40 protein-coding genes, 1 pseudogene and 1 riboswitch (1 of these 42 cut by a window edge) are annotated in these 57671 nt (G+C 47.8%); of the genes and pseudogenes, 31 read left to right on the top strand and 10 right to left on the bottom strand.

The features are described from left to right. A protein-coding gene (locus AC0MA3_RS13535; protein ID WP_379158794.1) for a MerR family transcriptional regulator crosses the window boundary here: on the top strand, positions 1-302 show its 3' portion. The gene continues 85 nt to the left of window position 1, outside the view; 302 of the gene's 387 nt are visible here — the last part of the coding sequence; its start codon lies beyond the left edge, outside the window; it ends in the stop codon at positions 300-302. Between the two features lie 511 nt (positions 303-813). On the opposite strand, the gene AC0MA3_RS13530 is transcribed toward AC0MA3_RS13535, so the two are convergent. Next, complete coding sequence (locus AC0MA3_RS13530; protein WP_474656592.1) at positions 814-1830, bottom strand: AraC family transcriptional regulator; 1017 nt, start codon at positions 1828-1830, stop codon at positions 814-816. Between the two features lie 163 nt (positions 1831-1993). On the opposite strand from AC0MA3_RS13530, the gene AC0MA3_RS13525 reads away from it, so the two are divergent. From AC0MA3_RS13525 to AC0MA3_RS13510, 4 genes are all read left to right on the top strand, one after another. Next, positions 1994-3391 carry an MATE family efflux transporter gene (locus AC0MA3_RS13525; RefSeq protein WP_474656591.1) on the top strand — a complete coding sequence of 466 codons (1398 nt, stop codon included), beginning with the start codon at positions 1994-1996 and terminating at the stop codon, positions 3389-3391. Between the two features lie 454 nt (positions 3392-3845). Next, positions 3846-4712, top strand: a complete 867-nt coding sequence (locus tag AC0MA3_RS13520; protein ID WP_379159850.1) for an ABC transporter permease — start codon at positions 3846-3848, stop codon at positions 4710-4712. Positions 4713-4748: 36 nt separating this feature from the next. Next, positions 4749-5642, top strand: coding sequence for a carbohydrate ABC transporter permease (locus tag AC0MA3_RS13515; RefSeq protein WP_379158803.1), 894 nt, complete (start codon positions 4749-4751; stop codon positions 5640-5642). A gap of 78 nt (positions 5643-5720) precedes the next feature. Next, positions 5721-7328 (top strand): extracellular solute-binding protein, encoded by a 1608-nt coding sequence (locus AC0MA3_RS13510; RefSeq protein WP_474656590.1) that lies wholly within the window; start codon positions 5721-5723, stop codon positions 7326-7328. 389 nt (positions 7329-7717) lie between these two features. Here the strand turns inward: AC0MA3_RS13510 and AC0MA3_RS13505 are convergent, their stop codons facing one another. From AC0MA3_RS13505 to AC0MA3_RS13495, 3 genes are all read right to left on the bottom strand, one after another. Further along, positions 7718-8110 carry a type II toxin-antitoxin system death-on-curing family toxin gene (locus AC0MA3_RS13505; RefSeq protein WP_474656589.1) on the bottom strand — a complete coding sequence of 131 codons (393 nt, stop codon included), beginning with the start codon at positions 8108-8110 and terminating at the stop codon, positions 7718-7720. A 1-nt stretch (position 8111) separates the two neighbouring features. Further along, the gene (locus AC0MA3_RS13500) at positions 8112-8387 is read right to left on the bottom strand and encodes an AbrB/MazE/SpoVT family DNA-binding domain-containing protein (RefSeq protein WP_474656588.1); all 276 of its coding nucleotides are present in this window, start codon (positions 8385-8387) and stop codon (positions 8112-8114) included. Between the two features lie 177 nt (positions 8388-8564). Continuing rightward, on the bottom strand, positions 8565-10796 hold the full coding sequence (locus tag AC0MA3_RS13495) for a helix-turn-helix domain-containing protein (protein ID WP_474656587.1): 2232 nt from the start codon (positions 10794-10796) through the stop codon (positions 8565-8567). Between the two features lie 287 nt (positions 10797-11083). Between AC0MA3_RS13495 and AC0MA3_RS13490 the strand changes: the two genes are divergently transcribed. The 23 genes and pseudogenes from AC0MA3_RS13490 to AC0MA3_RS13380 all read left to right on the top strand — a co-directional run bounded on the left by AC0MA3_RS13490 (position 11084) and on the right by AC0MA3_RS13380 (position 48970). Continuing rightward, complete coding sequence (locus AC0MA3_RS13490) at positions 11084-12625, top strand: response regulator (RefSeq protein ID WP_474656586.1); 1542 nt, start codon at positions 11084-11086, stop codon at positions 12623-12625. Positions 12626-12642: 17 nt separating this feature from the next. Further along, positions 12643-14466 (top strand): sensor histidine kinase, encoded by a 1824-nt coding sequence (locus AC0MA3_RS13485; protein ID WP_474656585.1) that lies wholly within the window; start codon positions 12643-12645, stop codon positions 14464-14466. Then, positions 14463-15995, top strand: a complete 1533-nt coding sequence (locus AC0MA3_RS13480) for a response regulator (protein WP_474656584.1) — start codon at positions 14463-14465, stop codon at positions 15993-15995. The genes AC0MA3_RS13485 and AC0MA3_RS13480 overlap by 4 nt, the downstream gene beginning before the upstream one ends. A gap of 117 nt (positions 15996-16112) precedes the next feature. Next, positions 16113-17828 (top strand): type 2 periplasmic-binding domain-containing protein, encoded by a 1716-nt coding sequence (locus AC0MA3_RS13475; RefSeq protein WP_474656583.1) that lies wholly within the window; start codon positions 16113-16115, stop codon positions 17826-17828. A gap of 100 nt (positions 17829-17928) precedes the next feature. Further along, positions 17929-18897 carry an ABC transporter permease gene (locus tag AC0MA3_RS13470; RefSeq protein ID WP_474656582.1) on the top strand — a complete coding sequence of 323 codons (969 nt, stop codon included), beginning with the start codon at positions 17929-17931 and terminating at the stop codon, positions 18895-18897. A gap of 1 nt (position 18898) precedes the next feature. Further along, positions 18899-19858: a carbohydrate ABC transporter permease gene (locus AC0MA3_RS13465; RefSeq protein ID WP_379158831.1), complete on the top strand. Its 960-nt coding sequence runs from the start codon at positions 18899-18901 to the stop codon at positions 19856-19858. Between the two features lie 394 nt (positions 19859-20252). Beyond that, on the top strand, positions 20253-21014 hold the full coding sequence (locus AC0MA3_RS13460) for a methionine ABC transporter ATP-binding protein (protein ID WP_474656600.1): 762 nt from the start codon (positions 20253-20255) through the stop codon (positions 21012-21014). Continuing rightward, on the top strand, positions 21007-21669 hold the full coding sequence (locus AC0MA3_RS13455) for a methionine ABC transporter permease (RefSeq protein ID WP_474656581.1): 663 nt from the start codon (positions 21007-21009) through the stop codon (positions 21667-21669). Before AC0MA3_RS13460 ends, AC0MA3_RS13455 begins: the two co-directional genes overlap by 8 nt. Before the next feature lie 62 nt (positions 21670-21731). After that, positions 21732-22577: a MetQ/NlpA family ABC transporter substrate-binding protein gene (locus AC0MA3_RS13450; RefSeq protein WP_474656580.1), complete on the top strand. Its 846-nt coding sequence runs from the start codon at positions 21732-21734 to the stop codon at positions 22575-22577. 279 nt (positions 22578-22856) lie between these two features. Continuing rightward, a riboswitch (cyclic di-GMP riboswitch) is annotated at positions 22857-22953 on the top strand. Between the two features lie 41 nt (positions 22954-22994). Further along, positions 22995-27101, top strand: coding sequence for a fibronectin type III domain-containing protein (locus AC0MA3_RS13445; RefSeq protein ID WP_474656579.1), 4107 nt, complete (start codon positions 22995-22997; stop codon positions 27099-27101). A 23-nt stretch (positions 27102-27124) separates the two neighbouring features. Then, positions 27125-30415 (top strand): fibronectin type III domain-containing protein, encoded by a 3291-nt coding sequence (locus AC0MA3_RS13440; RefSeq protein WP_474656578.1) that lies wholly within the window; start codon positions 27125-27127, stop codon positions 30413-30415. A gap of 22 nt (positions 30416-30437) precedes the next feature. Beyond that, a complete protein-coding gene (locus tag AC0MA3_RS13435; protein WP_474656577.1) occupies positions 30438-31403 on the top strand; it encodes a hypothetical protein in 966 nt (321 codons plus the stop codon). Positions 31404-31418: 15 nt separating this feature from the next. After that, positions 31419-32189, top strand: coding sequence for a hypothetical protein (locus AC0MA3_RS13430; RefSeq protein WP_474656576.1), 771 nt, complete (start codon positions 31419-31421; stop codon positions 32187-32189). A 38-nt stretch (positions 32190-32227) separates the two neighbouring features. Beyond that, positions 32228-42064: an RHS repeat-associated core domain-containing protein gene (locus tag AC0MA3_RS13425; protein ID WP_474656575.1), complete on the top strand. Its 9837-nt coding sequence runs from the start codon at positions 32228-32230 to the stop codon at positions 42062-42064. Between the two features lie 11 nt (positions 42065-42075). Further along, positions 42076-42366, top strand: a complete 291-nt coding sequence (locus AC0MA3_RS13420; protein ID WP_474656574.1) for an immunity 53 family protein — start codon at positions 42076-42078, stop codon at positions 42364-42366. 245 nt (positions 42367-42611) lie between these two features. Then, a pseudogene (locus AC0MA3_RS13415) lies at positions 42612-43852 on the top strand (IS110 family RNA-guided transposase). A gap of 263 nt (positions 43853-44115) precedes the next feature. Continuing rightward, a complete protein-coding gene (locus AC0MA3_RS13410) occupies positions 44116-44337 on the top strand; it encodes a hypothetical protein (RefSeq protein WP_474656573.1) in 222 nt (73 codons plus the stop codon). Between the two features lie 316 nt (positions 44338-44653). Continuing rightward, on the top strand, positions 44654-45604 hold the full coding sequence (locus tag AC0MA3_RS13405; RefSeq protein ID WP_474656572.1) for a toxin C-terminal domain-containing protein: 951 nt from the start codon (positions 44654-44656) through the stop codon (positions 45602-45604). Beyond that, positions 45573-46163 carry a hypothetical protein gene (locus AC0MA3_RS13400; RefSeq protein ID WP_474656571.1) on the top strand — a complete coding sequence of 197 codons (591 nt, stop codon included), beginning with the start codon at positions 45573-45575 and terminating at the stop codon, positions 46161-46163. The genes AC0MA3_RS13405 and AC0MA3_RS13400 overlap by 32 nt, the downstream gene beginning before the upstream one ends. 160 nt (positions 46164-46323) lie before the next feature. Then, positions 46324-46566 carry a hypothetical protein gene (locus AC0MA3_RS13395; protein WP_474656570.1) on the top strand — a complete coding sequence of 81 codons (243 nt, stop codon included), beginning with the start codon at positions 46324-46326 and terminating at the stop codon, positions 46564-46566. Positions 46567-47064: 498 nt separating this feature from the next. Beyond that, entirely contained in the window at positions 47065-47466 is a 402-nt protein-coding gene (locus AC0MA3_RS13390) for a hypothetical protein (protein WP_474656569.1), read from the top strand. A 13-nt stretch (positions 47467-47479) separates the two neighbouring features. After that, positions 47480-47959, top strand: a complete 480-nt coding sequence (locus AC0MA3_RS13385) for a hypothetical protein (protein WP_474656568.1) — start codon at positions 47480-47482, stop codon at positions 47957-47959. 339 nt (positions 47960-48298) lie between these two features. Then, on the top strand, positions 48299-48970 hold the full coding sequence (locus tag AC0MA3_RS13380; RefSeq protein ID WP_474656567.1) for a DUF2625 family protein: 672 nt from the start codon (positions 48299-48301) through the stop codon (positions 48968-48970). Positions 48971-49572: 602 nt separating this feature from the next. Here AC0MA3_RS13380 and AC0MA3_RS13375 read toward each other — a convergent pair. The 6 genes from AC0MA3_RS13375 to AC0MA3_RS13350 all read right to left on the bottom strand — a co-directional run bounded on the left by AC0MA3_RS13375 (position 49573) and on the right by AC0MA3_RS13350 (position 54979). Further along, on the bottom strand, positions 49573-50547 hold the full coding sequence (locus AC0MA3_RS13375; RefSeq protein WP_474656566.1) for a metallophosphoesterase family protein: 975 nt from the start codon (positions 50545-50547) through the stop codon (positions 49573-49575). A gap of 92 nt (positions 50548-50639) precedes the next feature. Next, a complete protein-coding gene (locus tag AC0MA3_RS13370) occupies positions 50640-50981 on the bottom strand; it encodes a DMT family transporter (protein ID WP_379158844.1) in 342 nt (113 codons plus the stop codon). Further along, positions 50978-51784 (bottom strand): HAD family hydrolase, encoded by an 807-nt coding sequence (locus AC0MA3_RS13365; protein ID WP_474656565.1) that lies wholly within the window; start codon positions 51782-51784, stop codon positions 50978-50980. The genes AC0MA3_RS13370 and AC0MA3_RS13365 overlap by 4 nt, the downstream gene beginning before the upstream one ends. Before the next feature lie 58 nt (positions 51785-51842). Then, the gene (locus AC0MA3_RS13360) at positions 51843-53189 is read right to left on the bottom strand and encodes an ABC transporter substrate-binding protein (protein ID WP_474656564.1); all 1347 of its coding nucleotides are present in this window, start codon (positions 53187-53189) and stop codon (positions 51843-51845) included. A gap of 34 nt (positions 53190-53223) precedes the next feature. Continuing rightward, positions 53224-54060, bottom strand: coding sequence for a carbohydrate ABC transporter permease (locus AC0MA3_RS13355; protein WP_474656599.1), 837 nt, complete (start codon positions 54058-54060; stop codon positions 53224-53226). A 37-nt stretch (positions 54061-54097) separates the two neighbouring features. Then, the gene (locus tag AC0MA3_RS13350; RefSeq protein ID WP_474656563.1) at positions 54098-54979 is read right to left on the bottom strand and encodes a carbohydrate ABC transporter permease; all 882 of its coding nucleotides are present in this window, start codon (positions 54977-54979) and stop codon (positions 54098-54100) included. A gap of 221 nt (positions 54980-55200) precedes the next feature. Between AC0MA3_RS13350 and AC0MA3_RS13345 the strand changes: the two genes are divergently transcribed. The 3 genes from AC0MA3_RS13345 (at position 55201) to AC0MA3_RS13335 (ending at position 57658) form a co-directional block, all read left to right on the top strand. Beyond that, positions 55201-55767 carry a GbsR/MarR family transcriptional regulator gene (locus AC0MA3_RS13345; protein WP_474656562.1) on the top strand — a complete coding sequence of 189 codons (567 nt, stop codon included), beginning with the start codon at positions 55201-55203 and terminating at the stop codon, positions 55765-55767. A gap of 141 nt (positions 55768-55908) precedes the next feature. Next, positions 55909-56880: an EamA family transporter gene (locus tag AC0MA3_RS13340; RefSeq protein ID WP_474656561.1), complete on the top strand. Its 972-nt coding sequence runs from the start codon at positions 55909-55911 to the stop codon at positions 56878-56880. 238 nt (positions 56881-57118) lie between these two features. After that, complete coding sequence (locus AC0MA3_RS13335; RefSeq protein WP_379158863.1) at positions 57119-57658, top strand: NADPH-dependent FMN reductase; 540 nt, start codon at positions 57119-57121, stop codon at positions 57656-57658. Positions 57659-57671 lie beyond the last annotated feature (13 nt).

Below are 57671 nucleotides of genomic sequence, written 5' to 3'. Positions count from 1 at the left end.
CTGTTGTAGCGCGGGATGAGCACGGTAACCGTTGCTTTCAGGACGAAGATTTGGAGCTGATCTCGCTGATCTGCTGTTTGAAGGACACAGGGATGCCGATTGCCGATATTAAGCAGTTTATTGCATTATCCCAAGAAGGGACAGGAGCACTGCCAGACCAACGGAAGCTGCTCCAGGCGCATAAGCTGCAGATTGATGAGAAAATCAAGTTTTTTCAGAGCTTTGCGCAAAAGGTTGAACATAAAATCGCTTATTTTGCTTCGTTGGAGAAGGAAGCGGAAAAGCAGGGAGCCGGGAAGTAGGCGTGATTACTGGAGTATCAAGTCTAGACTAGACTATTTTACATTTACCCAGGTTATAAGAGGTATGAATAGGGGGTATTGTTCGCCATGCATTGTTGGCGGACGATTGCTCTCTGTCAAATCGCTTTTAGGATCCTGGGCTATTTGGCGTACGCGGAAATCAGGCTCAAAAATAATGAAGCATAATGTAGGTTGTGAATTAATGTGCTTAGTATAGGGGTTCAACCGAAAGCTTCCAGCTTAAAAGATTTAAGCTTGGTACGGTCCGTTAGCCCGGCGAAATGTATCCCGTAGAGAAAATAGGGCAAGTCTGCTTTTATCCAATTACTATCCGTTTATCATGTTATAACCGGAAAGCTGCAGCACAGAGAGACGTTAATAGTCCGGCTAATGATTTTATTATGAGGAAACTGATACTCACCATCCGGCATAGATGTACACCATACTTCATGATTCAGCAGCTTGCAGATTATAGAGATTACTGCTGCTAATATATCACTGTATAAAGCAGTCAAGAGAAGCGCTGGCGGTATTGGCGCGGAGAAAGGCCTTCCAGCTTCATAAAGCTGGCGCTGAAATAAGGCGCCTGGTTGAAGCCGACCTCTTCGGCAATCCGTGCAATGGGGAAGCTGGTCTGCATCAGCAGAAGCTTGCTCTGCTCAATGCGGTAGCGGATTAGATATTCAATGGGTGAGCAGCCGTATTCCCTGTTCATGCAACGGGCGATGTAGACCGGATGGAAGTTAAGGCTCTCTCCGAGTCTTGCGGTGGTGATCTCCTCACGGTAGTGTGTCCGGAGGAAGGAGGCAGCCTGTTCAGCACAGGCGGTAGACTGGGAGCCGGCACGATCCTGTTCTATGGAAGCCGCAAGCTGCTGAAGGATTTCCTGAAAAAGGATTTGCTGTCTGAAGCGGACAGCGGTTAGATGGGCATTGCTTTTGAGCTGCTCCAGCTGGAGCAGCAGCTCCTCTATTCTGGCAGGCTGGAGTAGAGTGATGAACTGGGAGAGACGCAGGCTGAACGGACCGATCCCGAAGTAGGCTGCGGGAAGAGGCTCTGGGGACGCAAGGAATCCGCCAGGCTCGTGGAGCGCGGGAGATGAAACGGCCTGGGCAGGCCCACTGGATTCATAAGGCATGACCTTTGCAGCGTGTTTGCTCAATACATTGGAATCATCCATTAGAGCAAGTCCCTCTGTGGCAGATTCGTTCATAAGAGAGGGAGATGAGCTGTTAAGTATACGCCAATAGCCGGAGGTCTGAAAATGCAGCCAAAAATAGGCTGTATCTTCACGGCAGCCCTTACTCCCATAGTGATGGCTATCTGGACGCAGGATTAGCGCTTCGCCTGCATTCACTATAAAGCTGCGATCTTCCTCACCAATGTACAGGCAGCCCTGGCGGACGATCAGCAGATCGAACACCTGAATATGCTGGCGGTTCGGATGAAGATAGCCGGGCTGGCATTGATTAAGTCCGCTGATAATGTAATGCGGTAATGGCGGCACGGTAAATTCTAGAACATCCATAGCTTGTCTCTCCCCAGTAAAGGTTTAGATATTGAAAGTTTAGGTTTCGTATGTGGTACATTTTTCAGAGTATATCACCTATAATTTACTTCTGACAAGATGAATGGTACCAAAGTAGGCGAATAATTCAAGTGAGTAGGTACACCATGGGAGGGTTGATTTCGTGAAATCTATAACCGGGAAATCCGGTCTGTGGATGCTGGCCTGGCCGATCTTCATCGAGATATTTCTGCAGACACTGCTGGGAACCGTGGACACGATTATGGTCAGCCGGATTTCGGATAATGCGGTTGCGGTTGTAGGAATTTCCAATCAGCTGTTCGGTGCATTGACCACACTCTTCACCACCTTAGCCGGTGGGGCGGGAATTCTGATTGCCCAGCGTCTGGGTTCGGGGCGCTCAGAGGAAGCTCGTACGATTGCTATTATGGGGGTGACTTCCAGCAGTATCCTGGGCGTCGGCGTTAGCCTCCTATTGTTCCTATACTCTGGTCCCACAACCCGGCTGCTGCATATCTCCGGTGAGCTGCTGCCTCTTGCCCATGTCTATCTTACTTATGTCGGGGGCGGGTTGTTCATGGTCGGGATGACTGTTGCCTTGGGTTCGGCGATCCGCAACACCGGAAATACTCGGGGGCCGATGTATACAGGAGTAGCAGTAAATATTATTCATATTGTTCTTAACTATCTGCTGATCTTTGGAGTGTTCGGGCTGCCGGAGCTGGGCCTGGCTGGCATTGCGGTGTCCAATATAATCAGCAGGATGCTGGGTGTCTTAATTCTGCTGTATATGTTCAGCCAATCCTTTGAACGAACGATCCGGCTGCGGGATTTTCGGATTTTCAATCAGAGGCTGTTCGGAGAGATCGTCCGGATCAGCTGGCCCCTGGGTCTCAATTCATCCGCATGGGTGTTGTCACAACTGGTGATCTATTCATTTATGGCGATACTTGGGGCAAAAGAACTGGCTGCCCGCACCTATCTGAATACGCTGGAATCCTTCTGCTTCACCTTGGGTTATGCCGTAGCAATGGCCGGGCAGATTCAGCTTGCACATCTCTTCGGGGCAAAACAGACGCAGGAGGTATATAGAGGGGCTTACCGCACGCTATATATTGGGCTGGCCATTGTAAGTGCCAACGTGCTGCTGCTGTTTGTGTTCGGGCGGACGCTGCTGGGATTCTTCACCAGTGATGAGGCGATTATCTCGATTGGAGTATCGCTACTGGCCCTTAATCTGCTGCTTCAGCCCTGCAAAATGTTGAATATGGCCATGGGTAATTCCCTGAATGCGATTGGGGACACCCGCTATACCATGTATGTCTCCATCTGCTCCATGTCGCTCATTGGCGTGGGTTGCTCCTACTTACTGGGGATCAATGCCGGCTGGGGTCTTACAGGCATCTACTGCTGTATGATTGCCGATGAAGCGGCAAGAGGGCTGCTGGTGCTGCGGCGCTGGCGGAAGCGGAAGGTGCTGAGCGAGGCAGAACGTCGAATGGATGAGGAAACGCCGGGGCTGGCGGCGAAGCGAGGCCGTGCTCTTTTCGTGGAATCCTAGATTAGTTATGCAGTTGGTCTTCTATACCAAGCTCCGAAGCTGTCCTGAAATAGGAGAGTTTACGGGGCTTTTTGCTGTTCTAGCTTCGATTCCTCCACATAAGTCAGAAATGTTCACTAGGCGGTAGTTCACATTATACAGGAATACCCTTAAGCTGCACTGTTCACCCTTCAAGGTGTCTTCTATACTCAAAACATACATTGGATGGAGCTGCTGAACACAGCTTAAGGCATCCAAGCGGAGGTGGAGGCTATGTACCGCCGCAAATTATTTTATATAGGGGTATAGGAGGGTGAAGGCTTTGAGATACCGCAAACGCAAGAGCGGAATACCGCTCGCCATTGAGCTTCCTATTAAAGGGACAGGGTTACCGTCCGAGAGGGGAGCTTGGACTGAGAAGAAGAAAAAGAAAGGTTTTCTGCATGAGCTGGTCCATAACCGGGTTCTTTTTCTAATGCTGCTGCCTACACTGCTGTTCTTTCTGGTCAATTCGTATTTTCCGATGGTGGGTGTGTATTACGCGTTTACTCAGTTTGATTTCAATTCCGGCCTGTTCGATGCGCCCTTTGTGGGTCTCAAAAACTTCGAATTTCTCTGGAAGTCCGGTACACTGGTGAAGCTTACACTCAATACAATCGGCTATAATCTGGCGTTTATCCTGCTGGGGAATGTGCTGGCCATTGTGTGTGCGATTCTGCTCAGTGAGCTGCGTGTGAAATGGTTCAAAAAGGTGACTCAATCCATCATGTTCCTGCCGTATTTTGTCTCTTTCGTTATTCTGAGTGTTATCGTATACAACGTGTTCAATTATGACAACGGTTTCTTAAATACGCTGCTGGCTCAGTTCGGAGCGGGACCTGTCGATGTCTACAACAAACCGACGGTCTGGATCTTCCTAATCATTCTATTTTACCTCTGGAAAAATCTTGGTTACAGTATGGTTATTTACCTCGCTTCCATTACAGGGATCAGTGAAGAGTATTATGAAGCAGCCAAAATTGACGGTGCTCATATTTTTCAGCGGATCTGGTATATCACGGTGCCGATGCTGAAATCGACCTTTGTGGTGCTGCTGTTGTTCTCGCTGGGAAGTATTATGAAAGGGCAGTTTGACCTCTTTTATCAGCTGATCGGTAATAATGGGGTGCTCTATAATACTACGGACATTCTGGATACGTATGTGTTCCGCTCGCTCAAGGTTACCTTTGACATCGGAATGGCGACGGCTGCAGGGCTGTACCAATCGCTGTTCGGCTTCATTCTGATCATGACGGTCAACTACATTATCCGTAAAATAAACGATGATTACGCTCTGTTCTAGGATGTGCTGAACACGATACGGAAGGAGAAATAGAGTATGCATATCAAGGACGATCCTTATACAAGGATGCTGCAGGGTCTAGCTTACACGGTTATTATTCTCGGTTCGCTGGCCTGTCTGATTCCATTCCTGCTGATTATTTCGGCATCCTTGACGGCCAATGATTCGATCATTAAGGATGGTTATCATCTGATACCGGCGCAGTTCTCGCTGGAGGGCTATAAAACGGTGTTCACCTTCCCTGACGAGGTGCTGCGTGCATATGGGGTTACATTGTTCACTACAGTGACGGGCACGACACTTGGGCTGTTTTTTATGACTATGGCTGGATATGTGCTGGCCCGCAAGGATTTCAAGTACCGTAATACTTTTTCATTCTATATTTACTTCACCACCCTGTTCGGCGGGGGGCTGGTACCCTGGTACATTATGATGACTAAATATCTGCATCTTACCGATTCATATGGGGCGCTGATTTTTCCGGGGCTGATGACGCCCTTCCTGATCATTCTGATGAAGAACTTCATCCGTTCGGCCGTTCCTGAGGAGCTGTTCGAATCCGCCAAGATTGACGGAGCCGGTGACTTCAAAATCTATTGGAGGATTGTGCTCCAGCTATCGATGCCGGGGATTGCCACGGTCGGCCTGTTTCTCGCATTGGCCTACTGGAACGACTGGTTCTCGTCTTCGCTGTTCATCAATGATCCGCATAAATATCAGCTGCAGTTCCATCTATACAATGTAATCAACTCGGCCGCTTTCATTGCCAATATGGGCGCGGGTACCGGCGTTAGCTTGGGCAGCGATTTGCCCACCGAATCGACCAAGATGGCGATGGCCATCGTCGTTACCGGACCCATTCTGTTTCTGTACCCGTTCATTCAGCGTTATTTTGTAAAGGGCTTGACCATTGGGGCTGTAAAAGGTTAGAACCGTATGGCAGAAAGCACCATTACCATGCATCTGTTATTCGGCTAACATAGAGTCATACCATTTAGGAGGGTTCATATGAAAAAGAAAGCAGGCAGAAAAACTCTGGTAACGCTTACAACGACTGCGCTGGCCCTATCACTTCTTGCGGGATGCGGCGGCAACAACAGCAACAGTAACAGTAATGCTAACAAAGACAGCGCGGGTACGGAGGGCAAGAGTAATACTGCCGTCACAACAGATGGCAAAACGGCCGCAGCTGAACCCGGAATCGACACTTCGAAGAAGGTGGAACTGCAGTTCTACATGCTTGGCGACGCTCCGAAGGATCTGCCGGCCATCCAGGCCGAAGTCAATAAAATGGCTCAGGAAGATTTGAATGCTACCGTGAAGTTCAATTATACAAGCTGGACGGACTGGGATCAGAAATATAAGCTGCTGCTGTCATCCGGCCAGGCGATTGATCTAATTTTTACAGCGGACTGGACTCAATATCAGTCATATGCCAAACGAGGTGCGTTCCTGGCAATTGATGATCTCCTGCCCAAGGCTGCACCGGAGTTGCAAAAATTCGTTCCTGAATCGATGTGGGAGGATGTTAAGGTAGACGGTAAAATCTATACGGTTCCTGCCACGTTTAAAGAATACGTAACTAACGGTTTTGTATACCGTGAGGATCTGCGCAAGAAATATAATCTTCCCGTCCCGGCAGATCTGACCAGCTATGAGGCCTATATGGACGGTATCGTTAAAAATGAACCTGATATGATGCCTATGTCCCTGAACAGTGATGTAGGAAATAATCTGCATTACATTTATACGGAGCTAAACAAAATGGTCGGCGCTCTGCCTTACGGTATGGGCGTGAAGTATGAATCTCCTACCACCGTCTACTCCTACTGGGGCTCCGATGAGCAAAAAGAAGAGCTGAAGACCATGAAGCGCTGGGCCGACAAAGGCTTCATTCCTAAGAACGTGCTGAACATCAAGGATACGATGCAAGACCCGGTTACTTCCGGTAAAGCGGCCAGCATGTTCGGTGACAACCCTAACCGTTTTAACGATATGAAGATGAAGATCAGTACAACACATCCTGACTGGGAGCTTGCCTATTCTCCTTTCGGAAGAACAACAGGCTATGCTACACCTGTACATCCGATACACAATGGGTTTGCGATTCCGAAGAGCAGCAAAAATCCGGAAAGAGCACTCGCCTTCTATCAGAAGATGGTCCTGGACAAACGGTATAACCAGCTGACTCAATACGGTATTGAAGGCAAGAATTACACTGTAGAAGACGGTTATTACAAACTGGTGGGCACGAGTACCTCCAATGGCTTCTCCCGTGAGGGCATGAATGGTTGGGCATGGAGAAATCCAGAATTCATGCTGTTCGACAAAGGATTTGACGGGGTAAAGGCGATTTTCGACGAACTCGACAAAATTCAGAAGCCGGACTTGTTCCTGGGATTTGCGGAGGACTACACGTCGTATCAGGCAGAGAAAGCGGCACTGGAGCAAGTAGAGAAGCAGTACCTGTATCCATTGGAAGCGGGACTGGTAGCGGATGTAGACAAAGGTCTGGAAACCTTTATGCAGAAGGCCAAACAGGCCGGTCTGGAAAAGATTCAGACGGAATGGACGAAGCAGTGGAATGCTTATACTGCTGAAAAAGGCATTAAATAGAGGAGGGCCCCGCAAGCTGCTTGCGGGGTTTCTTGCTGTCTGGAGAGGTGGCTGGAAAGTCCCTTTTAGGTGCTGGTCGTAACTGCGGGTAGCGTTTGGACTTCCGGCCGCTGTTAGGTTTGGATTTCCTGATTCATACCGCGATAGCGGTAGAAATCCAAACCTAAAGGCGGACGCTATCGCTCCTACAGTTCCAAACCTCCCCTACGTTACTTTTCACCTAAAGCCGGTATCCAAGTCATCTAGCCAGAGCGGGAAGCCCTTTGTCATCTTTCGGGACAAAGGGAGAGTAAGTAAAGAGCCTGTCTCCGGGTATCTGGAGACAGGCTGATAGAAGGGCGGGAGAATTTGAGAGAGCCTATTATAGGGGAGTGAAAACCCGATGAGACTTATCTGATCACCGAATACCTACGAAGAATATCAGCTGTCTGTTCTAAAGAATACTCGCCTTTCGCGATATCTACGATGAATTCGACGGCAAACAGGCGCTCCATTCGCAGATGATACCCATTCAGCAGCAAAAAGGATTTGACCGAGAGATAAGCTGTACGTTTATTGCCGTTATGAAAGCAGTGATTCTTAACGAGGGATTCCAAAAGAGCTGAGGCCTTATCAAATAACGAAGGGGAGGCATCCTCGCCAAAAAGGCTCTGTGAAGGTCTGTGTACAGCAGATTCCAGCAAGGCCAGATCTTTAATGCCGGCCTGATCTGCGTCGTTCATGGCTCTCATCATATAATAATGGGCGGCAACGATTTCTTCAGTAGTCAAAAAAATAGTCATGTCAGCGATCCCTTAAATCATCGAATATGCCTCTGTCCTCTTCAAAAACGTCGTAAAAAGCCTCCAACACCTCAGGACGGACATGGTCCGGCAAATCTGTCTTCCGGATTTTTCGGAGTATTAATTCGCCTTGGCCGTTTTCTATGAATTCCACTTCATCTCCTTGCACGACATTCATTTTGTCAGCAAGACTTTTCGGCAGGCTCACACCCAGACTGTTTCCCATTCGGCCTATTTTTCTGGAGTATCGTTTCGGCACCGCTTGGTCTTGATTCAAATGTATCCCCCCATCAATGTTCTTATTGCCATAGTATAATCCGTTGCGAGAAAGTTATACCTTATAACAGTTATAACTTTATAACTTTATTTATAGTTTATCATGAAAGTTGGTAAGAAACCTTACCAACAGTTGTCCTCAAAAGAAAAAGACACCCTAAAGGTGTCTGGATACCTATTACGCATTCTTGGAGCGGCGGTAGTCGGTTGGGGTGGTGCCGAAGCTGCGCTTGAACATCCGGTGCAGATAGGAGCTGCTTGTGAAGCCGCAGCGTTCGGCGATGGTGGTCACAGGCAGGTCGGTATTCTCCAGCAGGCTGCAGACTTCGCGCATCCGCACTTCCAGAATGACATCCACGATGCTGGTTAATGTCTGCTGCTTATATAAGCGGCTGATATAAATCGGTGACATATCCAGTTCGTCTGCAATCTGGTTGAGGCTTAGGCTGGGCTCCATATAATTCTCCTTAATTTTTTGATTGATCAGGAGGACAAGGTCATGCTGCTTAGAGCTTTTTTTCTCGGCCAGCTGTTCATGCATTTCACTGAAAAGAGCGAAAAAGGCCTGTTCCAGCTCATCGAGTGTTTCAACCAAATCCAAAGTGGGCAGTTCAATGGTCCCTTCATTTTGTAAACGGTTACGTTTCTGGACGGTGATGATAATCTCTTTGATGGTCACACTGAGTCTGGATACGGTCAGCTGTACCGATGAGAACGGATAAGCTGATGACTCACGGAGAATGCTGCTGAAATGCTCGCGGGCTTCTTCTATTTTGCCGCTCATCAATGCATCGACGAGTCTTTTCTCTTTTTCGGTAGGATAGTGATAAAGGTTAGCTTGCAGGGCATTGATGGATTGTGCACTGATGATACAGCCATGGCCATAGAACAGCCGGTGATTGGATGCTTCCCTAACCTGCTTATAGAGCTGGTGCAGCTGTTGGGGATTATGGTCAATATGACTGTAGGTAAGGGTCAGACTAATCTTCAAATAGTCGGAGCAAGCCTGCTGAATCTGGCGGAGCAGCGTCTCAATCAGCTCTGTGTCCGAATATTCCTTGGGATCCACAATATTCAATAGCAACAGAATACCGTCATCGTTCATATCCACGGTCTCAACCCGATAGGTCTGGCCGCAAACTTCTGAAGCGATATTCATAATGGCGAACTTGTAGGCTAGCAGATAGGAGGAACGGGATTCTCTGAACGCCTGATAATGATCAATCCGCAGCAGAATCAAACGATAATCATCATTAAAGGTAAAATGGATGCCAAGCTGGCGCAGCTTCTCAACCTGCTGTATGGATTGCAGAGGCTTGAGGCCAAGGATCAAATCGCGCAGCGTATTTTGACGGATCGTGAACATGCTGTCCCGTTTTTCAGATTCCAGAATATTCATCTCCCGGACAATCCGGTCGATCGGCAGATACAGCCTGCGCGACATGAGCCAGGAGAAGGCGATGCCTCCTACGAAAATCAGCGCGGCAATCAGCAGTGTGGCGTTGCGGATGCTGTTGGTCTGCTTGGTGATGATATCATATGGCGTGATGCGCACGTACTGCCAGCTTAGAGCATCCTGCGAGGTATAAGAGATCAGTGAGTTGACCCCGCCGAATTTACCAATAAAAGAGCCGGATGACTGGCCCTGGATCCGGTGCTGAACCCAATTTGCTTCTATTGGAGACAATTCCTGCGGCTCGAGGCTACCTACGGACAGGAACTTTCCTTGATCAGCAAGAATAAAGGTGGCGCTCCTGGAGTCTATGGGACTGGTGATTTCTTTATTAATCCATGGCGCTGAAATGTTAACAATAACGGCTGAATTGATGGCCCGGTCCCAGCCAATGGCATCGTAGCACAGGAAGGTGTAGGCCCGGACCTGGTCATTCTCCGCAGCGCCATTAGAATACACGCGTGGAATGGGTGTGAACGGCTTATATTCCTGATAGTGATTCAGAATATCCAGAATGCTCGTATCCACTAATTCCTGCTCGGTAAATACACCGTTCTGGCCGTGAGACGAGGCGATATACAACTTTGCACTTTTGGGATTATAGACATAGATGGACTCGATATAGGGCATGGAGCTAAGGTAATTACCCAGCTCGGACATGGCTGCCGTAACGTCATAGATATCCGGCTTGTCATAAAATACGATTTTGGAGACAGTGCTGTTGCGGTAGATTTGAAATGAAAGCGATTGCGCCGCATCGGTCATGTTGACTACCTCTTTGCTCGTTTGCGTGAGGTTGCTGAGGTCGGAGCGGAACGCCTGATTTTTTTCTACGCCAATATAATAGTTGTAATAGATGATGGTGGAGACAAGGAAAGTTAAGGATACACATAACGTCATACTGACCAATATTTTGCTGTACAGCGCTCTTTTGTTGCCGATCTTGTTCAGTCTCATAAGCATCCCCCTGATTCACTGTGTATGGGTGTGATGATCACGCCTTCTCTCTACTGTTCACAGTATCAGTATAAGCTTCACACCGTGAACAGACCAGTGGAGCAAGAGGAGAATAGTGCACAAGTTGAAGATCAAGAGAGTGAACAAATCTAATATTGATGTACAAAAGCTACTTACTGCGCGGAAATATTGGCGGGTACACAATATTAACCAATTGTGCTAGGCTAATTAATGATTATTTGGCAGATATCACTCTATTATTCAGGATATGGAAGGGAGCGGGAAGATTGCTGAAGGTCATGCTGGTGGATGATGAGCCATGGGTGCTCGAAGGCTTAAGGACAATGGTGGACTGGGATAAATATGGGTTTGAAGTGTGCGGGGAATCTCTGAACGGCCCGGATGCGTTCCGGATGATTCAAGAGCTTCGGCCAGACTTGGTGCTGACAGATATTAATATTCCTGTGATGAACGGCCTGGAGCTGATCACGAGGCTGAATGAAAGGATGGCCAAGGCGCCGCGGTTTGTAATACTGAGCGGATACGACGACTTCAATTATGCCAAGACCGCCTTACGCCAACGGGTTGAACAATATTTGCTGAAGCCGATTGATGATGAGGAGATCGGAATTCTCCTGGATAAGCTTAGCCGAACGATCAGAAATGAAACCGCTTCCGAGATAGAACGGAGGAAGGAGCAAGCCTGCATCGCAAGTCATTTGCTCGGACGCTTCATTCAGGGGGAGTACAGCGAAGAATTGCGCAGGCTCGCCCGGGATGTGCTACAGCTTGAAGAGGATACTGAATTGGTATGCATTCTGATTACAGCCGCTGCTTCCACGATCAATGCAGAACGGCGGCTGGAGCGAGGATTTCCCTGGGAAGGCAGTCATACGTTTCAGGATGGGTCGGGCCGGGCGGGACTGATCGTGCAGTCCGCTGCCTTGTCTTCCGATGCGCTGGAAGGAGCTGTCAGTCTGCTGCAAAAGGAACTGGCAGAAGAACTTCAGGAGCCTGTTATCGTAATGGCCAGCGATCGGCTGACCGGTATTGCCGGAATCCGGCAGGGCTATCTGCAGACTCTTGAAGTGTGGAAGCTCATGTACCAGAGAGAGCGCAGCGGGATTTTCTATTACAGGGATCTGAAGAAATGCTGGCCGGAGATAAGGAATCATGAAGAAGGGTTCGCAGCACTTGTGAACAAGGTAAAGGCGGGTGAAGCAGCGAAGCTGCAGGTTTCTGTCAAGGAGGCTTTTGCAGGGTTTGCCGGTAAGCTGTTCACGGTTGAAGAGGTACAGGCAGAAGTAGCCCATCTGGAAATGACTCTATGCCGCTACCTCAAGGAGATGAATGGTGATCCTGACATGGTGATGGGCCATCTTCAGATGGAATTCGGAAATCTCGGTGAGCTTGGTGACTATTTCCTGCTGAGCAGTTATGTGCACCGGTTGTGTACGGAGAGTGTTGCCTATCTGGCAGAATTGAAGCAGGCCAATGAAGGAAACACCATATTTAACGTCATACAGTATGTAGATCTTGAGTTCAGGGGGAAGCTGCAGCTTCAGGATCTGGCCAGGCAGTTTCACATGAATTCTAACTACCTGGGCCAATTGTTCCGTAAGGAGACCGGGCGCAGCTTCAGTGAATATGTGAATGAAAAGCGGATTGAAGCAGCCAAGGGCCTCCTCAAGCGGACACAGCTCAAAATATCGGATATCGCTCTGCAGGTTGGTTTTTCGAATACGGATTATTTTATCGAGAAATTCAAGGGAATGGTGGGAGTTCCGCCTTCCATATACAAACAGTCGGGTAAGCACAAGCAGCCCTAGGAAAGCCGGTGTATGCCATGGAGAATAAAAGATTCCGATTTGCTCATTTCGTGAACGATATTCCGCTGAACTATAAATTTTTCCTGATTTACTTCGTGGGTGTGCTGTTGCCCATTATGATCATCAATCTGGTCTTTCTGGACCGGATCACGGATCTGATCCGATCCAGGGAACAGCAGAATCTGGAGATCTCACTGGAGCGGGCACGGAAGGATATTCATGATTATATCGAGGGCGGGGTCGCAGTGGGCTACACCCTGTCCACGGACAAGAATCTGTATGAAATGCTGGACCAGAAGTACAAGGATCCCATCGACTTTTACAGTGCTTATGATGAACAGTTAAGGGACCGTTTGAACAGCTATATGCCAGTGAACAACCAGATTGAGCGGATCACTGTATTTACGGACAACCGCACAATCGCATCCGGGGGTAACTATCAGATCATGAACAGCCAGGTATTGACCAGTGACTGGTACAAGCAGCTGCGGACTTCGCATAACCAGGTTATTGTGACTGCTTACCGTACGGGGGTGACTGGTAATGCATCCGCTTCCATTCCTGCTCTCAGTGTGGTTAAGACGATGAATAACTTCCGCAATTACAATACATACCAGAAGCTGGTACGGATCGATCTGGACCTTACTGAAATCTATGATGTGATAGCCCGCGAAAAAGGTTATCTTAATCTGTATTTGGTCAACGAGCAGAATCAGATTGTCATGTCGGCGGACAGCGGCTACCAGAGGGTAACCGACGAGCCTTATCCGCTATTTAAACAGCTGGATGAAGGACCTAATGAGGATGTTCATATCGCGCCATTAGGCACAGCTAATTACCTGAAGGGCTGGAGGATTGTCGGCATCACCCAGGGGGAGCGGATTACGCAGGCAGTGCTGGATATGTGGCTATATGCCGCTTTTCTGGCGACCACGATTACACTGCTGACCAGCGGATTTATCTATGTGATGCTGAGATCTTATAACTACAGGGTCAAGCGTCTGTCCAGACATATGCAAAAGGTGACAAATGAGAAATTTGAGCTGATCCGCATCGACGAAGGACGCGACGAGATTGGAGGACTTATTCATAATTTCAACCGGATGACCACCCGGATTAATTCGCTGATCAATGACGTGTATAAGCTGGAAATCCAGAAAAAAAATCTGGAGATGGAACGTGTCCGGGCTGAACTTAATTTCCTCCAGAGCCAGATGAATCCTCATTTTCTGTTCAATACGCTGAATGCGATTTTGGTGGTCTGCACCAAAAACAATTACTCCGATGTGACGGATATTGTGAAAAGCTTGTCCAAGCTGCTCCGGAGGCTGCTTAGCTGGAAGGAGGACCTGGTGTCACTGGAGGAAGAATTAACGTTCATTGAGATGTATCTGAAGATCGAAAAGTTCAGGTTCAGAGATAAATTCGACTATGTGTTCGAAATCGATGAGCAGTCCAAAAGGTACAAAATTCCCAAGCTGAGCATGCAGCCACTGGTAGAGAATTCCTGCAAGCACGGGCTGCAGACCATTGAGGGTCTGGGGATCATCACGGTGAAAACGGCAGTAGAGGATAACCGGCTGCAAATTTCAGTCTCCGATAACGGCAAAGGTATAGAGGCCGGGCGACTCAAGGAGCTGTTAGATGCGATCAGGAACGAGGATTCTTCGGGTGTAAATGTCGGTCTGCGCAATGTGTACCGCAGACTGGAGCTGTATTACGAGGATCAGGTCCGATTCGAGATCATCAGCGCACCGGACCAGGGAACGGTCGTGACCTTCGGGATTCCGCTCCGTCTGCTGGAAAGATTGTACCCGTTTGAAGGTGAGGGAGGCGCATGAAGTATAAAGTGCTATTGATTGATGACGAACCCAGCAGTCTTGAGGGGCTGATGCTGTGGATCGACTGGGGGGCGCTGGGCTTCGAAATCTGCGGAACCTGCAGCAATGGCCGGGAAGGAATAGAGCAGATGCGGAAGCTGCAGCCGGATCTGGTGATAACGGATGTGAACATGCCTGTGATGAACGGTCTGGAGATGGTTGCCGCCTGGCGCCTGGAAGAACCAGTGAAGATCAGATTCGTCATATTAAGCGGGTACAGTGAGTTCGAGTATGCGCAGACGGCCATCCGGTATGGCATCCATCATTATTTGCTGAAACCGATATTTCCGGAAGAGACCGTGGAAGAGCTGATAGAAATCCATCAGGAGCTGGAACGGGAAAATCGCCAGCTTCTGCTGAATCAACTGGCTTCTTCCGAGACGGTAACAGCGGGAATGAAGAGGATGCTGCTAAATAAGGCGGATGACGAGCAGGTGCAGGCGCTTCCGGCGGGACTGCCTGAGGGGATGGAATGGTGGAACGTGCTGCTGCTCCAGACCATACCGGAGCTGTATCCCGAGCTGAGGGGCAGAGTGACAGCTCTTGTCGCTGAACAACAAGCAATGTATTTAGTGGACCTGGAAGCAGGCAGCTTGGCTGTTGTATTCGGCTATGGAAACCGCTCCCCGCACACTGCAGAGGATGTGCTCGTCCCGCTGCAGCAGGAATACGCGGGTAAGCCCGTATTCATTTCAATCGGAGCCGCAGGCAAATCTCCGAGACACTTGGCAGACAGCTACCGGACAGCGAAGGAAGCGGGGCAGCATTTCTTTTACCGGACATTACCCGTCGGTTATATATCCTATCAGGAGATTAACGACAATCCGTTTAGCTATCACTATGACCATATCCGGCTGATGGATGCTATTCTGGCTCCGGTCAATACGCTGGATCTAGAGGGATTCAGGCAAGCGGTTAATTCGGCGACCCATAGTTTTCGTGAACAGCATGTGGCGCCCGAAGTCGTAAAAAAGCTGGTCATTCATCTGATGTACCAGATGGTCGGGCTCACCCCGGAAGGCGGAGAAGTGCGAAGGCCGCTCTTGCCGGTAAGCCTTGATGCTGCTGAAATACCGCATACTATGCTTAACTTAACCCGGTTAATGAAGCTGTTGTCTACCTGCGGGGAAGCCTGCATTGAACAACTGATGCAGGCGCAGCGTCAGGGCTCCCATGGAATTGTTCAGGAGATTAATCAGTATATCGGGGAGCATTACCGCGAAAGCCTGACGATACAGAAGCTGGCGGAGATTTTTTATCTGCATCCGGTATATCTTGGACAGCTTCTTCGCAAAAAGAACGGTATTCCTTTCAATGAGCAGCTGCACAATCTGCGGATTGAAAAGGCGGCGGTTCTGCTCCGGCAGAGTTCACTGAAGCTCTCCGAAATTGCCGATCTGGTGGGATATGCGAATTATGGACAGTTTCTGAAACAGTTTGAAAAGAAAATGGGCACCGGCCCCGGACAGTACCGTAATCCAAAGTCCTAAACTTTTTGGGGGGTATACCTTTAGTTCAGTCGTATTTTCGATCATGCAGCACCTCTATAATTTAGAAATGTAAGTGCTTACAAAATGGATATACCAAACCAAGTATGGAGGTGCTTTATGGGGGGCAAGTCGAAAAATATGTTCAAGCTATCCCTGATTGTCCTGTTATCCCTGAGCTTCACACTGGCAGGCTGCGGTGGCAACAACAGCAACAACAGCAACAACAGCAACAATGGCAAGGATGCAGCGAAGAATGGCGGGGCTACTGCAACAGAAACGGCAGCTAGCACGGATGGCAAGGTTGAACCGTTTGACATTAGTGTCTTCATCGGTGAAGCGGGCCAGCCGCCGACACCGGATAACAAAATCTTCAAGAAGATCAAGGACGAAACAGGAGCCAATTTTAATTTCGAATATTTAGCCGGGGATATCAATCAGAAGCTCGGCGTTATGATCGCAGGGCAGGATTACCCGGATATGATGACAGGGAATACGAAGCTTACAGCGGCAGGAGCTTATATTCCGCTGGAAGATCTCATCGAGAAATACGCTCCTAATTTGAAAGCGCATTACGCAGATTATTGGAACATGATGAAGGACCCGAATGACGGACATATCTACATTCTGCCTAACTATGGTGTTTACAACGGTGAAGTAAAAAGCTCATGGTATTCAGGACCGGCCTTCTGGATTCAAAAAGCCGTACTCAAGGAATTCGGTTATCCAAAAGTTAAAACACTGGATGAATATTTCGACCTGATTGCCAAATACAAAGAAAAATATCCGAAGATTGATGGAAGCCCGACCATTGGCTTCGAAATACTTAACTATGACTGGAAAAACTGGGGTCTGCTCAACGCACCTCAACATTTGATCGGTCATCCGAACGATGGCGGTGTTGTTGTAACTGATGGAGTAGCGGAGATTTTTGCAGACAAGGATTATGCCAAGAAATATTATCAGAAGCTGAACGAAATGAACCAGCAAGGACTGATCGACAAAGAAACCTTCGTTCAGAACTATGACCAGTATATGGCGAAGCTGTCCAGCGGAACGGTTCTCGGAATGTTCGACCAACACTGGAACTTTAGTGCGGCGGAAGATTCCTTAACCACACAAGGGAAGATCGAGCGGACCTATGTGGGGCTTCCTCTGGTTTATGACGCATCCACCAAAGATTACTACCGGGATCTTGCAGTGCTGAACCTGAACAACGGACTCGGAATCAGCATAAATGCCAAGGACCCTGTGAAGATTATCAAGCTGCTCGAAACGCTGATCAGCGAGGATTGGCAGAAGACCTTCTCCTGGGGTATTGAGGGTGAGGATTATATAGTTGAAAACGGAAGATTTATGAAAACCCAGGAACAACGGGACAACGCCGCTGATCCGACCTGGCAAATGGCTAATAAAGCAAAGACTCTCTACGGCTATCTCCCTAAGCTTGAGGGCAGCTACAGTGACGGTAACTCCACGGATGCGTCTGCACAGCCTGAAGAATATGCAGCCAGTGTGAAGCCTTACGACAAGGAAGTCCTTGCTGCATACGGATATAACAGCTATGTGGACTTCTTCAGTACACCGCCAGCGAACCCAATCTATTACCCAGCCTGGTCCATTGACCTCGTGGAAGGCTCGGATGCGAAAATTGCCAACACCAAGCTGAATGAACTGTCCACCAAATACTTGCCGAAAGCCATTTTAGCTGATCCGGGTAAATTTGATTCCGTCTGGAGCGATTATGTAGGTGACATCAAGAAGGCCAATGTGAAGGCTTATGAAGACAAGATCAATGAGCAGATCAAATGGAGAATCGATACCTGGAGTAAATAGGCTGCGGTGTTAAGAGGTTAGAATCACCAGGAGGTGCAGAGCCGTCAAGAGGGCTAATGCACCTCCTGAAATAAATGATTGTGTGGGGAGATAAACCTATATGGATGATACCTTAGGGAAAGAAACCGTCGCCTTGCATCCAAAGAAAAGAAAGAAGCAGCCCATTACGTGGTCGCTGATCAAAAATCAGAATCAGCTGATTTGGATGTCTGTTCCCTTATTGCTGTATATTGTGCTTTTTGCGTATGTCCCTGTATGGGGCTGGACCATGGCTTTCCAGAACTACCGGCCGGGCCGTTCCCTCAGTGAGCAGGAATGGGTGGGCTTCAAGCAATTCAAATTCCTGTTTACAGATGATAATTTTCTCCGGGTGCTGCGCAATACGCTGGCGATGGGAATTATCAACCTGGTTCTCGGATTTGTGACCGCGATTGCCCTCGCCTTGCTGCTGAATGAAATTCGCAAGGTATTCTGGAAAAGAATAGTACAAACGATCTCCTATCTACCTCATTTCCTGTCCTGGATTATCGTAACAGGTATTGTAGCTACGTCTCTCTCCATCAATGACGGGATCGTTAATATTGTCCTGATAAAGCTGCATATCATCAAGGATCCAATTCTATGGCTTAGTGAAGGCAAATATTTCTGGGGAATCGTCGGGGCTTCGCATGTGTGGAAGGAGGTCGGCTGGAATACAATTATTTATTTGGCCGCTATTGCCTCCATTGATCCCGCATTGTATGAAGCAGCTGAAATCGACGGTGCCAGCCGATACAAAAAAATGAGATTTGTGACTCTGCCGGGGATCAAAGCCACGATTGTTATCCTGCTGATCATGTCTATTGGACATGTACTCGAAGCAGGCTTTGAAGTACAGTATTTGCTCGGCAACGGGCTTGTAATGGATTGGTCGGAGACGATCGATATTTTCGTACTCAAATATGGGCTTGCCCAAGGCAACTATTCACTGGCCACTGCAGGCGGGATCTTCAAGACAGTCGTTAGTGTCACTTTGTTGCTGATGGCAAACTGGACAGCGAAACGGCTCGGGGAAGAGAGGTTGTTATAGCATGGCGAACCAGCAAATTAGCCGAGGCACTACGCCAGGCCTATCCGTGAAAAAAAGCTTGAGACCCAGCGGACTGGAACCGGTTCTCTTCCATAGTATTAATACGATCTTCATGATCTGTCTGGTGCTCGTTACTTTATATCCTTTTATTAATACGATTGCCGTCTCGTTCAATGCGGGAAATGATACTATACGCGGGGGCATCTATCTGTGGCCGAGAGTGTGGACCACGCAGAATTACAAGGCGATCTTTGCTTCCGGCACCATCTATGATGCGTTCTGGATCTCGGTGGCGCGGACTGTAATTTCGACAATCCTGAATATTTTTCTGACCACCATGCTTGCGTATACGCTCAGCCGAAAAGATTATGTGTTCCGCAAGCCGATCACTATTATCTTTGTGCTAACGATGTATTTCAGCGCTGGTCTGATTCCCAATTATTTTCTGATTAAAGACCTGAACCTGCTGGGCAGCTTCTGGGTCTATATTTTCCCTTCGATGATCAGTGCATTTAATATGATCGTCATCCGCACTTATATCGGCACGATCCCGGAAAGTCTGCTGGAATCGGCCAAAATTGACGGTGCAGGCGATTTCAAAATTTTCATGCGTGTGGTATTTCCCCTGTGCAAGCCGGTGCTGGCGACCATCGCACTGTTTGTAGCAGTAGGAGCCTGGAACTCATGGTTCGACGCCTTTATCTACACCTCTTCCAAGCAGAGTCTGAGTACGCTGCAGTATGAGCTGATGAAGCTGCTGTCGACCACGATGAACTCCAACAGCAACCCGAACGTTGCTGCAGGTGTAGGGATGGATAAGGATTCTGCCAAAGCGATGGTGACCCCACTGTCTATCCGGGCAGCAATTACCATTGTGGCTTCTGTGCCGATCCTGGTCGTATATCCGTTCATGCAGAAGTATTTTGTAGTGGGCTTGAACGTCGGCAGTGTAAAAGAATAAATTCGCCGCTAGCTGCAGGCAGCGGCGGATGATTATACCGGCTGGCCAGCTTGAATAGCTGAGCTATAAGCTGTATTGAGACATCGCTGACCTAGGTCAGCGGTGTTTTTTTGCATGCGTAGCTGTAGGACCTTGAGCACTAGATTGCCAGAGACGGCTTCACCTCATGTATGCAAAGAGACTGCTTAGTGAATCATTGGAGACAGGAGGACAGCCTCCTTAATGGGGCCATGCTTACATGACCTTGATATAGCATTTTCAGATAAATGATGACACAGCGAAGAAAATACCTTATTATTTAAAGAGATTTTTAATAAAACAGTTTTTAAATAATAGTAATACACTTATTGGGAACAAGGGCTTAAGTCCGGGCAGCCTGAAAGGAGGGCTTCATATTCTATCTCTGAGCGGAGTAAGCAAAAGCTTTGATCTAAAGGAAGGGCGCTACCTTGCAGTGGATAAGGTCTCGCTCGAAGTGCGGGCGGGGGCCATCCACGGCATTATCGGAGCCAGCGGGGCAGGGAAATCTACACTGCTACGGCTCATGAATCTGCTGGAGCGTCCGGATGAAGGTACTGTGTCAGTAGAAGGCAGACTGCTGACAGAAATGCCGGAGAAGCTGCTGCGTCAGGAACGGCAGAAGATCGGCATGATCTTCCAGCAGTATAATCTGGTGGGCAATGCCACCGTCAGACGGAACGTTGCCATTCCGCTGGCGCTGGCTGGAATGCCGCGGAGCGGGCGGATGGATCGGGTGCAGGAATGCCTGAAGTTCGTGGGGCTTGCGGACAAAGCAGACCAGTACCCTGCCCAGCTGAGCGGAGGACAACGGCAGCGGGTGGCCATCGCCCGCGCGCTAGCGAACAGCCCGAAGCTCCTGCTCTGCGACGAGCCGACCTCTGCACTGGACCCAGGGACAACAGCAGATATACTGGGCGTGCTCCAGCATATCAATGACGTGATGGGGGTCACGGTAATCATCGTTACCCATGAGCTCGATGTCGTCCGGAGAATCTGCACCGATGTATCCGTCATGGAAGGCGGACGCATCGTCGATACCTTCTCCCGGGAAGACGGCAAGTTCCTTGCACCGGAAGACCACACGGGAAGTTACCGTGAACGGATTACGGGCAAAGCGGGGGAAGCGCATGCTTGAGAATATGCTGAAATACCAGGATCAGATGTGGCAGTCCATCGGGGAAACGTTTGTGATGGTCGGGATTTCGGTAGGTGCGGCAGTGCTGCTGGGGCTTCCGCTGGGGACTGTTTTATACTTTTGCCGCAAGGGCCAGCTCTATGAGAACAAGACGCTGTCGCTCGTTCTGAACAGTATCGTCAATGTCATCCGTTCCTTTCCGTTCCTACTGCTGGTGGTGGCGCTGATTCCTTTCACCCGCTTATTAGTGGGTACGGCCATCGGTACTATGGCGGCAACCGTACCGCTGTCTATCGTCGCTATCGCCTATTATTCACGGCTGGTGGAGCAGTCTTTGCTGGAGGTTCCCAAGGGCACAATTGAGGCCGCATTGTCTATGGGGGCATCGAAGCCGGGTCTGATCTTCAGGTTCCTGTATATGGAAGCCCGTTCGGGGCTCGTGCTGGGACTGACGGCTTCGACGATCAGCTTCATTTCATTTTCAACAGTGATGGGAGTAGTCGGCGGAGGAGGGGTTGGCGATTTCGCCATCCGCTACGGGTACCAACGTTTTGAGACGGCGGTAATGGTCTATGCGATTCTGGTGATGATACTGCTGGTGCAGATCATCCAGTATGCAGGAAGTACACTGGCAAGGCTGCTGGATAAACGCTGAGAGACCGGGAAGTCGCTGAAGTAAGATAATAACAAATATAAACATGGGGGTTCATTGCACAAATGAAAAAAACATTGAAATATACGCTTATGCTGCTCGTACTGGTCATGATTGCCGCAGGCTGTGGAAACAACAAGGAGGCCGGAAATACACCGGCAGCAACCACACCGGCAACAGCTAACGCCGAGCCTGTGAAAATTAAAGTAGCCTCGCTCATCCCGCCGATGACTGATATTCTTGACATCGTGAAGCCGCTGCTGAAGGAAGACGGAGTGGATATGGAGATCGTCATCCTGTCCGACAATGTGCAGCCAAATGAGGCATTGGCGAATAAGGAAGTGGATGCGAACTTCTTCCAGCACGTACCCTACATGGAGCAGTTCAATGCGAGCAAAGGTTCCAAGCTAGTTCCGGTTCAACCGGTATATGATGCGATCTACGGTGGATACTCCAAGCGCTACAAGGCTATTGCCGACCTGCCGGAAGGCGCGACGCTGGTTATGGCGAATGACCCCTCCAACATTGGGCGTTCACTGCAAATGTTCGCTAAGGCCGGACTGATCAAGCTGAAGGAAGGCGTGGGCATTCAAGCCACCCAGGCCGACATCACCGAGAACACCAAAAAATTTAAGTTCGAGGAAGTTGACCTGCTGATGCTGGCCCGCATGCTGGATGATGCCGATCTGGTGGCCATGACCCCTGCTTATGCCAGTCCGCTTGGACTGACACCGAAGAAAGATGCGCTGATCACCGAAGGTGAAGATTCCGAGTTCACCATTACACTGGTGGCACGTGAGGACAACAAAGACTCCGACGCTATTCAAAAGCTGGCCAAACGCATCAGCGGCCCGGAAGTGAAGAAGTTCCTGGAGGACAAGTACGCAGATATCGCGTTGCCTGCTTTTTGAGGGTAGATCGTTGAGTCATATCAAATTAAAGAGAAAAAAAGACTACCTTTTTCTGAAAAGGTAGTCTTTTTTTTCTGGATTCATCTTTTTCATAAGGTGAGGGTGTTATGATTTCAACGCCTTTATTATATTAGATACAGATGAAGGAAATTAAGTTTTTGATAGGAGTTAGAAGAATAAATATTAATAAAAACATAAAAATATAATTGTAGGAAAAATTTATATGTTGTAAGATACGAATATTACGGACATACATACTTTTGGTAAACAAATGCAAGCAAAAGACAATAGCAAACCCGACCGAAAGGCGGGGACGCAAAGCCACGGGCCTAGGACCTTCGTCGTAAGACAGTGTTATGGCAGCCGGGTTGCCTAATTGGCTTGTTTTTTTGTGTCTAAAAACTGGGGGGATTTACGATGAAAAGCTTCAACTCTAAGGCACTGGTCTTTCTGTGCCTTGCACTTATCCTGCAACTGGTTATTCCATGGAGGGATATATCAGCTGCGGGCGTGAAGGTCACTGCATTACCGTCACTTAAAGTAGATTTCCTGTACCAGGGAGCCGAGGAAACCAAAGGCTATTTACCCGATTACGGCGAGTTATACGGAGTACGAAATGGATTTAGTTACGGCTGGTCAAAGGAGCAGTCTGTAACATCGGTTGTTTATAGTACATATGGGACGCCACTAGAAAATTCCTTTATACGTTTACAGCCTGATTCCATTTGGGAGATTGAACTACCTAATGGGACCTATGATCTTACTGTAGCAGTTGGAGATGAAGGAAGGGATAGTCTGAATGTTATGCACGTGGAGAACACTACCATTTTGGATAAAATATCCGTTCCTGCAAAAGGGTCTTTTCTGGCCAGTCATACTACTGAAGTTAAAGATGGAAAGCTGACATTAAGCGTGGGTGATTCTGCTGCAACTACCGCATTGCAATACATAGAAATCTCTCCTGGATTATCTACCAAGGCTGTACGCCAGATGGTACCACCCCAGATTGCTTTACCGGTTGAAGGAAATGAAATCGAAAGTGATCAGGTGATTCTGTCCGGTATTCAGCGGAATGAGCATAATATGGTCCCGGCAATTCACGTCCCTGGCATACAACCTGTGATTCAAAGCTATATGACTAGTCAACTAAATGAGATGCAGGCCAAGTGGGCCCCATATGAAAAAAATGCAATCAGTGTGACCAGTGATGCCGATGCACTGATTAATGCGATTAACAGCAGTACGGACCCTGAAGCTATAATTCGTACGGGACAGCTGAATCTGGATAAATCAGTAACATTTGGTTCTCCTACTCACCCCGTCTTTCTGGTAACAGACGGAATTAATACTAACTCAAGTATCACCATTACAGTATATGGGACACTTATCGTAAAAGGGAATTTCAATGCCAATACTGGAGCTCAAATAGTTATTCTTCCGTTAGATCATACCAATTTCTCTCCAGGAGCTAGCCTGAGAGTAACAGGTACCTTACATCTAAATAACGATTCAAACCTGAAAGTGGCGGATGAAATTGTAGTAGGCAGTCTGATTTTTAATAACGGTGACCTTGGAATTAATGCTCGCCGGTTAATTGTTGAGGACAGTCTGCACATTAATACAAAAATTGATATGAACATTGAAGAAGAGATGCTAGTCGGTGATCTAATATCCAACAACAGTACTGCCAATATCAGGATCGCTTCAGGTGACTTTTTCGTCAGCAAGGATGTCAGTGTGAATAATCATTTAAATATTGTTACCTCAGGCATATGGGCAATTGGGGGGGACATAACCTCTAACCAGAAACCTACCGTTAAATCTGGAGGCAGTGGTGGCCAGACTAAATTTAAATATGCTCCCTATGGGCTGAAATCAGAATACTTCGCCGGGAAAGAGTTTACCGGATCTAATAAGACGTTGCTAGATGCCAATATTAATCTTGAAGGTAAGCTGCCGGTCAATTTTCCTGCTTCGGGCGTCTCTGTTCGTTGGACTGGACAAGTATTAGCCTATACGTCCGAATTGTACGAATTTATAAGCCGTACCAATGGCGGAATTCGTCTATGGATTAACGATGAGCTCTTGATTGACGCATGGGGGCAGCAGGGAAATAGCTCTCAGCAGGGAGAAATTAGGCTGGAAAAGGGGCAGTTCTATAATATCCGCATGGAATTTGAGAGCGACAACAATCAGCCGCAAGCTACTCTCTCATGGATGACCAGCTCCGTTCCGGAAGAAGTAATTCCTCAGGGGCAATTAAGTCCATTTGCAGTACCTGAGCTTTCATTTTCCCCGTCTGCATCAGATATAAGTCTGAATTGGACACCTTCATTTAATGCAGAAGGTTATGAAGTGGAAGCGGATGGCAAGGTCGTCGTTTTAGGCAATCAAAATGACTATACTCATGCGCCTCTCGATTCCGGTACACTCCATACTTACCGTGTAAGAGCAAACGCTGGAACTATACACGGGGAATGGTCTGTCCTCCACGAGAAATGGTCTCTCCCAGGAGTACCTGACAATCTGCAGCTAACTTCAACGAGTAATCAAATCCGGCTGGAGTGGGATTCTGTAACCGGAGCTAAGTACTATCAGATTGAATCGAACGGGACGATCGTAAATAACGGGAATTCTACTGTGTATGTTGAAAAAGGCCTGAACCCGAATATGCAGAGAGCATACAAGGTAAGGGCGGTTAACTTAAGTGGTCCCGGTGGCTGGAGTGATGTGGTTGCCAGAACGACACTACCGGGAACGTCCGGCGGTCTTCAAGCCTTTGCGAAGGATACCTATATTGATGTCAGCTGGGATTCCGTATCAGGAGCCCAGTGGTACGATCTTGAAGTTGATGGAACATCAATTAAGACGTCCGGAACTGAATACAAGCATGCAAACCTCCAGCCTAATACAAGCCATACCTACCGGGTACGTTCCGGCAGTGCCTTAGGCAACAGTGAGTGGAGCGGCGTAATTACTGTAGTAACGCTGCCTTCCATACCTCATAACGTACAAGCCACTGCCGAACGTGACCGTATCGTTGTTAATTGGGAGCCAGTGGTAGGGGCAACCCGTTATGATATTGAAGTGGACGGTGCTATCAAGGATAACAATATGAACACAAGCTTTATGCATCAAGGGCTGTCCTCAAATACAGAACACACATACAAGGTGCGCGCAGTAAGCGGATCTGTGACCGGTGAGTGGAGCGAAAGGGTCGTGAGTACTACTCTTGCTGATTTCCCCGTGAACGTAAAAGCTGTAGCTGCAGCTTCACAGGTAGAGCTTTCTTGGGATCCTGTTACTGGAGCTGTTGGCTATGATGTGGAGGCGGATGGGCAGATTGTTCATCTTGGTCTTGATCTTTCCTATGTTCATGCAGGACTTGAGCCACATACTGAACACAAGTATCGGGTTAGAGCTAGAAGTAAGGCTGGAGTCAGTCTCTGGAGCGAGAAGGTTACAGCTGTGACCTTGCTTGGGATTCCTGAAAATTTTGTATTTACAATTAAGATGAATTCTATCACCCTTGCCTGGGATCCAGTGGTTGGTGCTACCAGCTATGAGGTAGCTGTCGATGGAGAAATTGTTGACGCCGGTGCTGCGACAAGTTATACCCATGAAGGATTGGCGCCTAACTCGATTCATGTCTATCGGGTCAGAGCTAAAAACGATCGCGTGACAGGGGCCTGGAGCAGAGTTTTGACTCAGACAGTTGGCCTTGGTATTCCTGTTATCAAAGAAGCTATTCCTTACAGTGACAAGATCTCAATCAGATGGAATGAGGTTGAGGGAGCGACAGGTTATGATGTGGAGATTAACGGAGTAGTAACAGACAATGGCTCAGAAACAACTTATGTACATCATAATTTACCTTCCGGGGAGTCGTGTACCTTCCGGGTACGTGCGAAAAACACAACGGCACAGAGTGGCTGGAGTGAATCTGTTACCGTAAAGACTACCTCGAAAATCGTCAAATTCATATCGTCTACTGCGACGACAAATTCTATCCTACTGGAATGGACTTCCGTAGCAGGGGTCAGCAGTTATGATCTTGAGATTGACGGCGTTATCGTTCAGGGAATCTCATCTACCACTTATACGCATAAAAATCTGAGATCTAACACCATTCACAGCTACAGAGTTAGAGCGCATAGTGATGGTCAAAATAACGAATGGTCTGATCCTCTTCAAAAAAAGACTATCACAGAACTGATAGCCAACGTTGGTAAAGACAACATTTTTAATTTTGTTGTTGTCGCACCCCCGAAGAGTGGGCCTGAAGGATCCGTAATTACGATTAGCTATAATCCTAACGAAGTAGAAGTATTGGATCTGAGTACGGTAACTCCGGCAGCTGAATTAACTGCCGGGCCTGTACCTACTGCTGGAATGAGCATTAGGAGCGTTATTCCGGGCAAGATTGTGATCACTGTGACTAACTCCGGCTCAACGTTTGTTAATGGGATACGATTTCTTGCCAAATCGAATAATTCTTCCAGCATCACTTATGTAGTTGAATAGCTGTCTATGAAGGAGTGGAACAATTGAAGCGTTTATCATGGATTCTGTGCTTGCTGCTTCTATTTTCGGCTGCCGCATTTCCTCCGAAGGCGTTCGCCAGAAGCAGTGTCGATATCGTATTTATCATTGATAAATCAGGCAGTATGGATCCTTCATTTGCTGCTGTCAAAAATAATGTTAATGATTTTGCCAATAGACTTGCGGCCCGCGGAATATCATATCGTCTTGGCTTAGTTGTATATGAAGATGCTGTGCAGCAGTATGATTTGACCAGCAACGTGGATGTTTTTAAGAATCAGGTTGGCTCTATTTGGACTGAGGGGGGAGTAGAAAATGGACTGGACGCCATTATGCAGGCCGCCCAGACCTATCCTTTTGATGTCAACGCCAAGAAATACTTTATTCTGATCGGTGATGAAGTTGTAACAAGTAACAATGGATACAGTGTACCGGGCACCATCGATTACTTGAGAAGTATGCAAATTACACTGTCCACTATAGGGATTGACTACATTAGGCCCCAGTTCGAGCAGCTATCCAGCAATACGGGAGGGATGTATCTCGATCTTAACAGCAATTTCAGTACGAGCCTTACCAGTATTTTTGATCAAATTCAGCAGATGCCAACACTTGAAGTTCTGAGTCCTACATCAGGTCAAATGCTGAGTGATTTAAATACTGGGTTTATTCCCACAGTCAAGGTTACAGACCCGGATAGTGATTCATTGCAGCTGGCTTATTATGTAGATTCAGAGACATCTCCCAGAGATGTCAAAACAATAACTAACTCGAGGAATCCTCAAACGGTCAGCTTTAACGCGCTGAATATCGGAACGCTGGCCGAAGGGGATCATGTACTAAGATTCACAGCCTATGACGGATCAGACACTGCGAGGGATTCAGCAACCATTAGAGTGGACAAAGCAAAACCCGTTCTGGGGGCAGTAGGAGTTACATCGACAGCGACAACTGTACAAATCACCGGATCGGCCTGGGATGCGCTGTCAGGTCTAGATTCCTCGGCCTATCGCTATACGGTTGGAAGCTATATTAGCCCGTGGACGGCTGCACCAACGAATACGATTTCGAACCTCACTCCAGGAACGGCGTACAGGGTTGTTTTTGAGGCTCGTGATGTAGTGGGGCATGTTGCTGCTTACGAGAGCACTATTCATACCAAAGCACAAACTCCCACCATCACCAATAATCATGTTTCGGAGTCGGGGGCTGTAATCGGCTTCCAGGACAGTAATGCATCAACAACTGCGTACCAGATCAAGTCCGGAGGTCAATATGTCAGTGCAACTGGACAACTGACTTCAACAGCTTCATGGATCACTGCATCCAATAAAAGTTTTACCGTTAACGGACTGGCTTCCAATACGGATTATTCCTTCCAGGCTAAAGCCCGGAATCTGATCGGTGAAGAAACGGGCTATGGCAATGTGCTGAATGTAAGAACACTGGCAAATCCACCGACAGATATCACGCTCAATTCCAAACAAACCTGGGTGCAGGTAGGCTGGACGGCCGTTCCTGGTGCTATCCGGTACGATGTAGAAGCTGACGGTATAGTAACAAATACCGGTACTTCCAATTCTTTTACGCATAGCGGGTTATCTCCCAATACACAGCACCGGTACCGCGTTAGGGTCACTAATGCGGGCGGAACAGGAAACTGGAGTCAGACAGCAACCGTCTTTACCCTCCCTGATCCGCCAGTTGCTCCAGTCAACGTAAAGACTGTACCGACTCAGACAGAGGTTAAAGTTACTTGGGATAGTGTCGCCCGAGCCGATTCTTACGATATCCAGGTTGACGGAACAGTATCAGCTTCTGGGAGCGGCACTCAATTCGTACAAGGCGGCCTTCTTCCCGAGACAAGCCATACTTTCCGGGTTAGAGCTAAGAATACCGGCGGAATAAGCGAGTGGAGTTCTTCTGTTGCTGTCAATACGCTCCCTTATCCGCCGGCCGCTCCAGTTGGACTGACTTCGGAAGCTACGAATAACCAGGTTGCGATCAAGTGGCCGAGTGTGGCAGGAGCAACTAGCTATGAGGTTGAGGCTGACGGTCTGATACTTGCCAATGAGAATCACACCAGCTATACCGATACGGGCTTATTCCAATTGACATATCACACCTACCGTGTCCGCGCAGTCAATGCGGGGGGCAAGAGCGCTTGGTCGTTACCGCTTAACGTAAAAACCCTGCCGGATAAGCCTACTAAACCGACGAATATTATGACGACAGCAGATCAAACATCGATTACTGTCATGTGGTATCACGTTGAGAACTTTGAAACCTATGAGGTTGAGATCGATGGTAAACAGATCGAGACCGTGAGTAATAACCAATTCGTTCATAAAAGTCTGGTGTCAGGCAGCTCACATTCCTACCGCATCCGGGCCCACAATGTGAGTGGGTATAGTGAGTGGACCAAGCCCACTGTGATGAAAACATTTGTGCAGGGCGAGGCTAACCGTTCTTTAACAAACATGGCTGCGATCGTTACTAATCATTCCATAACAATCACTTGGGATACAGTTGCCCAAGATGCCAAATATGAGATTGAAGTCGATGGGAGAATTAGCGATCTTGGTTCGGACACCGTCTTCCAGCATGGAGGATTAGCAGCAGAGGAAAATCACGTTTACCGGATACGCCTGAAGTCAGATGGAGGAGCGGGTACGTGGGTAGCGGTGCTATCTTTATCTACCTTGCCTGATGTACCAGGAGCACCGTCTGCATTAAAAGGAAATCCGTCTGATTATTCAATAGAACTTCATTGGGACCGGGTAGAAGGTGCAACTGGCTATGACCTGGAGATTGACGGACAGACAGTCGATACCGGAAGCGCAGATTCTTTCACACACAAGAATCTGGAAGCTGGAACTGCCCATACGTACAGACTGCGGGCGAAGAATCAGACCGGAGTCACTGCCTGGAGTCTGGCCTTAAATGCCAGTACAACCAGTCCGTCATACGTGATTGATGCGCATAAAGATCGGCCTTTTGATCTATCGCTGCTTGCGTTGAATGTTCAGGACTTCAGTGAGCTGACCTTTGTTGTTAAGTATGACCCGAATCAGGTAGAGGTCTCAGATCTTTATCAATTCACTCCTGTGGCGGATGTTATGTTGTCTGGAGCCATTCCAAACTCGGATGCAGAGGTCGATTATTCAAAGGGACAAATAAAATATACGTTCAAGCGGAATGTTGTGCCGGGAACATCCTGGTCTGGAGAACTGTGCACATTGACTTTTAAATCTAAAGTGGATGGAAAAGTAGCCGTTGAGGTTTTTGTCGAATAAATTTGAAGGTTGAGGTAATCGGATGAAATGGGTCAAATCACGGGCTGGCCATAAAGTAATAATCTGTTTGTTAATCGTGTCGCTTATCTTTCCGACAGTTCTGTATGGATTTGTATACAATCGGAACAGAAATCAGGCAGGCACTTATCCTTTGGATGGAGATGCCGATAAGCAGATTGTTGCTGATATTTCCAATATGACGGGAGTCTCATCGGACAAGATTGTGAAGCTGAAGGAGACCGGTTTGTCTTGGAATGAGGTTCTTGAGCATGTGAAATCCGTAAAAGGAACCGGAACTAGCGGGCGCAAAGCACGAAGTGCGCTTCTCACTGAAGAGAACATGGAGGAGACCACCGTTAAGCTTCGGGAATCCGGCTACGAGGACAAAGAGATTCAAGAGGCCAAGCTGACGGCGGAACGCATTGCCTTTCAGCTCAGTGAGCTTACTGATGATTCGGATGCCCCTTCATTGCCGGCTGCTACTGCTCCTCAAGGGTTAAGCACCCAAAAGGACGATACCCGTAAGGAGTCAATTAAAGTGGTAGCCAAGAAATTTGACTCTGCCGCCCTTGTCTATTATTTGCTGGTATTAAGCGGGGAATTTGACGGGCCGGAGACAATAAGTGACGAATACCTGCTCTCGCTTCAATTAGAACTTAATTTGCAGCAATATATTGATGATCCGGAATCTTACTTGAAAAGCAAGCAAGAGAAGAGCGCCGTCCTTCTTCCGGGTTCAGAGATAACGACAGCATATATTGAGGAGACAGTTTTAACCCGGCTGAATAAGGGAACTGCGGCAGAATCATACAAAATCGGAACAAGCACTCCGGCAGCAGGCGATATTAAATCTACTGTAACAGGGCTTACGGAAGACGGTTCAGCAAAAGAAAGTTCACCTCTTCCTGAGGTTCCAAATGTCCAGCCGGTAAATCCGTCCGAAAAAATACAGCAGGAATTGGATACTTTGAATCCTAACTTGCCATAAAGGGGCATCAAATGTATGAAATTCAAATCAAAAAAAGTAATTATTATTCTATTAGCTGTTATAGCCGTTGGTGGAATTATGCAAATAGGTTCTGCGCTTGCTCAGAGCGGCTGGTTCATAAGCTCGTCCACAAGCTCGTCCACAAGCTCGTCCAAGCCAAGCTATGAGGAATGGTTGAGTACGCTTGATGTTCACGACAAGTTCAAGGTGGAACTGGATCACTTGAAGACTTCACATGCCCAAGGTGATCTCATGACTGCCTACACATTTCTATATTATCAATACGGAACATTCGATCAATTGGAGCCGATGGTCAAGCAGAAGGAAGATGGTGCTTCATGGAAAAGCGTATTCTCGGAGTATCTTAAGCAGCATCATGCTTTTGTGCCGAGAACGTATGACACGAATGAATTAGAGAATTTAACTTCATCCGCTTCCATCACTTCTGACGACATTATGGTCGCTGACCGTTTATCCTTCGTATCCGGTCAGCCTATGAAGGGGTTGCTGGCTGCCAAACTGGAAAGCGGTACAAGCTGGAAGAACGCCGCGGCGGACTTGAATATCGTTAACGGGGCATCTTCATTGCCTAGAGTAGAAATTACTGCAGAGCAGATAAGCCAATATGTTACAAGTAAATTTCCGGAGGAAAAGGTGATCCAAGCTTTTGTCTTGTCGCAGAAAGTGGGTTTGGAACCTAAGGATGTAGTGTCCAGGCTGAAGGATGGCCGCTCAGAAATTGAAATTATGGCAACGGCATGGAGCGGTTTATTCTCATCGAAGTAATACCATTTTGATTGGCGATAGGACTGGGGGGAAATGAATTGAAACGTTGGAGTCTGTTAACTTTTTTTGCACTGCTATTTTTAACATCATTTGGTTCAATTGCTTCCGCGGAGACGCTGCAGGATCAGCTCAATAATCTGGTGGGTCCACAGCAGCAATACAATACTAAGTTGTCCTCTGTCTACTTGCGTACCAATACTACAGAGGAAACTATAAGTCCTCAAAGCGGAAATCTGACAGTGGCCCAGACGGATTATGTTTTGCCTGGCCGCAACGGGCTGGACCTGGAGTTCAAAAGGCTTTACAACAGCGGGAGCTCCAATATCCAGGAAATGAAGGTCAAATATGTGGATGGAGCCTGGGTGGATTACGTGCAGTCGGATAATGACACCCTGACCTTCTACGAGAACCGCTATGATCTGGGGATTGGAATGCGGTTCTCCTTTCCTACTATAGAAATTAAGAAGAATGAAGACAACACGAGCCACAAGTTCTTGCATACCGATAGTGGTGAAGTATACCGGTTAAGACAGTACACGTTGAACGGGCAGCTGGTTTATATGCCGGACGGGCAGACCGTACAGGATGTCGTTGTCCGGGAGACAAGCGAGTTCAGCAACGGGCAAGCCGGCGGCGTATCCCAGTTCATGATGACGAACAAGGAAGGCCGGAAAACATATTTTGATGCAGATGGTGTCGTTCTGGGGATTGTCGACCGTTACGGCAATAAAATTGTGTTTGAATCAAAGAAATTGGAATACAAGATAAATGATAAAATCATTACTAAAAAGCTGATATCCAAAATTACTGACACAGTAGGTCGGGTAGTGACCATCGAATATAAAGAGGACGCTAGCTACAAGGTAGGAACAATTGATAATAAGACCTACAATGGCGACGAATCCTACAAAAATTCACAGAACCCAAACAGTACGGATTCAGGGGACTTGCAGGAGAAATTTCAGGTGATCGTGCATTTGCCGAATGGTCAAAGCCTTGTCTATGATAAGACTGCTGCCTTGGTAAATGATGCGAAAAACGTATTGCGTACCAGGCTCCAGCGTGTATTCGACACGGATGGCAAGCCCAAATATCACTTCTGGTATGAGCAACCGGATCTTGGTTTTACGTATAATAACAAGGAGAAATACTCGGCGTTTAATAGATATGAGAACCTGACTCAGATTGACTATGTAAAGACGAACAGACTTACCCGGTACATATACGGCTCCGCCAAACGGGATTTAAATGAGAGCGGAAGTATGGAATATCGCAAAATTTTTGAGAAGAGAGAATTAACGAAAAAAGGATATAATTCCGCTCAGACCAAGTTTGAGGACCGCTTCATAGCTGAACTGAACGATAAAACCAATTACAGTTATACCAACGAAGCTGACGGCTACGGGTACGCAGGATATAAGAAGGATGATTACACCTACATAAAAGATACATACCGCTACTATACGGAAATGACAGACAATAAAGGCGGCAAGACCAAATATACATATGATGGTCTTAATCAGCTTATCCTGACTGAGAGAACGGGTAGTGAACATAAAGAAGTCGTTCAAAGCACGATGGATGATATGAAGCTGGTGAAGAAAAAAGAAACGTTACTCTATGATGTTGAGAATGGTCAAATTAAAGGCGGGCCTGTCCGCAAAATTGAAAATTACAGTTATGATCAATATGGCAACATGACCAATTATACCGGACCGGAAGCTCCGCGCAATCAGGCTGGTGAACCTTCGGACAATGAACATACGGTCGTCTATACCTATGAGTATGACAAGTTCCATAAGCTGACAGCAAAAACCTGGAAGCAGGACCGCAATCTTACGGTTCAGGAGTTATACAATATCGATGCTCTTGGGAACGTCATCCAGGAGACCAAGGTCAATACCAATGATACAAAGCAATGGGTTGTTATCAATTATGCCTACGATAGTTACGGCAATATGATAGAGAATACCCTGAACTCGGACGGGCAAACCTTCAAGACGCATTATGAATACGGAACGGATGCGGACGGACACGATGTCAAAGGGGCTTATCTGACACGCGAGTACAGTGAGCTTAATGGGCAGCAGGTCGGCTCCCGTTACGCGTATGACTTCAACACGGGTAACCGTACTGCTGAAGTTGACGCGAAAGGGAACCGGATCAGTTATCAGTTCGACCTGCTGAACCGTCTGGTGATGACAACTTCTCCTGACGGAAGCCAGGAATCCTACAGCTACGAGCAGGATGGATATACGAATCTGAACATCCGCAATACGGATCCTGAGAAGAATGTATTCCTGTACGAATATGATCCGCTCGGTTACGAGATTCGTGAGAGCATACAGGACGGCAGCGGGAAATGGATTGTTCAGACTGCTTATACGTATGATTCCAATCACAATATCACTACAGAAACCGATGCAAACGGACACCAGTTCCGCTATGAGTATGACAGCGACAACAGAATAATCAAAAAATCTGCTTACTCGAAGGATGGCACCTTTAAAGGGACCATATCTGTTGACTATCAGATCGCTGCAGCTAGCGATGTTCCGCTGCTAATGACGATTACAGATGAAGAGGGTTTTCCTAAGAAGTACTATTATGATAGCCTCGACCGTCTGATCCGGACAGATTCGACGGCAGACCGCAGCACCTATTTAACGGCATCCTACGAATATGATTACGTCGGTAATGTTATTGCCCAAACGGATGAGCGGAAGAATACGACCCGTTATCAATACGACGGCTTGGGAAGGCTGATCTTGGAAGCTGACGCAATGGGTAACGAGACCACTTATAAAAACAATGCGCAGAATCAAGTGTCGGAAAAGGCAGAGCCTGGCGGCAAGATAACGCGTAATCTGTTCGACAATCTGGGGCGTATGCAAGAACAACGAATCTCTGCGAAGGGTTCAGATGATTATGTCTATCAGGCCTTCGAATATGACGTAAACGGGAACATGACCCGTATGCGCAAGGGACAAGTGATAGGGAATAAAGACCAAGTCTCTTCCGATAATGGATTCCAGTATAATTCAGTGGACCTGTTAACCGATAAATCTTCAAAAATAGACTCGGGACGCTCAGGTTATACTCACTACACGTATGATAAGAACGGGAATCAAATCTCTGAAACCCAGTACGCGGATGCGAACAGACAGAAGTACCGGATAAATACGAAGGCATATGATTATGCAGGTCGTCTTACACAAGAAGCAGGACGCTATGTAGAGGTGCAGGCAGACGGATCTCAGAAACAGTTTGGCAGTTTCGAGAACCGGTATGAGCTGGATGCGGCCGGGAATATAGTGAAGCAGAAGCAATTTAACGGTCTGGATTATGATACAACTACGATGGTATATGACTATCAGAATCAGGTTGTGGAGAAGCGCGAACCTTACGGCGGTAAGGCAGAAGGGAAAGTCACCCGGTATGGATATGACAAACTAGGACAACTCTTGACAGAGACGATGTCCGTACAGGGTACCGACAACATCACTGCATATACGTATGACGGACTAGGTAATCTTGTGCGGGAAATTGATCCGTCCGGGAATACAACAAGATATGTATATGATGCAGGCGGCAATAAAATTAAAGAGATTGATCCGCGTTATTCATCAACGCCGGATGATCAGGCACCCGGTACTGAATTCAAATATGATGCGCTGGATCAACTGGTCACCACCACGGTATTTGACGGGCAGACCCGAAAAGTGGTCTCTTATACCAAATATGATGCTCGCGGGAATGTGGTTCTTGCAGTCAGTGGAGAGGGCTATAATGAAGCCGATCCCGAGAACTCCGCCGGTGACAAGACGGAATACGACATTCTTGATCAGCCGGTTAAGACAGTCTCTGCACAGACGGTGATGGATAACCGGACCAACGGTACGGATGCCTATACAACAATGAGTTCATATGATGGAGACGGCAACCTCCTGACAGAGACAGATGCAACAGGGGCTGTCACAATCCATTCCTATTACCTGAATGGATTGCCCCGGGAGATCGTCTATCCGGATGGAAGCAAGGAATCCTATGATTATGATCTGACGGGAAATGCTTGGGAAATTAAGACAGACCGTAATGGAGGAGTAACCAAAACTCACAATACGGTCTTTGACCAGCCGGATCAAATCGATTATCCGGATGGAACTAAGGAACTATTGTCTTATTCCTCCAAGGGAGAACTGATCAAGCGGCTGGATCAGGCAGGGAATGAACAAAGATTCGAATACGATGCATCTGGAAATGTAACGGCGCAGATGGAGCAGGTATCCTCGGATACCTCAGGCAAAGTATTCAGACGCTCAGAAACGAAGTACGATGAGGCGGACCGCCCTGTTGTGACGGAGACATTCCTTTATAAGGAGTCTTCCAGTTCTGCGCAGAATCCGGTCATAACCTCTGCCGGTAACAAGGTAACTAATACCTATGATAAAGCCGGCCGGCTTACCCGATCCTTCGGGCCGAATGGCAGAGAAAATATGTATGAATATGACCGTGCAGGCAATGTCGTGCTCAAGAAGAGCAAGGTTGCAGAAGGTAACTATGACATGGTTCGGTATGTATATGATGTCGAAAATAAGGTTGTCTCAGAGTCACAGCTTATACGTCTGAGTGATTTGGCACAGGATGAGCTGGCTTCGGCTGCTTTTGACGATACCTATATTGACCGGGTCCTGGCAACTACGAAATACAAGTATAACAAGAACGGTGAATTGAACAGCCAGACTGACGCCAAGGGCCATACCGTTAGGCTCGAGTATGACCTCGACAACCAGCTTATCCGCCAGACTGATCCTTTGAATGGTGTGAAGGTCAACCGGTACGATGAATTGGGCCGGCTTGCGGAGGAGATCAATGAGAACGGTGTTTCGAAGTTATACGAATACGACTCTATGAACCGTCTCATTCGTAAAAAAGAGCCTGCAACAGATGGTTCTACAGCAACTACGAGATATTTGTACGATTCAATGGGTAACCTCCTGAAAGTGATCGATCCGAATCATTACATTGCCTCGCAGGATTCTGCAGACACTGCAATGAATATGACCGGAATCAAGTATACGTATGATGTGATGAACCGCAGAACATCTACGATTTCTCCGGAAGGCCAAATCATAGAATACGTTGCTTATGATGCTCTGGGCAGAATAAGGAAGGTAGTCGACGGGCTGCGGTATTCGGGCAGTGTGGATGCATCGCAGGGCATTGTAAGACAATATGATGGTCTTGGGCAGATGACGGTACAGACAGATGCACTTGGCGGAAGCATAAAGTATCAATACGATATTCTGGGACGCCCTACGCAAATTACGGATGAGCGGGGCTCGGTAACCGTCAATGAATACAATGCTGACAGTACGCTCAAGCGGGAAGTACAAGCGGATGGAGGCGTGAACTCCTTCACTTATGATCTGGCTGGCCGGAGAATATCAGAGACAGATCCGAGCGGAGGTCAGACGGTATATACGTATAATTCCTTCGGCGCCATTAAAACCTCAACCGATGCTCTTGGGCAGACTGAGGAATTCAAATATGATATGGCCGGGAAGCTGTTGTCCGGCAAGGATAAACGAGGAAGCATCACCTTATATCAATATGATGCAAAAGGTCAATTGACCGAGAAAAGAAAGCCGCTTGAGAAAGACAGCAGCGGCAATATTGGATATGCTGTTGAGAAATTCACCTATGACCCTGCAGGGAATCTGCTCAAGGACAGCATTACAGGAACCAAGGATAAGGCCTTCCTGCGTGAGCAGACCTATGCCTATTATCCGAATGGTCTTGTCCGCCTTCGCTCCGATAACAGCGGGGCAGTGACGGAGAATGATTACGATAAGAATGGTAATCTGATCCGCAAAGAGACACTTCGCTCGGCAAATAACCGGGATATCGAAAAGTTCAGCTATGACAGTTCCAACCGCATAATCGATTGGAGCAAGCTGGTAGAGAGTTATGCTATCGTCATGTCTGCCCTTGCAGGAACCACTGTGGATTCCGGGGAGAGCGGTATGGTTGCACTTACAGCCTCTTATCAATATGATATGCTGGGCAACCGGATTCAAGAGAAGGACTCCAAGGGCAATATTACGGAATACAGCTATAATGCTCTGAACCGGGTGACGAAGAAGACCCGTAAGCTTGAATCAACCGATGCTACCGAGACCTATGTCTATGATAAGGCAGGTAATCAGGTGAGCGTGACTAATGCGCGGGGATATGCTACCAAATATGATTATAATGTTATGAATCAAGTGATCTCGGCTACGGATGCGGAAGGGAATACCCTGTCTTATGAATATGACCTCTCTGGCAACAAAACTGCGGAGATTAATGCTCTGGGCAACCGTATAACCTATGCTTATGACAAGCTTAACCGGCTTACTACGGTAACGGATCCGGACGGTATTATCATATCCCGTCGCTTGTATGATGCCGGTAATAACGTGATCAAGGATATCGATGCCAGAGGGTATCTGGCGGGGAATTCTGACGATACGCGGTACGGGGAGAGTAAGGTCTACGATCTCGCGGGCCGGCTGGTATCCGTAACGGACCGTGAAGGCTTCAAGACAACCTATAGTTTTAATCCTGCAGGTGATCTCCTTGAGGAGACAGATCCGCTGGGACATGTATATAAGTACGAATATAATAATGCCGGTGATCTTATCCAGGTGACTGATCCCCTTGGCGTTGTAACCCAGTACAGTTATGACCTGACCGGTAACAAGCTCGATATGATTGACGGAAGAGGCAAGGTTACCAAGTATCAATATGCTTCCTTCGGTCTGCTGACCGCTATGGTGAATGCAGACAACAAAACAACAGGCTACCTGTACGATCAGACGATGAATGTTGCGGAGATGACGGACCGGAACGGCAACCATACGCAATATCTGTACGATAGGCGGAATCTGTTAGTTGACAAAAAAGTTGTGGAGACTGGTGATCAGGTCCGGTTTACGTATGACAAAACGGGTAACCGCTTATCGATGACAGATACCAGCGGTGTGACCCGGTATGAGTACGATAAGAACGACCGGAAGAGCAGAATCACCAGGGATGACCAGCTGCAGATCGCCTATAAGTACGATGCAGCCGGTAATATGGCCTCTGTTAAAGACAAAAAAGGCAATGAGACTGTCTATACGTTCGATAAGTCTAACCGTATGAAGACTGCTGAATCAGGAGGGAATACCACATCCTACACCTACGACGCAGGAGGTAACCGTATTGCAGTCCTCTATGAAGGCGGAGTGAAGGAAAGCTATACTTTTGATAAAAACAATCTGTTGCTGACCCTCAAGAATACCGCTCCCGGCGGGGCCAGCTTGTCATCTTATGTATATTCCTATGATGCAGCCGGACAGCAGTCCTCGAAGAAGGATAGCTACGGGACTACGGTATATACCTATGATGCGGACGGACGTATCGTGAAGGTGGAGGCTCCGGGCATGACCACCTTGTATGCCTATGACAAGGGCGGCAACCGGCAGTCGAGCCACGAGACGTATACTTCTGCCCAACCAAGCGGGTATACCGATCCGTCAAGTGGTACTGCTGTTGATTATCTAGTCAAGAAGAGTGAATATATGTATTCCGGAGCAAACGTCATTCAGCAATTGGTTGAACGGATGATGGACGCTGACGGTAAAGAGGTCTTGAAGAAGACCACAGATTATAACTATGACGATAACGGGAATGAGCTGAGAAGACAGGTCAGCTATGTCCGGGATCATACCCGTGACATGAAGCAGGTAACAGGAGCCAATCCGAATGGGGACGGGCTGACGAACGAACTGAATAAATTGTTCGAAAAGACCAGCAATACCTTCGACGGCTTCAACCGCCTCGTCAAGGCGGAGAAGATCAAGGATGGCGCTCGCTCCAGCGTGGAATTCACGTATGACGGCGACGGACTCCGGACCCGGAAAGTGAGTAGCAGTTCGAAGAATAATCAAGTAGAAGTCACCAACTATATATATGATCGGCAGTATGTCATTCTGGAGACGGACGCAGCAGATAAAGTAGCGGCGAGATATATTCGTGGTATCAACTATGTAGGCATAGTGAATGCAGCAGATAAGCTGTCCTACTTCTTGTTCAACGGCCATGGAGATGTAGTACTTACAGTGGATAAGAGCGGGAACGTAGAGAATCAATATGATTATGATATCTTCGGGAACTCGACCTTAACAGTCCAGCAGTATAATAACGCAATCCGGTATGGAGGCGAATTCTATGATGCGGAGGTAGGGCTGTACTACCTGCGGGCACGTTACTATGATCCGTATATCGGCCGGTTTATATCGGAAGATACGTATGCAGGGAAGGAAAAAGATCCGTTAAGCTTGAATTTGTATACGTATGTGCTGAATGAACCGATCATGAACTGGGATCCGAGCGGCCACTTCAGCTTCAAGAGTCTCTATAAATCGGCGACTCAGGCCGTGGCCAGCACGGTGAAACAGGTTGCGGCAAGTACGGTGAGTACGGTGAAGAAAGTGGCTACGACAGTGGCTACGACGACTCAAAAGGTGGTCAGTACCGTCAAGCAAGTGGCAACGGCAGTAGTAAGCACGGCGAAGAAGCAGACGGCCGAAGTCGTAGAAAAGATCAAGAAAACAACAACCGTGGCTGTGAATACAGCGAAGAAAGTAACGGTGGCAGCAGTAAATAAAACGACAGCGGTTGTGACGAGTGCAGCGAAGAAGACGACAGCAGCGGTGACGAGCGTCGCGAAGAAAACAACAGCAGCGGTGACGAGTACCGTGAAGAAGACGACAGCAGCGGTGACGAGTGCGGCGAAGAAGACGACAGCAGCGGTGACGAGTACAGCGAAGAAGACCATAGCAGCCGTTACGAGTACAGCAAAGAAGACAACGGCAGCCATTGTGGAAACGGCGAAGAAAACGAAGACGGTCGTAGCCAGCGCTGGGAAGCAGGCAGTAGCGTCAGCAGTCAGCACCGCGAAGACAACGGCAGCGACGGTAGCGGCGAAGACGAATAATATGGTCAATGCAGCGAGCAAAGCGCTCACCGTAGTGAAGGGGAACCTTGCTGCAGAAGGAAAAAAAGTAGCTGCGAACGTAAATACCGCGGCTAAGGCGGTACAGAGCTTTGGGGCAGGAGCAGCGCACTCGATCGTGAGTGATAACGGATTCGAGGGAGCCGCGAATAAGCTATATGGCCCAACGTCCTCGCAAGCAGGAACGAAAAGCTATAACAGCGGGAAGATCGTGGGCCATTTGGCCGGCCTGGCACAGGGAGCGGTAGAGTTAGCGGCTGCAACCACCGGAGAAATTGGCGGAACCCTGTTATCATTAAGCGGAATCGGAACGGTAGCCGGTGTTCCAGCCATCGCAGTATCGACAGCGGTAGGCGTGCACGGGGTAGCCGTAGGTGCGAATTCAGGCTCCAATCTGCTGGCAGATATCCGGGAGATGTCTGCGGGTAAGGGGTCTGGTGGTTCGGGTAAGAGTCCGGCGAAGAGTTCGGAGCCGAGTGGAAGTAAGAGCGATAGTTCGGGGACAGGTTCTGGTGAGGGGAATGCAGGGACACCTAAAGTTGGTGGGGGCAAGAGCAAAAACAACATGAAATATGACCCTGATGCAACAGGTGAACACTCAACGTATAAACGTGACCCTCAAACAGGAGAGATAACAAATTGGCAGAGATGGAATAAATCTGACCCAAGAAATCCCAATCCATTTACTCCTGGGGAGAGATATGACGGTATGGGAGCAGGACACTATAATAAACAAACTGATGAAATGGTGGAGACCCCTCACGTTAATGATCCCAAAACGCCAGGAGGAGTAAGAAAACCATACCCTTGGGAGATTCCAGGGAAGCCTTGAGGAGTGTAAAAATGGAGATTTTAAGATGGCTACAAGAATGGTACACATCGCAATGTGATGGAGATTGGGAGCATGGCAGTGGTATTAGAATTACCTCCATTGATAATCCTGGGTGGCATGTTGCAATAAGTTTGGATGGGACAGAGATGGAGAGTAAGCAGGTGGATGTAGTTCGAGTAGATCGAACTGACGAGGATTGGATTTATTGTAAAATACAAGATGGATGTTTTTCTGGTGCAGGTGGCCCAGGGAATCTTGAGGAGATACTGATAACTTTCTATCAGTGGGCAACTATTGATTAAGATCTATATTAACCTTGAATGGCACTCATGCCTTCAAGGTTTCTTTTTTAGGTGGGGGCTACCCAGTATCGAATGAGCCCAACATTCAACCAATAACACCTATAACCCTCGTAGTACCCGTATAAAGATTTCGTCACGTACACATCAATGCTCCCATTGCGGCTCGAAAGAGTAACGGTTGAACTGAGGTTGCCCCTATTCTTTACCAACGTCACGTCAGAATCCGTAATCAGAGGTGAAGTCTTTTGAGTCATTACAAGCAGTATCACATCTTTGTCGGCTTAGACTTACATAAAGCCCATCATACCGCCGTTATTATCAATTGTTGGAATGAGCGGCTTGGTGAAATTCAAAAATTGTAAACAAACCGTCTGCCTTCGATGACTTGATGAAGTTCGTTAAGAAGCACACGGCAAAAGGCTTGACCCCTGTTTACGGGTTGGAAGATACGGGCGGTAACGGAAGAGCCTTAGCCGTTCATCTTGTCGAGAAGAAGCAGATCGTTAAGGAAGCCAATTCAACATTGTCTTACATTGAACGAATGAGCCATGCCACGACCCGAAAGAGTGACAGTTGGGATGCGTTCTGCATCGCTAAGGTACTCCTTACAAGGCTCGATGAACTACCGGATGCGAATCCACAAGACTTGTACTGGACATTTGGTCAATTGGTAGCAAGGCGGAATGCTATGGTCAAACATGCCGGTGGCTTGAAAAATCAAATGCACCAACAACTTAGTTATTACTATCCGGCTTATAAGAAGTTCTTTTGTGATATTGACGGTAAAGCCGCCCTTGCCTTTTGGAAGAAGTATCCTGATCCGCATCAAGCGTTAACGGTGGGGGATGAACTAGCGGAATATTTACGTGAGGCAACCCATAACACCTGTTCCACCCGTAAGGCAGAAGGAATACTAGAATTGGTGAAACAGGATGGCGAAACCAAGCGGAACTTTCAAGAATATATAGACTTTCTTATCGTCAACATGGTCAAGGATATGCGGAGAAGTCGGGAACTCATCAAGCAAATCGTGGAACAGCTTCGGCAGGTAATGGCACAGACTGATTACAAGCTAGAGTCGATGGACGGAATTAGCACCGTCACAGCGGCAGAACTGGTGGCTAAAATCGGAAACAACTGCCGCTTTTCCAATGCCGACAAGTTAGCACGTTTTGCCGGAATCGCCCCTGTTCGCTTTAGTTCAGGCGGCAAGGGGAACGACCAAGCTAGCGGACAAGGTAATCGTGTACTGAATGCCATCTTCCATAACCTAGCCGTTCAGCAAATCCTAGTAGCTAAAGGCGATAACATGAAGTAACGGAATCCCGTCTTCTACGAGTTCTACCAACGGAAGCTAGCGGAGGGCAGGACCACGAAGCAAGCTCTTATATAGGTTATGAGAAGGCTTGTAAACATCATCTACAGCATGATGAACAACAAGACAGAATATCAGGCGGCAGATCTAACAGAACGCCAAACAAGCTGATATAATGGTGGTAATTGGAAGAACCGATTGCCACCTTCTTTATTCCCAAGTTTAAGATTACGACTTAGGGGACGGGTAATGCAGAGTGGTAAAAGGTTACTTCAAATCTTGGGAAAGAACTAGATGTCACTCCGTCTGCTACACATACTACTACTCCGAAAAATCCTGGTTACAAAGGTGAGCCCAATACTAGTGTGAATATTTTAGATTCGAAAGGAGAAGTTACTACAGGCCTCCCACCAGTCAAATAGGAGGTATAAATCTTGGATTATAATGAACTTGTTGAACGAGTTGGATGGGGCGAGGAATTTTCATTCTACTATCATGATGAACGATACTGGATTAGTAGAAATGAAAATGAGTTGTATTTGACAAGAGAAAAAGATAGTTATTACCAGTCGTTTAAGACTTCGGAGGATTTATTCCTAAATGGCAGAATTGATGGCAAATCAATAAAAAATTTGTGGAATTTAATAGATATTTAATGGGTTGAACCTTGACAGGCGTAGTTCCTTTCAAGGTTCCTTTTTTGGTGGGGGCTACTCAGTGCCGAATAACACATCATTCACCAATAACACATTTATATTTCTACCCACACATCATACTTGAAAAGTGACGATGGTATGGGCATATTGAGCGGGTTATAGACGTGTTGAAATACTATTAATGATGGCTGACAGTAGATTTAAATGGCCGAAGTACAGACTCGTTTCTCAAGGTGCGTAAGGATGAATATTATCGACAAAAGGATTCTAGAGACGGGCGTAGTGGAGCTATTCCCGTAATTAACTGATAATACCGGTGTCAGCAGTTAGCACCACGAAGACAACGGCAGCGACGATAGCGGCGAAGACGAACAATATGGTCAATGCAGCGAGCAAAGCGCTCACCGTAGTGAAGGGGAACCTCGCTGCAGAAGGAAAAAAAGTAGCAGCGAACGTAAATACCGCGGCGAAGGCGGTACAGAGCTTTAGTGCAGGAGCAGCGCACTCGATCGTGAGTGATAACGGATTCCAGGGAGCTGCGAATAAGCTATATGGCCCAACGTCCTCGCAAGCAGGAACGAAAAGCTATAACAGCGGGAAGATCGTGGGCCATCTGGCCGGCCTGGCACAGGGAGCGATAGAGTTAGAGGCTGCAACCACCGGGGAAATTGGCGGAAGCCTGTTAACATTAAGCGGAATCGGAACGCTAGCCGGGGCTCCAGCCATCGCAGTCTCGACAGCGGTAGGCGTACATGGCGTCGCCGTAGGTGCGAATTCAGGCTCCAATCTGCTGGCAGATATCCGGGAGATGTCTGCGGGTAAGGGGTCGGGTGGCTCGGGTAAGAGTTCGGAGCCGAGTGGAAGTAAGAGCGATAGTTCGGGGACAGGTTCTGGTGAGGGTGCGGGAAATGATGCTTATAGTGGATATTATGATCGTAAGCAACAAAGAACCAATGATTATAATGATAAAACAGGCTCATGGACCCCTGCAGAAAAGACATCACCACCTAATGGACCATATCGAACTGATAAAGAAGCTGATGTAGCAGCTGAAATGCTGGGTTATAAACGAGTTCCAGAAAAGTCTCATGGCAGAGCGGTGTACACTAACGGAAAGGATTACATCTCTCCAGATACTCCAAGAAAAACAACTGGTTCAACAGATAACGGTGGGGTTTGGAAAAAGGCAGGATCTCCGGGAGATTTGCTTAGTAAAGATACCAGACTAGGAACTTATGATAAATATCTTAATAGAAAAGGTGATTAACATTAAATATTATTGGCAGATTAGCAAGTATAAGGGGGAAGAGCTTCCTTTATATGAACAAGGTGCAATTCCGACTTGGACATCGGTTTCCGATATTGGGAAAGTGATAAACGGTAAAGTCCTAACGGTTAATGAATATTTAACTGTTGAGGATTTGTATATCCAAGCTATTAAGATTTTTATGATGTATTCAAATATAAGTGCTTTGACTATTGAGCAACTTGAGAAACCATTAAATATAGAAGTAATAAAAGAGAAAAACATACAAAAAGGGCTAACTGGCATTAATTCAGATGCACTATATGATTTTTATCAATCAGTCACAGAAGGAACTGTTGTTGGCATACCTGAAATAGAATATATCAGCCGGTTAGCTCTCAGAGAAAATTTATGGACGCAGTTACAGTCTGAATCAATGTTTTTAAGGTTTGATTATGATTATTACATGGATATTGGAGGAATAGGATTATGTGAAGAGGCTATAACAACAATTCGTGAATTGGGACTTACTATAAATCCATGGGATGAACCTTATCCATTTGACTCATCTAATAGTTAGAGAGATTTACCTTGATTGGCTTCGTGCCTTTCAAGGTTTTTCATTTTTCAAAAGACATCCATTACAAATGGCCTTTTCATTGATCACTTCATCAGCCAATAAAAGAAGATTAGAAGTACGGTAGTGAATATCTGGATAATTGAAAAAGGAGAACTAGTATATGAGTGAACCAATTACTGAACTTAACTGGAGAATTGATCAAATTTGGAGAGGTTGCTCACTTGCTGCTATTGCTCGTGCCATCATGGTTGCCCATTATCCAATGTTCTCGATGGAGGATGCTCCATATGATTTGGTAGGTTACGCTGAAACTTTTGGCTATGAAGTTGAGTTTAAATATTTACAGAGCAATAATAAGTGGATGAATTATCGATATTTATTTATTAGTGGCCACAACAACTGATTCATTCCAAGAGGTAATTAATGACCGTATGTTTGATATTTCACTTTGGATGGCACGATACATTTCACTTATGTGTGACGTAACCACCATGGCAGAACATTCGGATAAACAATCTGGTCAATCCTTTTATTTGCATAAGATAACATCAAAAAGAGAATGTGCGCTTGTCGAGGCAAAGATATAGTTTGTAGCCATAAAGGGGAATAGTCCTCTTTATGGCTTTTTTTTGGTGGTAGTTCCCGGTGCTGAATGAACCCATCATTTGAAGGGCGGGCTATAACAGCGGGAAGATCGTGGGCCATCTGGGCCGGCCTGGGACAGGGAGCGGTAGAGTTATCGGCTGCAACCACCGGAGAAATTGGCGGAGGCATCTTAGTATTAAGCGGAATCGGAAGGGTAACCGGCGTTCCAGCCCTCGCAGTATCGACAGCGTTAGGCGTGTATGGCGTCGTCGCAGGTGTGAATTCAGGCTCCAATTTGCTAGCAGATATCCGGGAGATGTCTGCGGGTAAGGGGTCTGGTGGCTCGGGTAAGAGTCCGGCGAAGAGTTCGGAGCCGAGTGGAAGTAAGAGTGGCAGTTCGGGGACTAGTTCTGGTGAGGGGGCGGGGAAGGTTGATGACTTTGCTAAAGAACCTTTTTTACCCGATGAGGCATATGGTAATAATTTCCATAAGTTTGTCGAACCAGGAACAAAAAGCCTAAATAAATACGACGAATTCGGTAATCTTAAACAAACTAAATACTATGATGATTACGGAAGAGAAAAGGAATGGATTGATTATTCTAATCATGGCTATCCTGAGAATCATAGTGTTCCACATTGGCATGAGATACAATGGAATTTAATAGGAGGGTACAAAATTGACCATCCTATGGATACAAACCCACCTTTAAAATGAGGCGTGAAAAGATATGTTGAAATTTCGATATTCAGATGCAAACAACAATAGTAATTTTATTATTAATTTATTGGAAGTTATTAATGAAAAATGGAGTAACATCTTTTGGGGAGTGGGTGATATTGAAACAATACCCAAATATATTAATGATTATCCTGGTACTGGACAAAATAAATCTATTGAAATAGCTTTTGATTTTGGAAATAAAGTTGAAAGAGAAAAAATTGTATTTTTAACATTATCGCAGTTCATGGAAGTACTGGAGGATACTCAAACAATAAGGAGCGCTGTTCTTGTTTGCTTTCTGAATTATGTCCCATTTGATTATGATCTTCGTCTAAGGGTTGAGGCAAAAGATCTTAACAAAATTCAGCATGAGTTAGCACAATTAGAAATTAGAATTTTAGATGGAGATTTATTTTGTGTTTTGTCGAAAGAGAGTGAGATTACCTTATTTCTAGAGGAACGGATGCAGGAGTTTATTCTGACTTAGTCATTGATAAATGATTTGAATACCTTGATTGGCTTCGTGCCTTTCAAGGTTTCTTTAGCTCACCTGGTCGGTCTGGTACAGGGAGCGGTAGAGTTAGCGGTTGCAACCACCGGACAAATTGGCGGATGTTAAGGTACAAGGAAAGATTTTGTGAATATCCTACTGTAATGCTTAAAGAAGGTGGAAGTGGTCAAGTGTTAAACCCTATGTCACCGTCTGATAATAGAGGCGCATGTTCATCATGGACATCAACTTAGACAATATCCTAATGGAACAAAAACTAGAACTATAATGATGAATGATCATGGTAAGATGAATGAAACGGGGTGAAGCGATTAAATGAAATCATTGAATGAACTGATTGATCAATCAGAATCAGGATGGTTCTTAGTTCAGGATTGGACTTTAAAGGCAACCAATAATGTTGAGATTTTAGCTGTGAACCAACTTGAAGCGGGAGAGGTTCTGCATAAGCTACAAGTTTCAACCAAATCCTTATTAGGCACAGTTGCATATTATACAGGTGGAATCTTATTCGAGGATGGGTGGCTACGATTATTAGGTTCAGGTAGCAGTCGTTTGCCGAGAAATTTGACTTCGTGGAATGAAATAGACTCGAATGGAAAAAGTTCGAGATTACCTTCATCCTTGTTAATAGCTGATGATGTAGTTGGTGGCTTCTTTGCATTAAATGGTGGGGCTTTCGAGGGTAACCTTGGAGATGTTTTTTATTTTGCACCCGACACATTAGAGTGGGAAAGTTTAGAAATGAAATATTCGGATTTTGTAAACTGGGCTTTTGTAGGTGATGTGAAAAAATTCTACGAAACATTTCGTTGGAATGGTTGGAAAGAAGAGATTCAGATAATGAACGGAGATAAGGGCGTTTTGATTTATCCATACCTTTGGGCAGAAGGTGAACCTGTTTCAAATCGCTCAAGGTCAATTATTTCAGTTGAGGAATTATGGAATCTAAACTGGACAAATAAAGAAGAATTAGGCATTAAATAAACTACCAAGCTTTGAGTGGGGCTCCCAGTGCCGAATGAACACATCATTCAAACAAAACACATAACTTTTGTATTACCCATATGAAGATTAAGTTAATTCGTTTGTACCCATGCATAATGCTTGAAAAGTGACGATGGTATGGACGTATTGAGCGGGAGGGTTATAGCCGGGTTTAAATACTGGTCGGTTGATGGCTGACAGTAGATGAATGATACTGCGTATGTAATATCGAAAGTTGAAACTAACTTTCCCAAAAAGATGGTTGGAATCTAATCTGGAATATATCTGAGATATCATTGCATCATCGAATTGCTATCCAAGCTTTAGGGAGCGACGGGAAAACAATCACCAGTGAAACGATGAATTGCTTCATTAGGTTTGGGGAAAGCTTGACATTGTTTACATAGTTGCATTTTTCAATCGCTCCTGAACCAATCTAAGCAGCAGTAATCACGTATCGCCACTAAATTCCATAAGCAAAGCAGCGTTCTCCATGGATGGGAGAACGCTGCTTTTTGTTATTATAGTTCGTCCAGGCAAACCTTCTGTTCTTACACAAGAGAGTCCATGCCTAGTCAAGTAAATCTACACCAACAAAGGTGTCAACCCAATACACTTGCTAACGTAGCAACCTCATACTGCGCCGATTCAATCCAGCTGCCTGTGGTGAAATCCCGTCCTTTTACAAGTACTTTGTCAGTGTAGACTTCTACGTAGAAGCCTTGGCTGCCGGTCTTGTGCTCATCTGCATTCGTCCAGAGATAGGCTACAGATGCGCTATTGAACATGGTGGCTGTCTCCCCGTTGCCGGGATACCTCGTATTGTCTACTTCCAGCTCCCAGTGGGTATGTCCGGTAAAGAGCAGGGTTTGCGGATATTTGGACAGGATGGAGCGCAGCTCCTTGTCCTGAGTGACGCCGTACCAATCCTGTGACTCCAAAGATCCGGCTACAGTGTCCTTAAGCGGCTGGTGCAGGAAGAGAAACACAGGTTGTTCAGGCTTATCTGGTCCACTCATGACTGGGTCTTTCAACAATTCGCCAGCTGGCGCTTGCCCACTTGAGGGTTGCCCGATCATTGGCAAGTTGTTCTGGGACGATCCACCCGGTAACTTTTCCCCGAGCTTCTGTTCCAGCCACTGGAGCTGCTTGTCCGATAGACTGCAGAATGTTGGGAGGCCTTCCTCTGTTCCCATGAAAATAAAATGATACCCGCCGACCCAATGGTCGTGGTAGGGGCCGGGCATTCCCATGCGGGAGGTGTACAGTGCCAGGCGCGATTCCCAGTGGCCGAGGCCGACGTCATGATTCCCCAGCGTGTAGCGGATCTCAGGGAGAGCTGCCTGGTGGCGCTGCAGGATCCGGTGCACTTCGTCGTACTCTTCCGGGAGGCCGTGATCTGTGATGTCCCCGATATGCATAATCCCGCTGCTGCCTTGAGCATGCTCCGCCAAATCTTGCAGTGCCCGCTCGAAATTCTGATTGTACTCATGGGAGGGATCAGCCGTAACATGGGTATCCGTGATGATCTGAAAGGTAAGCAATGGCTGTTGACCGCCCGATACGTTTGTACTCATTGATAAGAGCGCCTCCTTAAATGTTGCATGACTGCAAGCGGGTTCAGGTGGTTAAGAATGAAATGACTTTAGTTCTCTCGCCGCTGGTCTCCCTAGTGTCCCTTAGTGCTTATGTTCAAGCCCACAATGCCGGCCACAATAACGGTCACCCATAAGAGGGAGGACAGGGTCAGCCGCTCTTCAAAATATACCGCCCCCACTACCGAAATCAGGATGATTCCCGCACCCGACCACACGGCATAAGCTACCCCGACCTTTATGGAGGTGAGCGCCACATTGAGCGAGGTGAAGCTGATCCCGTAGAAGAGGAACATCAGCACAGACGGCCAGGGCCGGGTGAAGCCGTGGGATATCTTCATGGAGATGGTTCCCGAGAGCTCGAACAGAATTGCCATCGCGAGAAAAAACCACGCCCATGCCCCCTCGGCCCTCACTTTGTTATCCTTCTAATGCTGAGCTCCGCGTAGGTCTGAACCATTACATCGGCATCCGGCAAAATAACGCCCACATCTGCATCGCCATCCGCCCTGGCTGAGTCTGCTTCCCCAGTAATCCCGATGGCTACGGCCACAGCTGCTGCCTTAGCCATCCTCATATCCCCGTTTGTATCGCCGATGACGGCGGCTCCGGCAGGCAGAACTCCAAGCTGCCCGCAGGCTAGCAGCACCATATCGGGGAACGGCTTGCCCCGTTCCACCTGATCCGTGCCGACCACAGCGGAGAAATATTCGCGGATGCCGAGCCAGCGGAGATGATTCTCTGCCGCTGCCGTTTCATCTGCAGTAACTACGGCCAGAGGAACCCCTTGAGCTGCACACTCGTCAAGAAAGCGCAGCAGGCCGGGGAGCAGGAGCACAGGTCTGCTCTGTTCCATTCCCGCATCTGCTGCCTGCCGGCAGTAATCCACCAGTTCCATGGATTCGGCCCAGGACAAGCCAAGCAGATAGCCCTGCCAGCACAGAATGGCATACAGGTCGCTCATCGTTCCCATAGCCAGCGGGCCATTGCGGTCATAACCAGTAATTCTGCCTTCTGCATCGTGAATCGTCCCCAGCAGGGACGGCAGGTGCTGTGCCGGGAATTCAAGACCGCGCTGCTGCAGCTGACGGGTGAACTGTTCCAGGAAGCATTCGCTCCAGCTTCCCCAGAGGGAGACGAACTGCAGAAGGGTGCCATCCTTATCGAACAGGATCGCCGATATAGAATGATTCCCTTGCGGAGTAATGAGCTCTGGCATACTGCCGCCCCCTTGATTAATAGTGTGGGTTCTGAATGTTGGATGAATCACTACCGGATTATTTCAGTTTATCCAGTGCCGCTTGGGCAGTCTGCTGTGCTTCCTTCAGAGCCTCAGCCGCTGGAATATTTTCAATCTGTACCTTGTCCGCAGCGATGGTCAGCGCATCGTTGATCTTGCCGCCGGTTGGGTCCTGGAAGGGAGCGGAGGCGTGCGAAGCCTGCATCAATGGGATTTTGATCTGCGGATGGGTCTCGCTGAATGAGACGAAAGCCGGATCCTTGAGCGCAGACTGGCGGACAGAGATATATCCGGTGTTAATCGACCAGAAGGCTGTATTCTCGGAGTTCGAGAAGTAGGTCAGCCACTTCATAGCAGCCTGCTTCTCGGCATCTTCAGCCTTGGCAGGAATTCCAGCCATGATCGCCTGTGCGACTGGCTTGCCTTCGCCGGCCCCAGCCCAGCCGGGTTGCTCCATAGCCGAGACGATGCTGAAGTCGAGATCGCCCTGATCGCCGCTGGAGCCGGTGTATCCGGCCGCTTGGCCTTTCATCACATCATCGATGGTCTTGTACCAGTACTCCCAGCCTTGGCCGCCGGAGTGAATGCGCATGATCTTGTCCTCATGAATCCATTTGCGGAACAGATCCCAGGTTGCGATCCATTCAGGAGAATCGATGGTTACCTTGGTGCCGTCTTCGCTAAGAATGCTTCCGCCCTTGCTGAGTACGGCATCGATCATATTGCCGGAGCCCCACATGGGTTCCCAGCCGAAGAAGGTAGTTTTGCCGCCTTCTTTGACGGTCATTTTCTCAGCGGCTGCGGCGAGGTCTTCCCAGGTTTTCAGCTGGCTGGCATCAATTCCGCTTTTCTCAAAAGCATCCTTGCGGTAGTACATAATCTGGGTTGTTCCGTACATAGGAAGGAAGTATTGCTTGCCGTCAACCTGCCCCTGGTTCAGGAAGGTCTGGACAAAATCCTCTTTATTGAAATCCGGCTGCTGGGTGATCAGCTCATCCATTGGTGCAAAATAGCCTTTGCGGGCCCAATCTATATTAGAGGAGAGCACAGCCGCAGGGACCTCACCGGTAGCAATAGCCGCCTGGAGCTTCTGCTCGGTTTCTGTGTAGTCTGCCTGTACAATACCTTTGACAATGACCTCCTGCTGCGAGGCGTTGAATTTCTGAATGAGCGATTGCATATTGTCGCCGAGCTTGCCGCCGAGTCCATACCAGAATTCGATGGTTACAGGTTTGCTCGGGGCTGGAGCGGCTACTGCAGCAGGGGCTGCGGATGCTCCGCTTGCCTCCGTAACATTATCCGAAGCGGAATTTCCGCTGCAAGCCGTGAGTACAGAGAGTCCGGCAATCATGGATACTAGCGGCAACCTTTTGAATACGTTCATCATCATTCTCCTCTTTGTTTGGAAATGTGGGGGGTTAACCTTTACTTGCGCCTGCCGTCATATTGACACTTTGCATAATGGTTTTTTGCGCCAGCAGGAAGACAAGCAGCAGCGGGGCGATGGTGAAGGCGCTGGCGGCCATGATCAGTGGCCATTGTAATCCGTATGCACCCCCTTCCACAAAAAAGCTGCGCAGACCGGCCGAGACCAGCTGGAGGTCAGGGTCTTTGGTAATCAGCATCGGCCAGAAATAATTGTTGTATTGTTCAATGAAGGTAATCAGCGCCAGCACGGCAAAGGAAGATCTAGTAACCGGCACAAGCACCGTCCACAGAATCCGCATATGCGAGGCGCCATCCACTTCACCAGCCTCCACCAGCTCATGGGATACCTGCAGGAATGCCTGCCTAATCAGAAAGATCGAGAAGATACTTACACAGTTGGAGAGAATGAGACCGGCATACGAATTCAGCAGATGCAGTTCGGACAGCACAAGATACCCGGGCAGGTAGACTGCTGTAGCCGGCACCATATAACCGAACAGAATCACGCCGGCAAAAAGCCCCTTCAGGCGGAATTTCATATGTGTCAGCGCGTAAGCCATCATGCCGGAATTGATAATCTGCATAATGACGATGGAAGTGGCGACAACCATACTGTTACCCATATATCGTGAGAACGGCGCTTCATTCCAGGCTGCGGCAAAATTACCCCATAGCGGCACTTCAGGCCAGAGCGTAGGCGGGGAGCGCCAGATTTCGTCATTTGTTTTCAGCGCGCTGGTAACCATCCAGTAGAACGGGAAAGCCATCAGCAAGGCAAGCGCGGCAAAAAAAAGATGGCGGGCCGTTCCTCCCAGCCGTGTGAGCATACGCAAGCGGTGGACCTCCTTTTCGGATACACTTGGATTATTGGTAATGCGTAGTCCGCTTACTGACGCCGAAAGAGAAAACGGACAGCAGCATGCAGATGACGACAAGAACGACAGCTACAGATGAGGCCTCTCCGATCTGGAAGGATTCGAAGGCGGACTGATAATACAGATACAGCAGGGTGCGTGTGGAACCGGAAGGACCGCCCTGGGTCAGCACATTGATCTGATCATAGGCCTGAAGCGCCTGAATTAGCTGGACCACGAACAGAAACAGGGTGGTTGGCGAGATCAGCGGCAGCGTGATGCGAAAGAACTTCTGCGCTGCGCTTGCGCCATCTAGCTCACTGGCTTCAAGCAGGTCTGAAGGCACATTCCTAAGCGCCACCAGATAAAAGATCATCGCCCAGCCTACCGATTTCCAGATGGTTACCAGCAGCACGCCGATCAGTGCCCATTTGGGGTCCTGCAGCCAGCCGATGGGTTCGAGTCCGAGGACATCAAGTACCGTATTGGCAAGCCCGACCTCAGGTTCATAGATCCAGGACCAGACGATGGATACGGCAACGGTTGGTGTGACCCATGGCGAGAACAGCAGCACCTGATAGAGGGCGGAGCCTTTCAGCTTGCGGTTCATCAGCAGGGCAAGTCCAAGTCCCAGCAGGATGATCGGCAGTACACTGCCTGCACAGAACAGCACGGTAACTCTCAGCGTTTTGTAAAAGGCCGGGTTGTTAAAAAGGTCGATGTAATTTTGCAGTCCGACAAAGGTTTTCTCGGGGCTCATAAAGTCCCATTCCGTGAAGCTGAGATACAGCACATACAGCAGCGGCGCCAGCCAGAACAGAACGAAGGGAACCATCGCCGGCAGCGTGAACAGCACGGGCTTCAAACCGTTAATAACCTTTGAGCGTGTCATTTTTGTTCCAATACCCCATTCCATCACTTGTCTTTTGCGGTATAATCCAGAGAAAAGCCTCTCTGTTCAAAAAAAATTGTACACTCAGAAGCGGAGCTTGTGGTCAAGCAGAAGTAAAGGTCGTTCGGAAATTGTGTAAAATTTGTAGAAACCCTGCCGTAAAGCTCCGGTTTTGTGTAATGTAGAGAGGACAATTCTAATTAGAGTGAAGGTGCAGCGAGATGAAGCAGGCCGCATTTGGCGAGAATAATCCGCATTTATCTCCACGGGAGCAACGGCTACGCGGAGTAATCGATGCGATTGCGCAGACGATGGATTTGTATGGAGCGAATTATTCCTTCGGGCAGCTCTACGGGATTATGTTCTTTGAGGACAAGCCGATGACGCTGGAGGAAATGAAGCAGGTTATGAATATGAGCAAAAGCAACATGAGCTACGGCGTACGTTCCCTGATCGCTTCCCGGATGGTAACCAAGCTGGACGAGAAACGCGAGCGGAAGGATCTGTATGCCGCCGAGACCGATTTTTTTCAGGCGTTCAAAAACTTCTTTACCCTGAAGCTCCAGCGGGAGATTGATGTGATGCAGGAGGCAATGGGTACGGCAATGCCTGAGCTTCAGGCGCTAATTGACTCGGCGGATACCCCGGAAGAGGAGCGGCAGGCCTGCCTGAGGGATCTTGATAAGCTCCAGCACGCAGTAGAGTATTATGTCTGGCTGCAACGGTTTGTGACGGGATTGGAGGAAGGGGAGTTCTTTGGCATGAACGGACTGCCCGGCAGGGAGTAGTGGCTGAGGGAGTATGTGTTTAAAATGCTTCTTTTGCGTAAACATAGTCCTAAGAATCGAATGTCCCATGAAGAGATTGGCAAGCCGGCTGCTTGATGAAATGGTTAGCTTGTTTGGTAATAGAAGAAAGGATTCAGATCTATGAAGAGAGGATGGTGGGGCATGAAGCAGACTGGAGTAAATTCGTTGTATGTGACTATGATTGCGTTGTTGTCTGTTTATTTGTTTTGGGGAGGCACATACGTCGGCATGAAGATTGCGATTGAGACCATGTCACCTTTTCTTATGGCGGGTGTACGTTTCTGCGCTGCCGGAATTGTTCTATACATAGTCGCCAGATTGAGCGGTGCCAGACGTCCGGCGGGTGGAGAGTGGAGGTCTTCGGCAATGGTCGGCGCACTGCTGCTGCTTGGCGGCAATGGACTGGTGGCGTGGTCGGAGCAAAGGGTCGCCTCATCCATTGCTTCCCTGATCGTTGCCGCTGTTCCAGTCTGGATGATGCTGTTCGGTTGGTTTGGCCGCAGCGGTAAACGTCCTAGTCTCGGCGTTATCGCCGGAATTGTGCTCGGGCTGCTCGGTATTGCTGTGCTGGTCTTCCAACCGGGACAGGAGGCGAAGAGTACTGCTACTGATGTGACGGGCATCATTACCTTGCTTGTAGCCTCCCTAAGCTGGGCTGCAGGGTCGATGTACTCAAGAAGTGCCGGGTTGCCGGACTCCCCGGTGATGTCGACAGCTGCACAGATGCTGACCGGTGGGGTGCTCCTGATCGCATTTTCCTATTTTACCGGCGACTGGTCCAAGCTGGATGTCACAGCAATTTCCCTTCGTTCTTATGCTGCTGTGGGTTATCTGATTGTCTTCGGCTCGATTATCGGATACACGTCCTACATCTGGCTGCTCCAGAATGCCGATGCCACCTTGGTTTCGACCTATGCGTTCGTGAACCCGGTAGTCGCGGTATTCTTGGGCTGGCTGCTCGCCGGTGAGCAGCTTACGGTCAACACGTTGACCGCCGCCGTAATCATTATTGCTGCCGTGGTGCTGGTTACCCTCTTTCGCAGCCGGACGGTACCGGTCAGGAAGAAGCAAGGAACAGGACAGGGGGGCTGAACGGTAAGGTGAAAGTCCGCTGCACATCCCTTTACCGAAATATACGAATCCCATAAAGTTCACACTTTCCATAGTTTTAATGCGTTAGCAGTTTTGAAGATGACGGGTTACCCCTACAACTATAAAATGTACTTGAAGCTGTGTGGTTTTTGAAGATTTATCTTCTGGATAAGCTGATTCCTGGAAGTAAATAATGGTGATAGATTGACAAACACCATTATTTTGGAGGAGGAACATCATGTCTGCATTGAAAATTGGAATTATTCTGGGCAGCACGCGGCAAGGCCGTTTAAGCCCGCAGGTGGGTGAATGGGTGAAGGGGATTGCCGACCAGCGCGGCGACGCCAATTATGAAATTGTGGATATCGCAGATTTCAAGCTGCCATTACTAGGCGAAGCGGATGCTTCGGAACAAGCCGGGCGCTGGAATGAAAAGCTGAATTCACTGGACGGTTTCGTCTTTATCGTAGCGGAGTACAATCACAGTATTACAGCTGCGCTCAAGAATGCTCTAGATTATGCCCGCGAAGCATGGAACAATAAAGCTGCAGGGATTGTTAGCTATGGCTCCGTCGGAGGAGCACGTGCAGCCGAGCATCTGCGCGGCATTCTGGGCGAGTTGTCCATTGCGGATGTCCGTGTGCATCCGGCGTTATCCCTTTTCACTGACTTCGAGAACGGCCAGACCTTCAAACCGGCGGATCTCCATCTTACGAACGTGAACGGTATGTTGGATCAAGTGATCGCCTGGAGCGGTGCGCTGAAGACGCTGCGCTGAAAAAAGTTAGACT

The sequence above is a fragment of the Paenibacillus sp. LS-5 genome, assembly GCF_056121505.1.
The sequence above is the reverse complement of the archived record's forward strand: the minus strand, read 5'-3'. Positions and strand labels throughout refer to the sequence as shown.

Bases quoted from the DNA above. Each gene is read 5' to 3' on its own strand.
- AC0MA3_RS13455 (WP_474656581.1), top strand. From the start codon at position 21,007: ATGCTTGAGAATATGCTGAAATACCAGGATCAGATGTGGCAGTCCATC.
- AC0MA3_RS13470 (WP_474656582.1), top strand. From the start codon at position 17,929: ATGGATGATACCTTAGGGAAAGAAACCGTCGCCTTGCATCCAAAGAAA.
- AC0MA3_RS13400 (WP_474656571.1), top strand. From the start codon at position 45,573: ATGATAAATATCTTAATAGAAAAGGTGATTAACATTAAATATTATTGG.
- AC0MA3_RS13505 (WP_474656589.1), bottom strand. From the start codon at position 8,110: ATGACTATTTTTTTGACTACTGAAGAAATCGTTGCCGCCCATTATTAT.
- AC0MA3_RS13445 (WP_474656579.1), top strand. From the start codon at position 22,995: ATGAAAAGCTTCAACTCTAAGGCACTGGTCTTTCTGTGCCTTGCACTT.
- AC0MA3_RS13335 (WP_379158863.1), top strand. From the start codon at position 57,119: ATGTCTGCATTGAAAATTGGAATTATTCTGGGCAGCACGCGGCAAGGC.
- AC0MA3_RS13350 (WP_474656563.1), bottom strand. From the start codon at position 54,979: ATGACACGCTCAAAGGTTATTAACGGTTTGAAGCCCGTGCTGTTCACG.
- AC0MA3_RS13345 (WP_474656562.1), top strand. From the start codon at position 55,201: ATGAAGCAGGCCGCATTTGGCGAGAATAATCCGCATTTATCTCCACGG.
- AC0MA3_RS13450 (WP_474656580.1), top strand. From the start codon at position 21,732: ATGAAAAAAACATTGAAATATACGCTTATGCTGCTCGTACTGGTCATG.
- AC0MA3_RS13375 (WP_474656566.1), bottom strand. From the start codon at position 50,547: ATGAGTACAAACGTATCGGGCGGTCAACAGCCATTGCTTACCTTTCAG.
- AC0MA3_RS13510 (WP_474656590.1), top strand. From the start codon at position 5,721: ATGAAAAAGAAAGCAGGCAGAAAAACTCTGGTAACGCTTACAACGACT.
- AC0MA3_RS13480 (WP_474656584.1), top strand. From the start codon at position 14,463: ATGAAGTATAAAGTGCTATTGATTGATGACGAACCCAGCAGTCTTGAG.
- AC0MA3_RS13355 (WP_474656599.1), bottom strand. From the start codon at position 54,060: ATGCTCACACGGCTGGGAGGAACGGCCCGCCATCTTTTTTTTGCCGCG.
- AC0MA3_RS13380 (WP_474656567.1), top strand. From the start codon at position 48,299: ATGAAATCATTGAATGAACTGATTGATCAATCAGAATCAGGATGGTTC.
- AC0MA3_RS13485 (WP_474656585.1), top strand. From the start codon at position 12,643: ATGGAGAATAAAAGATTCCGATTTGCTCATTTCGTGAACGATATTCCG.
- AC0MA3_RS13430 (WP_474656576.1), top strand. From the start codon at position 31,419: ATGAAATTCAAATCAAAAAAAGTAATTATTATTCTATTAGCTGTTATA.
- AC0MA3_RS13530 (WP_474656592.1), bottom strand. From the start codon at position 1,830: ATGGATGTTCTAGAATTTACCGTGCCGCCATTACCGCATTACATTATC.
- AC0MA3_RS13365 (WP_474656565.1), bottom strand. From the start codon at position 51,784: ATGCCAGAGCTCATTACTCCGCAAGGGAATCATTCTATATCGGCGATC.
- AC0MA3_RS13515 (WP_379158803.1), top strand. From the start codon at position 4,749: ATGCATATCAAGGACGATCCTTATACAAGGATGCTGCAGGGTCTAGCT.
- AC0MA3_RS13340 (WP_474656561.1), top strand. From the start codon at position 55,909: ATGAAGAGAGGATGGTGGGGCATGAAGCAGACTGGAGTAAATTCGTTG.
- AC0MA3_RS13435 (WP_474656577.1), top strand. From the start codon at position 30,438: ATGAAATGGGTCAAATCACGGGCTGGCCATAAAGTAATAATCTGTTTG.
- AC0MA3_RS13475 (WP_474656583.1), top strand. From the start codon at position 16,113: ATGGGGGGCAAGTCGAAAAATATGTTCAAGCTATCCCTGATTGTCCTG.
- AC0MA3_RS13465 (WP_379158831.1), top strand. From the start codon at position 18,899: ATGGCGAACCAGCAAATTAGCCGAGGCACTACGCCAGGCCTATCCGTG.
- AC0MA3_RS13495 (WP_474656587.1), bottom strand. From the start codon at position 10,796: ATGAGACTGAACAAGATCGGCAACAAAAGAGCGCTGTACAGCAAAATA.
- AC0MA3_RS13420 (WP_474656574.1), top strand. From the start codon at position 42,076: ATGGAGATTTTAAGATGGCTACAAGAATGGTACACATCGCAATGTGAT.
- AC0MA3_RS13385 (WP_474656568.1), top strand. From the start codon at position 47,480: ATGTTGAAATTTCGATATTCAGATGCAAACAACAATAGTAATTTTATT.
- AC0MA3_RS13390 (WP_474656569.1), top strand. From the start codon at position 47,065: ATGTCTGCGGGTAAGGGGTCTGGTGGCTCGGGTAAGAGTCCGGCGAAG.
- AC0MA3_RS13520 (WP_379159850.1), top strand. From the start codon at position 3,846: ATGCTGCTGCCTACACTGCTGTTCTTTCTGGTCAATTCGTATTTTCCG.
- AC0MA3_RS13360 (WP_474656564.1), bottom strand. From the start codon at position 53,189: ATGAACGTATTCAAAAGGTTGCCGCTAGTATCCATGATTGCCGGACTC.
- AC0MA3_RS13395 (WP_474656570.1), top strand. From the start codon at position 46,324: ATGAGTGAACCAATTACTGAACTTAACTGGAGAATTGATCAAATTTGG.